A 57671-nucleotide genomic window follows, 5' to 3' on the forward strand; every position below is an offset into this window, starting at 1 on the left:
TGACAACCTGATGGAACTGGTTGTTATGGTTGATGCTCTGCGTCGTGCTTCGGCAGGTCGTATCACCGCCGTTATCCCTTACTTCGGTTATGCTCGTCAGGACCGTCGTGTTCGTTCTGCTCGTGTGCCAATCACCGCGAAAGTGGTGGCGGATTTTCTGTCCAGCGTCGGCGTTGACCGCGTGCTGACCGTTGACCTGCACGCAGAACAGATCCAGGGCTTCTTCGATGTGCCAGTCGATAACGTGTTCGGCAGCCCAATCCTGCTGGAAGATATGCTGCAGCTGAACCTGGACAACCCGATTGTGGTTTCTCCGGACATCGGCGGCGTCGTGCGTGCCCGCGCTATCGCTAAACTGCTGAATGATACCGATATGGCTATCATCGACAAGCGCCGTCCGCGCGCCAACGTCTNCGACAACCTGATGGAACTGGTTGTTATGGTTGATGCTCTGCGTCGTGCTTCGGCAGGTCGTATCACCGCTGTTATCCCCTACTTCGGTTATGCTCGCCAGGACCGTCGTGTTCGTTCTGCTCGTGTGCCTATCACCGCGAAAGTGGTTGCTGACTTCCTGTCCAGCGTCGGCGTTGACCGCGTTCTGACCGTTGACCTGCACGCAGAACAAATTCAGGGCTTCTTTGACGTTCCGGTGGATAACGTATTCGGCAGCCCGATCCTGCTGGAAGATATGCTGCAGCTGAACCTGGATAACCCTATCGTGGTTTCTCCGGACATCGGCGGCGTGGTTCGCGCTCGCGCTATCGCCAAGCTGCTGAACGATACCGATATGGCTATCATCGACAAACGCCGTCCGCGCGCTAACGTTTCTCAGGTGATGCACATCATCGGTGACGTCGCCGGCCGTGACTGCGTAATGGTTGACGATATGATCGATACTGGCGGTACCCTGTGTAAAGCTGCGGAAGCGCTGAAAGAGCGCGGCGCGAAACGCGTATTCGCCTACGCCACGCACCCGATCTTCTCCGGCAACGCCATCCAGAACATCAAAAACTCTGTGATTGACGAATTCGTCGTCTGCGATACTATTCCGCTGACGCCGGAAATCAAAGCGCTGGAAAAGGTACGTACTCTGACGCTGTCTGGTATGCTGGCCGAAGCGATTCGTCGTATCAGCAACGAAGAATCTATCTCTGCTATGTTCGAACATTAATCGAGCCCGGCTCAAAAACCCGCTGCGGCGGGTTTTTTTGTCTCTGAACCTTTTATTCTCCACAAAATCATTCGGCATGCGTCAAGGCGGCAAGTGAATGAATCTCCGGCTGCGTACAGGCAGTACGAGATCGGGGTAAATGAACGCAGCCAACACAGAGGCATCCCGAAGGATGACGTGGAAATGACCGATGCCTCCTTCACCTGCCATTTAGTTGACAGATGATGCGCTCATGGATGAAACATTATTGTGAACAGATTATTTTCCTCACATGTGATGCCTTTCCGCGCCCTCATCGACGCTTGTTGGAAAGAAAAATATACCGCTTCGCGGTTTACTCGTGATGTGATTGCCGGGATTACCGTCGGGATTATCGCTATCCCGCTGGCGATGGCGCTGGCAATTGGCAGCGGGGTGGCGCCGCAGTACGGTCTCTATACCTCCGCGGTGGCGGGGATCGTAATTGCTTTAACCGGCGGCTCGCGCTTCAGCGTGTCCGGGCCAACCGCCGCTTTCGTGGTGATCCTCTACCCGGTCTCGCAGCAGTTCGGGCTCGCCGGGCTGCTGGTCGCCACCTTGATGTCGGGGATCTTCCTGATTCTTTTCGGCCTGGCGCGCTTTGGCCGCCTGATTGAGTATATTCCGCTATCGGTCACCCTCGGCTTCACCTCCGGGATCGGTATCACCATCGGTACCATGCAAATTAAAGATTTTCTCGGTCTGCAGATGGCCCACGTGCCTGAACATTATCTGCAGAAAGTCGGCGCGCTGGCGATGGCGCTGCCGACCATTAACCCCGGCGATGCCGCCATCGGCGTTGTCACGCTGGGCACGCTGATTATCTGGCCGCGTCTGGGGATTCGTCTGCCGGGCCACCTGCCGGCCCTGCTGGCGGGCTGCGCGGTGATGGGCGTGGTCAACCTGCTTGGCGGGCACGTCGCCACCATCGGCTCTCAGTTCCACTATATTCTCGCCGACGGCAGCCAGGGCAACGGTATTCCGCAGCTGCTGCCGCAGCTGGTGCTGCCGTGGGATATGCCCGGTTCGGACTTCACCCTCAGCTGGTCCTCGCTGCAGGCGCTGCTGCCGGCGGCGTTTTCCATGGCCATGCTCGGGGCGATTGAGTCCCTGCTGTGCGCCGTGGTGCTGGACGGCATGACCGGCACCAAACACAAGGCCAACAGCGAGCTGATTGGCCAGGGGCTCGGCAATATCGTCGCGCCGTTCTTCGGCGGCATTACCGCCACCGCCGCTATCGCCCGCTCGGCGGCCAACGTTCGCGCCGGGGCGACCTCGCCGGTTTCCGCCGTGATCCACGCGCTGCTGGTGATCATGGCGCTGCTGGTGCTTGCCCCTCTGCTCTCCTGGCTGCCGCTTTCCGCGATGGCGGCGCTGCTGCTGATGGTGGCATGGAATATGAGCGAAGCGCACAAGGTCGTTAACCTGCTGCGCTATGCGCCAAAAGACGACATTATCGTCATGCTGATGTGTATGTCGCTGACCGTCCTGTTTGATATGGTCATCGCTATTAGCGTCGGTATTGTGCTGGCTTCCCTGCTGTTTATGCGCCGGATCGCGCGGATGACCCGCCTCGCGCCGGTCAACGTTGAGGTTCCCGATGACGTACTGGTGCTGCGCGTCATTGGTCCGCTGTTTTTCGCCGCCGCGGAAGGGTTGTTTACCGATCTGGAAACGCGGATTGCTGGCAAGCGTATCGTCGTGCTGAAGTGGGATGCGGTGCCGGTGCTGGATGCCGGCGGGCTGGATGCCTTCCAGCGCTTCGTGAATAAGCTGCCGGAAGGCTGTGAGCTACGCGTGTCGAACCTGGAATTTCAGCCGCTGCGTACCCTGGCGCGGGCAGGCGTTAAGCCGATTCCGGGCCGCCTGAGCTTCTACCCGGACCGCAGCGCCGCGCTGGCGGATATTTAATTACCCGGCGGCAGGCCCCGGCGCCTGCCGCATCATTACGCCAATCGCCTGCTGAAGCCAGCCAAGCACCTCCGGCGTCATCCACGTTCCCTTCATTAAATGCGGCTCCCGCTCCATGGCATAACGAAACTTCTGCTGCGTGTGCGGATCCTTTCCCGCGTAAGACTGGAACAGCGCCAGCCAGCGCTGCGCCAGCTGCTGACCCTCCGCGGAGGCAGGCTCCCGCTTCTCACGACAGGCCCGATGCAGCTCGGCCACCAGCGCCGGCCACTCCATCAGGCGATCGAAATAGTGCTGCCGTGTAAAAGCCAGCTCTTCGGCGTTCAGATAGCGCGCCCAGATGGCCAGCTTGCTTTCGGCAAAAGCACGGGTAATGAAATCAATCATCTCCGGCGTCACCCCGGTTTGTTCGCGCATCTGCGGTTCGGCGGCGTGCATCTCATTCAGGCGAGTGAGAAACTCCGGCCTGCCGGCGGTATCCTGCTCCAGCTGCGCCATCCAGCGGGTGGCCAGCGCAATCGCCCGAGGCTCATCGGCCGGACAGCGTTCGCCCATAAGCTGCTGCGCTTCACCCACCAGCTCCAGCCATATCTGGTTACGCTGCGCATCCTGCTCTGCGAACGGCAGCACCTGTAATTCCTGTTGACTAAACCAGCGATCGTACATTTTCATCAGCTCCAGCGTTTGTAGCCAGGACTCCAGGTCGGGCTCGTCTCCGCAGTCCAGCTCTTCACGCAGCAGCGCCAGGCGCTGGCGCAGCGTGGAGAGGGTTTGCAGCTGCCGGTCGAGGGTGGCGATCTGCTTGACCAGCAGGTCGGACAGCGAGAAGGCGTCCCGGTCGAGATAGTCCTTGATAGTGGCGAGTTCCAGCCCGGCCTGCGCCAGCGCTTTGATCATATGCAGTCGCTGAACGGCCGCCAGATTATAGAGCCGGTAACCCGCCGCGCTTCTGGCCGAAGGCGTCAGCAGTCCCGTTTGTTCATAGTGATGTAGCGTGCGGACGGTTATGCCGGCGCGCTTCGCCAGTTCACCCACCTGAATTAACATGACTGCTCCTTTCGTTTACCAGTGGCGCCACTCTGCTGCCTGACGTGACGTCAGGGTCAAGCGTTCTGTACAGGAATTGTATTAGGCAGACGGTGGCGAAGAAAGACGAAGAGAGAAAGGAGAATTTGAGACACCAACAGGCGGGCAGCCTGAACGGGCGGCATGAAAGCGCACCAGCCGTTCACAACGGCTGGCGGTCTGGAATTCACTCAGCTGTGGCGATGCTGATCGCGGCGGCAGCGTTTATCGTAGTGGCGAACCCACCAGTATCTGTCGCTAACCTGTTCATGACCGCCGATACGGGCGCCAGCCAGCCACAGTACCGCGCCGACAAAGATACTCAAGATCGCGCCGTGTGCGAAAAACTGCGGCAGGTCAAGCTGCGGAAGCTGGTTTAGAATAGAATAACCAACGCCGACAACCATGACGACCAACCCCAACCCCATCAGCACATTACCGAGTAACGAAGCGTTTCTGCGTTTCATATGTCACCTCCGGAACCTTGGGTTGCATGGGAATATCCCCAAATCTTATAGGTGTAGTATAGACAATGGCCAATATAGCGATTGCGTGGACGATCACAGAAGCGAACATCTTGCCAACAAAAGTTTACAAATAACCCACTGAACAACATCAAATTCTAATTATTCAAACCCGTGATTATCTGTGGCGGGTGCGTTTCGCTGGCAGAATTTTGTCAACCGCGCGCGCAGACAGTACACTACGCGCCAGAGAACGATCCAAGCAGGATAAAAAAGTGAGCATAAAATTAATTGTCGGCCTGGCGAACCCCGGCGCTGAATACGCAGCGACCCGACATAACGCCGGCGCCTGGTACGTGGATTTACTGGCTGAACGCCACCGCGCGCCGCTGCGCGAAGAGAGCAAATTCTTCGGCTACACCTCGCGGATTAACCTTGCCGGCGAGGATGTCCGCCTGCTGGTGCCGACGACCTTTATGAACCTGAGCGGCAAAGCCGTCGGCGCGATGGCGACTTTCTTTCGCATCAACCCGGACGAAATCCTGGTCGCCCACGATGAGCTCGACTTACCGCCAGGCGTGGCTAAGTTTAAGCTGGGCGGCGGCCACGGCGGCCATAATGGCCTGAAGGACATCATCAGCAAGCTGGGCAATAACCCGAACTTTCACCGCTTACGCGTGGGAATCGGCCATCCGGGCGATAAAAATAAAGTTGTCGGTTTTGTGCTGGGCAAGCCGCCCGCCAGCGAACAGAAGCTGATTGATGAGGCCGTTGACGAAGCGGCGCGCTGCACCGAGGTGTGGCTGAAGGATGGCCTGACCAAGGCGACCAACCGTTTACACGCTTTTAAAGCGCAATAACCGGTCGGCGTGCGGAATTTTTGTCACGCACCGTGTATAATAGGCGAAGCTATTTACTTTTCTGCAATCTGTTCACTGTAACAGGTTGATTATCCAAAGATTAAGGTGATTTAAATCATGGGATTCAAATGCGGTATCGTCGGTTTGCCCAACGTCGGCAAATCCACCCTGTTCAATGCGCTCACTAAAGCGGGTATTGAAGCGGCCAACTTCCCCTTCTGTACCATTGAGCCGAACACCGGTGTCGTGCCGATGCCCGATCCGCGTCTGGACAAACTGGCTGAAATCGTCAAACCACAGCGTATTCTGCCAACCACGATGGAATTCGTTGATATCGCAGGCCTCGTTAAAGGCGCGTCGAAAGGTGAAGGCCTGGGCAACCAGTTTCTGACCAACATCCGCGAAACCGAAGCTATCGGTCACGTGGTGCGCTGTTTCGAAAACGACAACATTATCCACGTTAACAATAAAGTGGACCCGGCTGACGATATTGAAGTGATCAATACCGAACTGGCGCTCTCCGACCTGGATACCTGCGAACGCGCCATCCATCGCGTGCAGAAGAAAGCCAAAGGCGGCGATAAAGACGCGAAAGCCGAGCTGGCGGCGCTGGAAAAATGCCTGCCGCACCTTGAGAATGCCGGTATGCTGCGTTCGTTGAAAAATCTGACCGACGAAGACAAAGCGGCGATTAAATATCTGAGCTTCCTGACCCTGAAGCCGACCATGTATATCGCCAACGTCAACGAAGACGGCTTTGAGAACAACCCTTATCTCGATAAAGTCCGCGAAATCGCCGCCGCCGAAGGTTCTGTGGTGGTCGCCGTTTGCGCCGCCGTTGAGTCCGATATCGCCGAGCTGGACGATGCCGACCGCGATGAGTTTATGGCCGAGCTGGGTCTCGAAGAGCCGGGCCTGAACCGCGTTATCCGCGCCGGCTACGAGCTGCTGAACCTGCAGACCTACTTCACCGCAGGGGTGAAGGAAGTGCGCGCCTGGACTATCCCCGTCGGCGCCACTGCCCCGCAGGCCGCGGGTAAAATCCACACCGACTTTGAAAAAGGCTTTATCCGCGCGCAGACCATCGCCTATGAAGACTTTATTACCTATAAAGGCGAACAGGGTGCCAAAGAAGCCGGGAAAATGCGCGCTGAAGGTAAAGACTACATCGTGAAAGATGGCGATGTGATGAACTTCCTGTTCAACGTCTAAATAAAATTTGTTGTCTCATGAGGTTTCATTGAACCTCATGAACATCGAAAAAAACCACAAAATCCACGCAATTGCGTGGATTTTTCATTTCAGCAAGCGCGTAAGCAAGTCGCAGATGGAGTTAGCCCGACACAGGCTCGCCAGTTAGATAAGATCCGCAAGGTCAACGACGTCTCCAACACCTTTAAGCTGATCGCTAAAGAGTGGTTGCAGATGAAAGACTGGGCCGAAATTACCAAAACGCGCCGACTGGATATGCTTGAACGTGTGGTTTTCCCCGCAATAGGTAATCTCCCAATCAGAGAGGTCACTCCACACCACATCCTTAGAATTCTTCAAGAAACTGCTAAACGAGGAGCACCGACAGTTGCCGCTGAAGCTCGCCGCACCGTTTCATCAGTTTTTGAGTTAGCAGTTGCAACGCTTAGAGCTGATAGCGATCCTGTACGGCCTGTTCGCAAGGCCCTTCCGGCCAATAAGACACAGCACAAACAAGCACTGAATCCTCAGCAAATCGGAAAGTTATTAAACTGTTTTGATAATAGTCGTGGCTCGTACCAGGTTAACTATTGTATGTGGCTTATGTGGTGGACATTGACGCGTCCTGCAGAAGCCACCGAAGCAGAATGGACAGAATTCGATCTTGATAACGCCCTGTGGACAATTCCGGCAGCGCGAATGAAAGCCCGCAGAGAACACGTTATTCCCCTACCCTCCCAAGCTATCAAAATGCTCAGAACACTACAGGGATTAACCGGGCATCGGCAGCACCTTTTCCCGGGCAGGGATAATCCGTTAGGTCCAATGACATCGCACTCGCTGCGCCAGCTACGTAAAAGCCTCGGCTGGAGTGGTACATATAGCCCGCATGCAACCCGAACCACAGGAAGTACCCGTTTAAACGAGATGGGCTATCGACCTGATGCTATTGAGGCCCAACTTGCGCACGCTGATACCAACAATGTTCGTCGCACATACAACCATGCAACTTATCTTGATGAGCGAAAGGTTATGATGCAGGACTGGGCAAATAAACTTGAAGAATGGGTAGGAAGCGCGCGCAGCACTATTGATGTTTCGTAAACCATGATGTATTGGTCTGTTAATGCTGATTATTAACGATAATTTCCCATCAGATTATAAAAACTATATTTCAGTCTACATTTTTGTAACTATCTGATTATACGACCATTGTACTCTCCTCACCCAGCGTTATAATTTCTTAGCACCCATTAGCGCAGGATGTTCCCATGAGCCGATACCGTGTCTCTGGCAGTGAAGGACAATATGAGAAAAACTCCGATGAGCAAGTTCTGGCAAATAAGCTGGGGATTGCTGATTCTGGTGAGATGGACGAAGCGGAGCTTGTGCTGTTAGAGAAGCTCTATCACTGCATTTTTGAAGAGCAGTTTCCAGCAGGGCAGATCACCGTTGCTTTGCTGAAAAGCTGGCATCGCCGCTGGCTGGGAAACATCTATGAGTGGGCCGGGCAAGAAAGGACTGTCAATATCAGCAAAGGGGGCTTTATGTTCGCGCCCTCTGCACAGTTGCCAAAACTAATACACGAATTCGACGCTAAATACCTTGCCCGATATACACCATGCACTAACATGAGCGAAGAACAGATCATAGAGGCTATTGCTGTAACCCATGTAGAGCTGATACTCATCCATCCATTCCGGGAAGGCAATGGACGTTTATCACGACTTTTAGCTGATGTGATGGCAGTTCAGGGGGGACACAGGCCGCTGGATTATCAAAGCTGGGAGCAAAACAAAGCCGAATATATTTCGGCTATCCACGCAGGTATGTCAATGGACTACGGCCCGATGTGTTATTGGGTCGGTACTGCGTTAAGACGTGATTAAACAGCAAGACGAAGATGGGCGAACTTTTTGCGCGTCGCTTCAAGCGAAGCTTCGATCTTCTCAGAAGACTGCCCCGTCTCAACGGCGGTTGACGTTGCTACCGAGCGAACAATGTCAGCGCGAGACGGTTTAACGTAATACACCTGCGTTTTCTTGTCATTGCTCATCGCGATTCCTCAGCTATCGAATGTGTAATCTGTACTCATTATATCAAGGTTTCGACACGACTTCACATCATCTATAGCCCGACGTCATCAAGGGGCCATCTAGCTCTGATTTAGCACTGCACTGAATTTGGGCCAGGGTCAGTGGTAACTAGCCTCAGATAGCAGCATCAACTAAAGTGAGTACAGACATGAGTATGAAAATAAAAATCAAAAATAAAAACATTAAATATCAATTCAATAAATATCAAATCACGATTCAACGTCTAAGCGTTTCTTCGCCGTCATGCCCTCCACAAAATCCACGCGCTCGCGTGGATTTTTTATTGCCCGCCGTTCCCGTCAGTTCTGACCCGCCGCCAGCGAATATTTCTTTATTTTGCGATACAGCGTGGCGATGCCGATGCCCAGCTCATCCGCCGCCTGCTTTTTATTACTGTAGCGAGAGAGCGCATCGCGGATCATCTGCCGCTCCATCTCCTCCAGCGCCGTCACATTCTCCTCCTGAGTGAGGGTCGCTGGCGCTGAAGCCGACGACGTCGCCTGGCTCGCCGCTTCTCCGCTGCTTAACAGATTCGGCGGCAGCAGCGACATATCGATGATTTCTCCCGACGGCACCACGTTGACCAGGTACTCCATCAGGTTGCTGAGTTCGCGAATATTGCCCGGCCAGCGATAGCGCTTAAGGAAATCGATCACGTCCTGCGCGACGCCGGGATAAACCAGATTGAGACGACCGGTATGCAGATGCAGGAAATAGTGAATCAGCAGTTCAATGTCGTCCTGACGTTCGCGCAGCGGCGGCAGACGCAGCGGAATCACGTTCAGACGATAGTAGAGATCTTCGCGGAACTTCCCTTCCGCGATGTACTGTTCCAGGTTTTGATTGGTCGCGGATATGATACGAATATCGACCTGAACCGGATGGCTGGCGCCCACCGGCTGAATCTCACGTGACTCAATGGCCCGCAGCAGCTTGGCCTGCAGAGTGAGCGGCATATCGCCAATTTCGTCAAGAAACAGCGTCCCGCTATTGGCCGCCTGAATCAGGCCGGTCTTACCGTTTGCCGATGCGCCGGTAAACGCCCCCTTCACGTAGCCAAACAGTTCGCTTTCTAACAGCTGCTCGGGTATCGCGGCGCAGTTAATCGCGATAAAGGGCTTCGCATGGCGATCGCTGAGCTTGTGGATAGCGCGGGCAACCACCTCTTTCCCGGTCCCGCTTTCACCGGCAATCATCACGCTGGAGGGGCTCGGGGCCACGCGGCTGATCAGCTTTTTAAGCTGCCGCATAGGTCGACACTCCCCCACCATCGCCTCAATCTGCGGCCCTTCCTGCCCGCAGCTGAAATCGGCCGAAGAGTGCGACTGATGGAACGCCATTAAAAATAACCACTGATCCTGCACCGCGTGCAGCTGGCCGATAATGAGCTCCTTGCGATCGTCAAAGGAGATAATGTGCTGCATATGGCCGTGCTTGAAATTATCTTCGAAGGTCAACGGCTGAAACTGGATTGACTTACCAATCACCTGTCCCTGAGTGACGCTCATTATTTTCAAAGCGGCCTGGTTGGCAAATTTGACTCTTTGATCGTTGCCCACGACCAGTACGCCCTGATCCATATTTTCGATCATGGTTAAAAATATTTTATGGATATTGTCGCCGACCGCCCGCTCCTGCAAAAAGCGGGAAACGAATATGGTTGAGACATGACGAACATAATCAGAAAACTCCTGGATATTCGCATTTATACGTTCCTGCTGCTCGCGCGTCAGCGCAACCAGGCTAATAACGCCGACGCAGCGGTCGTGATACATCACCGGCGTGCCAAGAAAGGCTTTCTCTTCGCATTTCTCCTTATTGTTACAGTCTTTACACAGGGGGTCGAAGCGGGAGTGGGTAACGACCTTCTCGGTCTGTGTTTCAATAATGTAACGCAGAAGCCGTGAATTTGAATTTAATTTATAGCCAATCTGTTTACTATAAGCGCCAGTTCCGGCGACCCGGTATAATTCGTTATCAACAATCTCGACCTCCAGCTGCAGCACGCTGGATAGCATCCTTGCAAACTTTTGAATTGTAGGCTGAATCTGCATTAAAATGGAGGGTGCTTTGGACGGTATCATGTCTATCGGCCTTCTATTATTGCTCACCTGTTCGGCGTCAAGCGAAGCGGCTTTATTTATCTGCGGGGAATGATACCACTCCTTTTAGCCACCCGCGTTGATATAGATAGGGCCAATTCCCCCACCTTATCTTAAATATGCAAGAGCTATCACAGTTTCTTATCATTATGATAAATTTGCCGCGGTTTTTATCATATTGGCGCAATGTGAAGATGATAATCGCATTATTTACGGCGGCAACCCGCGCCTGTCCCGCAGAAATGGACGGCGGGGGGGATATTTTCACCTTTCTCTTCCCGGGATAACTCGCCTGAATTCGTGACAGACCTGGCATAATCTTAACTATTCAATCCTCTCCGCCGCCTCTCCCGGAGGATTTGGCACGCTTATTGTTAGTGGTAATACAGCGCTGGCAGTCGCTAATTCGGCAACTCTGCATATCCGACCGCACAGCAATCAATAAGCCGTCATTCACGACCAGGATTGAAACATGAAAACTGTTAACGAACTGATTAAGGATATCAATAAACTTAACTCTCATCTCAGTGAGAAAGACTTTCTGCTGACCTGGGAACAATCGCCGGATGAGCTGAAACAGGTGCTGGACGTCGCCGCCGCGCTAAAAACGCTACGCGCTGAAAATATCGCCACCAAAGTGTTTAACAGCGGATTGGGTATTTCCGTGTTCCGCGATAACTCAACCCGTACCCGCTTCTCCTACGCTTCCGCGCTTAACCTGTTAGGGCTGGCGCAACAGGATCTGGATGAGGGGAAATCGCAGATTGCCCACGGCGAAACGGTCCGTGAAACCGCCAACATGATCTCATTCTGCGCCGACGCCATCGGCATTCGCGATGACATGTTCCTTGGCGCGGGCAACGCCTACATGCGCGAAGTCGGCGAAGCGCTGGACGACGGCCACAAGCAGGGCGTCCTGCCGCAGCGACCGGCGCTGATCAATCTGCAGTGCGATATCGACCACCCGACGCAATCCATGGCCGATCTCGCCTGGCTGCGCGAGCACTTCGGTTCGCTGGAGAATCTGAAAGGTAAGAAGATCGCCATGACCTGGGCCTACTCGCCGAGCTATGGCAAACCCCTCTCGGTGCCGCAGGGCATTATCGGCCTGATGACCCGCTTCGGTATGGACGTCACCCTCGCCCACCCGGAAGGGTACGACCTGATCCCTGACGTTATCGAAGTGGCAAAAAACAATGCCCAGGCCTCCGGCGGCAGCTTCCGCCAGGTGAACAGCATGGAGGAAGCCTTTAAAGACGCCGATATCGTCTATCCGAAATCCTGGGCGCCGTACAAGGTAATGGAAAAACGCACCGAGCTGCTGCGCACAAATGACCATGAAGGTCTGAAGGCGCTGGAGAAAGCCTGCCTTGAGCAGAACGCCGGCCATAAAGACTGGCACTGTACGGAAGAGATGATGAAGCACACCCGCGACGGTGAAGCGCTGTATATGCACTGCCTGCCGGCGGATATCACCGGCGTCTCCTGCGACGCGGGCGAAGTCACCGAGGGAGTCTTCGAGAAGTACCGGATCCCGACCTACAAAGAGGCCAGCTGGAAGCCGTACATCATCGCCGCGATGATCGTCTGCCGCAAATACGCGAACCCGGGCAAGGTGCTGGAGCAGCTGCTCAAGGAAGCGCAGAAACGCATCAAATAATCCCCAGGCTGGCCTGCGGGCCAGCCCCACGACTTTCGCATTTCAAAAAGGATAAGGATCGAGTATGTCTGCTTTCTCACTGAAAATGGATATTGCCGAAAACCGTTTTTTTAACGGAGAGATTTCACCGCTGTTTTCACGCCAGCAGGCGCAGCAGGCTCGCCGCTTTCATCAAAAGATCGCCGGCTATCAGCCTACGCCGCTGGTGGCGCTGAACGAACTTTCCGCGCTGTTTGGGGTACAAAAAATCCTCGTTAAAGATGAATCCCGGCGCTTTGGCCTCAACGCCTTCAAAATGCTCGGCGGCTCTTATGCTATCGCCCGGCTGCTGTGTGAAAAATATCATTTAGATATCAACGATCTCTCCTTCGAAACGCTCAAATCCAGCATCAAAGAGAAGATGACGTTCGCCACCACCACCGACGGCAACCACGGCCGCGGCGTGGCGTGGGCAGCCCGCCAGTTAGGCCAGAACGCCGTCATCTATATGCCGAAAGGCTCAGCGCAGGAGCGGGTTGACGCCATACTGCGCCTCGGCGCCGAGTGTATCGTCACCGATATGAACTACGACGACACCGTCCGCTTTACCATGCAGACCGCGCAGAAAAACGGCTGGGAGGTGGTGCAGGACACCGCCTGGGAAGGCTATACGAAAATTCCGACCTGGATTATGCAGGGCTACGCCACCCTCGCCGATGAAACGGTAGAACAGCTCTCCTCAATGGGTATCGCCCGTCCGACGCACGTGCTTCTGCAGGGCGGCGTGGGGGCGATGGCGGGCGGCGTGCTGGGCTACCTGGCCGATGTCTACGGCGCGAAGCATCTCCATTCCATTATCGTCGAGCCGGAGCTGGCCGACTGTCTCTACCGCTCTGCGCTGAAGGGCCAGATCGTCAACGTCAGCGGCGATATGGCCACCATTATGGCCGGTCTCGCCTGCGGTGAGCCCAACCCGCTGGGCTGGGAAGTGCTGCGCAACTGCGCCACGCAGTTCGTCTCCTGTCAGGACGCCGTCGCCGCCCTCGGCATGCGGGTGCTGGGAAACCCGGCGGGCCAGGATCCGCGCGTTATTTCCGGCGAATCCGGCGCCGTCGGTCTCGGCCTGCTGGCGGCGATTCATTTCCATCCGCAGCGCGAAGCGCTGATGCACAAGCTCAAGCTGGATAGCGATTCCGTGGTGCTGGTGATTAGCACCGAAGGCGACACCGACGTTAAGCACTATCGCGAAGTCGTCTGGGAAGGCAAACATCCGGCCGCGCAGTAGCCGATTGATCAACATTCCTCCCGCCCGGCGGGACCCCCGTATTCAGAACTGGAGAACATCCTTATGGCTAAGCAAATTCCGTTCAACGCGATCCTGGAAAAATCAAAACAATACGAAAAAGAGATGACCCGCTTCCTGCGCGATATGATCGCCATCCCCAGCGAAAGCAGCGATGAGAAGCGCGTGGTGCACCGTATCAAAGAGGAGATGGAGAAAGTCGGGTTCGACAAAGTGGAAATCGATCCGATGGGTAACGTGCTGGGCTACATCGGTCACGGCCCGCGTCTGGTCGCCATGGACGCGCACATTGATACCGTCGGCATTGGCAACATCAAGAACTGGAACTTCGACCCGTACGAAGGTATGGAGACCGATGAGCTGATCGGCGGACGCGGCGCGTCTGACCAGGAGGGCGGAATGGCCTCCATGGTTTACGCCGGTAAAATCATTAAAGATCTGGGCCTGGAAGATGAGTATACCCTGCTGGTGACCGGTACCGTTCAGGAAGAGGATTGCGACGGCCTGTGCTGGCAGTACATTATTGAACAATCCGGCATACGTCCGGAATTCGTGGTCAGCACCGAACCTACCGACTGCCAGATTTACCGCGGCCAGCGCGGGCGTATGGAGATCCGCGTGGAGGTTCAGGGCGTCAGCTGCCACGGCTCCGCCCCGGAGCGCGGCGATAACGCCATCTTCAAAATGGCGCCCGTTCTCACCGAGCTGGAACAGCTTTCGCACAAGCTGGGCGATGACGAATTCCTCGGCAAAGGCACCCTGACCGTTTCCGAGATTTTCTTCACCTCGCCGAGCCGCTGCGCGGTAGCGGATAGCTGCGCCGTCTCCATTGACCGCCGTCTGACCTGGGGCGAAACCTGGGAAGGCGCGCTGGAAGAGATCCGCGCGCTGCCGGCGGTGAAAAAAGCCGCCGCGGTGGTCTCGATGTACAACTACGAACGCCCCTCCTGGACCGGCCTGGTCTACCCGACCGAATGCTACTTCCCGACCTGGAAAGTGGAAGAGAACCACTTCACCGTTCGCGCCCTGAGCAACGCCTATGAAGGTCTGTTCGGCAAAGCGCCGGTGGTGGATAAGTGGACCTTCTCCACCAACGGCGTCTCCATTATGGGCCGCCACGGCATTCCGGTTATCGGCTTTGGGCCTGGGAAAGAGCCGGAGGCGCATGCGCCGAATGAGAAAACCTGGAAATCGCATCTGGTAACCTGCGCCGCGATGTATGCCGCTATCCCGCTGAGCTGGCTGGCCACGGAGTAATTGTTCGTCCTGTCTGCCGCCGCGCTCTGCGGCGGTATGTTGAGGTTTCTATGCGCGTACTGATTAAAAATGGCCTCGTCGTCAACGCCGACGGACAGCTAAAGCAGGACCTGCTCATTGAAGATGGCCTCGTCAAGCGCCTTGCCAGTTCTATTGAGGCAGAACAACCCTGCGAAGTGATTGACGCCGAGGGCTGCTACGTGATGCCCGGCGGCGTCGACGTTCATACGCATTTCAATATTGATGTGGGTCTCGCCCGCAGCTGCGATGATTTCTTTACCGGCACCCGGGCCGCGGCCTGCGGCGGTACCACCACTATTGTTGATCATATGGGCTTCGGGCCCGTCGGCTGCCACCTGCGCCACCAGTTCGAGGTCTATCGCGGCTACGCCGCCTATAAAGCCGTTATCGACTACAGTTTTCACGGCGTTATCCAGCACGTTAACCACGGCATTCTCGACGAGATCCCGATGATGGTGGATAGCGGCATCAGCAGCTTTAAGCTCTATCTGACCTACCAGTACAAACTCAGCGATGATGAGATATTGCAGGCGATGCGCCACCTGCAGCGCGCCGGCGCGCTGACGACGGTGCATCCGGAAAACGATGCCGCCATCGCCCAGCGCCGGGCGGAATTTATCAACGCCGGTAAAACCGCGCCGCGCTATCACGCCCTGAGCCGCCCGCTGGAGTGCGAGGCGGAAGCCATCGCCCGAACGATCAACCTCGCGCAGCTGGCGGGAAACGCGCCGCTGTATATCGTGCATCTTTCCAACGCCCTGGGCCTAGAGTACCTGCGCCTCGCCAGAAGACGCCACCAGCCGGTGTGGGTGGAGACCTGTCCGCAGTATCTGCTGCTCGACGAGCGCTGCTACGAGCGCGAAGACGCGCTTAACTATCTGCTCAGCCCTCCCCTGCGCAACGCCAGCAACAACGATGCGCTATGGCGCGGTATCCATGATGGAGATATTGACACGGTCGCCACCGACCACTGCGCGTTCTCTGCGCAGCAGCGCAGGCAGATCTCCGGCGGCGACTTTAGCCGCTGCCCGAACGGCCTGCCGGGGGTGGAAAACCGCCTGCTGCTGCTGTTTTCGCACGGCGTGATGACCGGGCGCATCACCCCTGAGCGCTTTGTGGCGCTCACCAGCGCCAACCCGGCGAAGCTGTTTGGCCTGTGGCCGCAGAAGGGGCTGCTGGCGCCCGGCGCCGATGGCGACGTGGTTATCATCGATCCGCAGCGTACCACCACCATCCGTCATGCCATGCTGCACGACAACGCCGACTATTCACCCTATGAAGGCTTTATCTGTCAGGGCGCGATTCGCCAGACGCTCTCCCACGGCAGAGTGATCTTTGATAACGGCACCTTTACCGGCATCGCCGGACAGGGCCGCTTTTTACGCCGACAACCCTTTTCCACCGCTCACCAGGCCGTCAGCGGAACAGAAACGTAATGAGAGGAAGCTATGAGTAAAAAAATTGTTCTCGCTCTCGGCGGGAATGCGCTGGGCGACGATCTCGCCGGACAGATGCAGGCCGTACGACACACCGCACGGACGATCGTCGATCTTATCGCCCTTGGCCACCAGGTGGTGGTCACTCACGGCAACGGTCCGCAGGTGGGCATGATCAACCAGGCCTTCGAGGCCGCGGCAAAAACCGAGGCCCATACGCCCATGCTGCCGATGTCGGTCTGCGTGGCCCTGAGCCAGGGCTACATCGGCTACGACCTGCAGAACGCGATTCGTGAAGAACTGCTAACGCGCCAGCTGGATATCCCGGTGGCGACCTTGATAACCCAGGTGGAAGTGGACGCTAACGATAAGGCATTTCTTAATCCGACCAAGCCCATCGGCTCGTTCTTCAGCAAAGAAGAGGCCGAAAAGCTGAGCCAAAACGGCTACATCATGAAAGAGGACGCCGGGCGCGGCTACCGTCGCGTCGTCGCGTCGCCCATGCCGGTAGATATTATCGAGAAACAAACGGTAAAAGCGCTGATGGATGACTGCCACGTGGTGATCACCGTCGGCGGCGGCGGCATTCCGGTGATTCGCGAGGGTAACCATCTGCGCGGCGCCAGCGCGGTTATCGATAAGGACTGGGCCAGCGCGAAGCTGGCGGAGATGATCGACGCCGACCTGCTGATCATTCTCACCGCCGTAGAAAAGGTGGCGATCAACTTCGGTAAACCTGACGAGCAGTGGCTGGATAACCTCTCCCTGCGCGATGCCGAACGCTTTATCGAAGAGGGGCACTTTGCCAAAGGCTCAATGCTGCCAAAAGTGGAAGCCGCCGCCGCCTTCGCCCGCTCAGGGCCGGGGCGTAAAGCGCTGATCACGATGCTGAGCAAAGCCAAAGAGGGGATTGAAGGAAAAACGGGCACCATTATTAGCCAATAAGCTGTACGCCACGGGTTGCCGGGAACCTCCCGGCAACATTTCTCCTCGCAGAAGCTCAGACCTCCACCGCCTCAGCCAGACAATCCGGCTGGCACGCTTGCCTCACCTGGTTCATCAGCCCCCCCGGCGCGCCGTTTTTCACCTGCAGGATCTCCGCCAGCACGCTGATGGCAATCTCGTTTGGCGTCTCGGCGCCGATGTCATAGCCAATCGGCGCCCGCAGACGGCTGATATCCGCCTCCGTTACGCCGTTTTCCCGCATCTGGCGGACAAAGGCCTGCACTTTCCGCCGGCTGGCCAGCAGCCCCAGCCACGCCACCGGCTGGGTTATCAGCCTGTCCAGCGCCTCCCGATCCTGGTTGTTGGTGGCAATCAGCACGAAATCCTGCGGCCGGACCGCCATCGCCTCCACTACGTCCGTAAAGCTGGCAGCGTGCACCAGCCGCGCCGAAAGCGGAAAAGCGTCGGGGCAAAGGCTGGCGGAATAGATATCGCCGACGCAGATGTCAAAATCCACCCGCGCCGCGGCGTGGGCAACCGCGCGGTTGACGTGCCCGGCGCCGACCAGCAGCAGGCGCGGGCGCAGGCCGTGCACGCTGATGTAAACCGACATCGCGCCGCCGCAGTCGGAGCCCACGGCGTCGCTGCCGGTGCGCGCCATGCGGCCGTGAAACATTCGCGACGCCCGTTCGCGCAGCGCTTCCAGCGCCGCATCGATGACTTTACGCTCCACCATTCCGCCGCCAATGGTGCCCACAATCGAACCGTCCTCCCGGATAAGCATCTGAGCGGAGTGTCGGGGGGTGGAGCCCCGACTTTCGACAATCTGCGCCAGGGCAAAGGGGCGATTCTGCTCCTCAAGTCGTGCTGCTTCTGCAAAAATATTCATACCAACCTCAAAGGCGATGTTTACGGCTCTATTTGTTTACCTGCGATATTTCCCGGGTTCTCAGTTTGAGAGTTTACCCGGCGTTGAAATAGCGTCGCAGCGACCCGTATCGACTATGCAATATTTATACTTAGCCGCCGTTTTTCATCGCAAATTGTGAGACAGGTCATTTCGTTAGCCGTAATGACGCTGCAACCGGGATCCTACGCCGAATATTTCCTCTGTCGCCGCGGTAAAAGAAAGCCGCCCGCTGAAATCACCGCCGAACGGTCGGCATAAATTATCATTCTGATATTCAGGATCTGATTTTGAGAAATCTCGCCGAATGATAAAGCGTATTGATTTGAGTTCTCATTTCCCCGCTGTGGAATTATTCACGCATTCGCGTCGAGTTTCGACCTGGTTCACAAATTAATTATTCTACCGCCGCGGTTTGAATAACTGGTGTGATTGTTGCTCCTCTTTCGTTATCCGTCGGGATGATTACCACCGGCAATGTCGATCTTACAATGATATCTAAGGAGAGGGTTATGGGAGATATAATGCGTCCCGTGCCGTTTGAGGAGCTTTTAACGCGCATTTTCGACGAGTACCAGAGTCAGCGGACTATTTTTGGCATCCCCGAGCAACAGTTTTATACGCCGCAGGCGCAGCGGTCGATCGGCGTATTCGGCGAAAGCTGCGCGACGCCGCTCGGCCCGGCAGCCGGGCCGCATACCCAGCTGGCGCAGAACATTATTACCGCCTGGCTAACCGGCGGGCGGTTTATCGAGCTGAAAACCGTACAGATCCTTGACCGCCTGGAGCTGGAAAAGCCCTGCATCGATGCCGAAGATGAGTGCTTCAACACCGAGTGGTCCACCGAATTTACCCTCAAAAAAGCCTGGGATGAGTACCTGAAAGCCTGGTTCACGCTGCATCTGCTGGAGCAGGTCTTTCCGCTGGGCACCGATAAAGAGAGCAAGTCGTTTATTTTCAATATGAGCGTCGGCTACAACCTTGACGGTATTAAGCAGCCGCCAATGCAGGAATTTATCGACAACATGATGGACGCCTCCGCCCATCCTAAATTCGCCCAGTACCGCGACACCCTGAACCGCTGGCTGCAAAATAGAACCTTTATCGACAGCCTGCCAACCTGCGCGCGCAAAGACGGGCTGGACAATCTGGCTCAACGCGTGCCGGCCAGGCTGGTTCAGGGCGTCACCCTCTCAACCATGCACGGCTGCCCGCCGGACGAGATCGAAGCCATCTGCCGCTATATGCTGACGGAGAAAAATCTCAATACCTTTGTGAAGCTCAACCCGACCCTGCTCGGCTATCCGCGCGTTCGCCAGATCCTCGACGCCTGCGGCTTCGGCTATATCGGCCTTAGCGAAGCGTCGTTTGACCACGACCTTAAGATCGACCGGGCGCTGGAGATGCTGACGCGCCTGATGGCGCTGGCGAAAGCGCGCAGCCTCGGCTTTGGCGTCAAGCTGACCAACACCCTCGGCACCGTCAACAACAAGGGAGCGCTGCCGGGAGATGAAATGTATATGTCCGGCCGCGCGCTATTCCCGCTATCGATCAACGTAGCCGCCCTGCTCTCGCGGGCGTTTGACGGCAAGCTGCCGATCTCCTACTCCGGCGGCGCCAGCCAGCTCAACATCCGCGAGATTTTCGACACCGGCATTCGCCCTATCACCATGGCCACCGACCTGCTGAAGCCGGGAGGATATCTGCGCCTGAGCGAGTGCATGCGCGAGCTGGAGAAAGCCGACGGCTGGAACATGACGCAGATCGACGTCGAGCGCCTCAACGCACTGGCGGAAAAAGCGGTGAGCATGGACTACACCCAGAAACAGTGGAAGCCGGAAGAGCGCATTGATACCGGCGAGCCGCTGCCGCTGCTGGACTGCTACGTCGCCCCCTGCGTGACGGCCTGCGCCATCAAGCAGGATATTCCGGAGTATATCCGCCTGCTGGGCGAGCATCGCTACGCCGACGCGCTGGAGCTGATCTATCAGCGCAACGCGTTGCCGGCCATCACCGGTCATATCTGCGACCACCAGTGCCAGTACAACTGTACGCGTCTGGATTACGACAGCGCGCTCAACATCCGTGAGCTGAAAAAAGTGGCGCTGGAGAAAGGCTGGGACGAGTACCGCAGCCGCTGGCATAAGCCCGCGGGATCCGGCTCCCGGCACCCGGTAGCGGTGATCGGCGCAGGCCCTGCCGGTCTCGCCGCCGGATACTTCCTCGCCCGCGCCGGGCATCCGGTCACGGTTTTTGAACGCGAAGCCAGCGCCGGGGGCGTGGTGAAGAATATCATTCCGCAGTTCCGCATTCCCGGCGAGCTTATCCAGCACGATATCGATTTTGTCGTCGCCCACGGCGTCAAAATTGAGTACGGCTGCGATCCGCATCTGAGCGTGGAAAAACTGCAGGCGAAGGGTTTTCGTTACGTGCTGGTCGGCACCGGTACCGATAAAAACAGCGGCGTGAAGCTGGGCGGCGATAACCAGAACGTGCATAAGTCGCTGCAGTTCCTGCGCGAGTTTAACCGCGGCGCCGAGCTGAACCTGGGCAAACGCGTGGCCGTGGTCGGCGCCGGCAACACCGCCATGGACTGCGCCCGCGCGGCGCTGCGCGTACCCGGCGTGCAGAGCGCGACCATCGTCTATCGCCGCTCGCAGCAAGAGATGCCCGCCTGGCGCGAAGAGTACGATGAGGCGCTGCTCGACGGCGTCGACTTCGAGTGGCTATGCAACCCGGAACAGTTTAACGCCGACGGGACGCTCGTCGTACGCGTCATGAAGCTCGGCGAGCCGGATGAGAAAGGCCGCCGCCGCCCGGTGGAGACCGATGAGATTCGCACCCTGCAAGTCGACTCTCTGATTACCGCCATCGGCGAGCAGCAGGACGGCGAAGCGCTGTCGGCAATGGGGATCCCGCTCGACCCGCAGGGCTGGCCGGTGGTCAACGCCGATGGCGAGACCAGCAAACCGAACGTTTTCCTGATCGGCGACGTTCAGCGCGGCCCCTCTTCTATCGTCTCCGCTATCGGCAACGCGCGACGGGCCACGGACGCGATCCTGGCCCGGGAAAATATCGCCAGCAGCTACGGAAACAAAGTCTGGAACAACGTCGATCCGGCGAAGGTGTACCAGCGTAAAGGCGCCATCGCCGTCACGCTGGTGGATAAAAACCAGCGCGAGGCTTTTGTCGAGCAGGAAGCCAGCCGCTGCCTGGAGTGCAACTACGTGTGCAGCAAGTGCGTCGACGTCTGTCCGAACCGCGCCAATATTTCCGTGGCCGTGCCGGGCTTCCAGAATCGCTTCCAGACCCTGCATCTGGACGCTTATTGCAACGAATGCGGCAACTGCGCTCAGTTCTGCCCGTGGCAGGGAAAACCGTATAAAGACAAAATCACCGTGTTCAGCCTGGAGCAGGATTTTGTCAACAGCACCAATCCGGGCTTCTTCGTCGCGGGCGCCAGCGTCAAAGTGCGTCAGGACGACCAGACGTGGCAGCTGGAAATTAACGACCGCGGCCAGTTTAACGAGGTACCGGCCCAGCTGGACGCCATGTGCCGCATCATAAGCCATATTCATCAGCACCAAAGCTATCTTCTCGGAGGCGTTGAAGTATGAGTATCCTGATCCTGAAAAATGCCACCGCCGCGCAGATCTATCCGGCGAAAGTGTGGGAGAACGTCGATATCGCCATTGAGAGCGATAAAATTCTCGCCGTCGGCCCCGGCCTGTGCCAGCGCTATCCACAGGCGCAGGTGAAAGAGATGCGCGGGCAGCTGGTGATGCCCGGCATGGTCTGCTCCCACAATCACTTTTATTCCGGCCTGTCCCGGGGGATTCAGGCCAATATCGCCCCCAGCCCGGACTTTATCTCCACGCTGAAAAACCTGTGGTGGCGCCTTGACCGGGCGCTGGACGAAGAGTCGCTCTACTACAGCGGGCTGATCTGCGCCATGGAGGCCGTGCGCAGCGGCTGCACGGCGGTTGTCGATCATCATGCGTCGCCCCACTATATCGCGGGCTCCCTGAGCCAGCTGCGCAACGCCTTCCTCAAAATCGGGCTGCGCGGGATGACCTGCTTCGAAACCACCGACCGCAACTTTGGCAGCCGCGAGCTGCGCGACAGCGTTGAGGAGAACATTCGCTTCGCCAGAGAGATCGACGCCGCGCGCGAAAAGGGCGACCAGCCTTATCTGGTCGAGGCCCATATCGGCGCCCATGCGCCGTTCACCGTGCCGGATGAAGGTCTGGCGATGCTGCGTGAAGCGCTAAAAGCCACCGGCCGCGGCCTGCATATCCACGCGGCGGAAGACCGCTACGATGTCTCTCACAGCCATCACCTTTACGGCAAAGACCTGCTGGTGCGGCTGGCGGAGTTCGACCTTATCAACAGTAAGACGCTGATTGCCCACGGCCTGTACATCTCCGATGCCGACGTCGAGCTGCTCAACGCGCAGGACGGCTTCCTGGTGCACAACGCCCGCTCCAACATGAACAACCACGTCGGCTACAACCCCCGCCTGCCGCAGATGCGCAATCTGGCGCTCGGCACCGACGGCATCGGTTCCGACATGTTCGAGGAGATGAAGTTTGCCTTCTTTAAACACCGCGACGCCGGCGGGCCGCTGTGGCCGGACAGCTTCGCGAAGGCGCTGAGCAACGGCAATGAACTGTTGAATCGCAACTTCAACGCCCGCTTTGGCCGCCTTGAGGCGGGCTATAAAGCGGACCTCACCATTTGCGACTATATGGCGCCGACGCCGCTTATCGCGGAAAACATCGCCGGACATATCGCCTTCGGTCTGGGGGCAAACAGCGTGCGCAGCGTCATGGTGAACGGCGTGATGATCTACGAGGATCGCCAGTTCAGCTTCGACTGCGAGCCGATATTCCGCGAAGCGCAGAAAGTGGCGAAAAAAATGTGGGCGCGAATGGATGCGCTCCCCGCGTAGCCCGCGTAAAAACGCTAAACCGGCCTGGCAGGCCGGTTTTTTTTGCTGACAGAACGCGGGCGTATGAAATTGCCCGGCAGCTTCCGCGCCGCCGGGCGCGAGGTTTACAGCGACAGCAGCGCGGCGGTGGCGATATTGCGCTGCTTTTGCAGCGCGCTGAGCTGCTCTTCGGTCATGATACTCAGCGCCGCCGTCGGGCAGACATCAACGCAGGCGGGGCCGCGCTCCCGGGTGCCGCAAAGATCGCACTTAACGATAACCGGCGTCACACCGGCCTCCACCTCAATGGTAATCGCCCCAAACGGGCAGGCGACCACGCAGCTCTGGCAGCCAATGCAGCGCCCGCCGTCGGCCTCCACTTTCTCCGCCCCCATGCTCAGCGCCCCGGTCGGGCAGGCGCCCACGCAGGGCGCATTCTCGCACTGATGACACATCACCGGCACGCTAAGCTCGTCGAGGCGCATCACCTTCAGGCGGGGATGAAACTCCGCCCCCGGCGCCACGTGTTCCAGCGCACAGGCTACCTCACAGGTCCTGCAGCCGATGCAGGCCTGCGAACTGGCAACGATAAAACGAGTCATATCTCCTCCCGGGCCGTGAATTGCATCAACATCTCGCTGGCCGCCTGCCGCCCGGCGACCATGGCGGTAACCACCAGGTCCGCGCCGGTCACGGCATCGCCGCCGGCAAAGATTTTGTCATGGCTGGTTTGCGTCGTTCCGCGCCCTTTGCCGCCGGTCACTATCTGCCCCCAGCGGTCCAGCTTTATCCCGTGGCCGCGCAGCCACGGCATCTCGTGAGCCTGAAAGCCAAACGCCATAATGAGCACATCGGCTTTAAGTTCAAACCCGGAATCCGGGATCGGCTGCGGCCGGCGGCGGCCGTCCGGGCCCGGCTCGCCCATCTTCGTGCGGATCATCTCCACCGCGCAGACCTGCCCCTTGCGGTTGAGCTGAATGCGCTGCGGCTGCACGTTAAACTCAAATTTCACCCCCTCTTCCCGCGCGTTCACCACCTCTTTTTTCGATCCGGGCATGCTCAGCTCATCGCGACGGTAGGCGCAGGTCACGCTCGCTGCGCCGCGGCGAACGGCGGTGCGCAGGCAGTCCATCGCCGTATCTCCCCCGCCAAGCACCACCACCCGTTTCCCCTTAATGTCGGTCAGGGGATACTCGGGGCTCTCTTCGAGCCCCATCACCTCGCGGGTGCTGGCAATCAGGAACGGCAGGGCCTGAATCACGCCGGGGGCGTTCTCTCCCTCCAGGCCGGCGGCCATCAGACCGTAGGTGCCCACGCCAAGGAAGACGGCGTCATAGTTTTTCACCAGATCGGCAAAAGCCACGTCGCGCCCCACCTCCTGGTTGAGATGAAAATTGACGCCCATGGCGCTAAAAATGTCGCGTCGCTTCTCAAGCACGTTTTTATCCAGCTTGAACGGCGGAATACCGAAGGTCAGCAGGCCGCCGATTTCCGGATGGCGATCGAACACGTCAACGTGCACGCCCGCGCGCACGAGAATATCGGCGCAGCCCAGTCCGGCGGGCCCGGCGCCAATCACCGCCACCCGCTCCGGGCGCGGGGCTACTTTGCCGATTGTCGGTCGCCAGCCCATCGCCAGCGCGGTATCGGTGATATAGCGCTCAAGGTTGCCAATGGCGACCGAGCCGCCTTCGTTCTTTAAGGTGCAGGCCCCTTCGCACAGCCTGTCCTGCGGACAGACGCGGCCGCAAATCTCCGGCAGGGAACTGCTCTGATGGCACAGCTCCGCCGCCTCGATAATCTTGCCCTCGCTCACCAGGCGGATGAAATCGGGAATATGATTATGTAAAGGACAGGTCCAGTTGCACCACGCTTTCTGCGCGCAGTAGAGACAGCGTTCGCTCTCATACTCCGCATCGCACTCGCTCAGCGGCTGATAGATTTCGCCGAAGTGCTGCATGCGGTCATCGGCGGGCACTTTTTTCGCGCCCACCCGCGGAGGTTTATTGAGTATCGCGCTGCGTCTGGCGCCGCGAACGGCGCCCAGCGGGGTTTCCAGCGCGGAGCGAATCTGCCGCGCGCTACGCAGCCGGTTAACGGCGGCCTCATCCATCAGTTGCAGCGCCTGGGTTGGACAGCTGGCCACGCACGCCTGCTGACCGGAAGGATGCTGGCTGCAAAGATCGCATTTCTGCGCCAGCTGCGGCGCGTCGTCATCGTTGGCCACCATCTCAATGGCTCCAAAGGGACAGGCGATGACGCAGTTTTTACAGCCGATGCACAGCGCCTCTGTAAACTGAACGCTGTCGTTCGCCACGCGCAGCGCCTGGGTCGGACAGGCGCCGACGCAGGGCGCGTCGTTGCAGTGGCGGCAGGTCGTCGCGCTGCTGGCGTGGCGGTGGAAGAACACCCGAATGCGCGGCAGAAAGTCGCTGCGCTGCCGGGGCCAGCTGTCCTGGCGATGAGAGGTGACGCAGGCCACTTCACAGGCGTGGCAGCCAATACAGTTTGCAGAATCGGCAACAATAAATTTATTCATTTGCTTCCCTTTATTATTCCAGGACTCACCGGGAAGCAATGCAATAATCAGGCGCTTTTGTTCAGGGTATTCATATGGTGCTTATTTTTGCGAGCCGTCTCAAAAAAAACAGGCCCACTCCCGCTAAGCGGCGCGATATATATCCGCTCTCGCTGAACAAAAATTATTCTCCGCGCTCAGGGTTTAATCATGTTGATAATTCAACGTATCGCGCGTGATACCAAAATGAGACGCTCCCTGTCTCAATGTGATAGCGCGCGTTTATTCACCACGAGATTTATTTGAGAAGTTTCGCAGCGCGTCGATATTCCCGCCTTTTTCTCGTGAGTTATTTCACACAATTCTCCTTCAATCCTCCAGGCGCTTATTTTTGGCACAGCTTACGCATATTACTTCTCGTGCGCGCAACACGCTGATGAACGCATCGGCTCAGGGAGGCAGCGGCCTTCGAATCGTAACTTCGGCTCTGTTCATGTTTATACAGAGTGAAGTCGTACAGGAGATAACAACTTCATGAAAGATATCGCCAATTCCGCCTCACATAACGGGAACTCGACCGCACCGGTCGATGAAATATTACCCGTTACGCAAATGATTCTTTATGGGCTACAGCACGTGCTGGTGATGTACGCGGGCGCCGTGGCGGTTCCGCTCGTTGTGGGTAATGCGGTAGGGCTCCCGCCGGAGCACATTATTTTACTGATCAGCGCCGACCTGTTTATCTGCGGCGCGGCCACCATCGTGCAGTCGCTGGGGGTCGGTAAGTGGCTCGGCTGTCGGCTGCCGCTTATCCAGGGCTGTACCTTCGCCGCGCTGATCCCGATGGTGTTGATCGGTAAGGAGTACGGGATCGGCGGTATTTCCGGGGCGGTGATCGTGTCCGGTATTTTTATCCTCTGCTGCGCGCCGTGGATTAGCAAGCTCATCCGCTTCTTTCCCAAGGTGGTGATGGGCAGCATCGTCACGCTTATCGGCATGTCTATTATGCCGGTGGCAGGCGGGTGGATTGGCGGCGGGAGCAGCGAAATGAGCGGCTTTGGCGCCCCCTTCTCGCTGCTGATGGCGGCAATCACGCTGGTGATTATTCTCAATATTTACACCTTTGCCTCCGGCGTCGTGAAAAACACGTCGGTGCTGATCGGTCTTATCATCGGCACCGTACTCTGGAGCTGCTTTAAGCCTCTCGACTTTAGCCTCGTCCACGCCACACCCTGGCTCCATCTGCCGACCCTGATGCCCTTCGCCAAACCTGAATTTCATATTATCCCCGTCGCCCTGCTGTCGATGGTGATGGTGGTGGTGATGGTGGAAACCATGTCCTCGATGATGGCCACCGGGGATATTGTCGGGAAAAAGGTGGACGCGAAGATGCTGCGCAACGGCCTCAACACCTGCGGTATCGCGACCACTATCTGCGGCTTCTTCAATCTGTTTCCCTACGCCGCCTTCGCGCAGAACGTCGGCCTGATCGGTTTAACCGGGGTGCGCAGCCGTTTTGTGGTGTCGGTCTCCGGCATCATTCTGATTCTGATGGGTGTGTTCTCGAGGATGGCGGCGCTGGTGGTGCTGATACCGAAACCGATCCTCGGCGGCGCGGGCATTGTCATGTTCGGTATGGTGGCGGTGTCCGGTATTCGTACCCTGGGACAGGTCAACTACCGCAACAATAATAACGGTATGGTGGTGGCATTAACGCTCGGCCTCGGCATGATGCCGGTGCTGGTGCCCAATCTGTTTACCCAGTTTCCGCCGATGGTTCAGCTGTTTCTGCACAGCGGGATTACGATTGGCACCCTGACGGCTATCGTCGCCAACCTCACCCTCAACGGCAGCGTGCCATTCCGCGTTAACCACGAAACGCCGGTCCCCGATCCGGCCCCGCCAAGCTCGGCGGCGCGCAACATGGCCGTCAGAACCGTCAGAATGTGGCTCCTGCTGCGCAAAGTTCAGAAGGAGAGACAGCCTGAAGAAGCGCAGGAGGGGTAATGATGCTCACCAGACTCCTGTTTGCCTTGATCACCCTGCTGCTGCTGGCGATACCCATCGTGCAGCAGGGTATCGCGCAGGGCCTGAACGGCCGTTTTAGCTATGCCCTGCTGTTCTAAGTTTAAGGACCACTGCTATGAAAAAAGTCACGACCGTCTGCCCCTACTGCGCCTCCGGCTGCAAAATGCAGCTCACGGTAGAAGAGGGAAAAATTACCCGCGCCGACGCTGCGATGGGGAAAAATAATCAGGGCACCCTGTGCCTGAAGGGCTACTACGGCTGGGATTTTATTGACGACCCGCAGATCCTCACCCCGCGCCTGAAAACCCCGATGATCCGCCGCCGGCGCGGCGGTAAGCTGGAGTCCGTCTCCTGGGAGGAAGCGCTCGATTACGTGGCAAACCGCCTCAGCGACATAAAAGCGAAGTACGGGCCGGATGCGATTCAGACCACCGGATCTTCGCGCGCCACCGGCAATGAAACCAACTACATCATGCAAAAATTTGCGCGCGCCGTTATTGGTACCAATAACGTCGACTGCTGCGCACGCGTCTGACACGGCCCTTCGGTTGCAGGTCTGCACCAGTCGGTCGGCAACGGCGCGATGAGTAATGCCATCACCGAGATCGATAATACCGATCTGGTGTTTATTTTCGGCTATAACCCGGCGGATTCGCACCCGATCGTGGCGAATCACATCCTCAATGCCAAACGCAACGGGGCCAAAATCATCGTCTGCGATCCGCGTAAAATCGAAACCGCGCGCATCGCCGACCTGCATCTGGCGCTGAAAAACGGCTCCAACATTGCGCTGCTCAACGCCATCGGGCAGGTGATTATCGAAGAAGATCTCTACGATAAATCCTTCGTCGCCGGGCGTTCCGAAGGCTTCGAAGCGTATCGCAACATCGTCGAAGGCTATACGCCGGAGTCGGTGGAAGCCATCACCGGCATCAGCGCCAGGCAGATTCGCGAATGCGCGCGGCTGTACGCCAGCGCCGGAAACGCCATGATTCTGTGGGGGATGGGCGTAACCCAGTTCTGGCAGGGCGTCGAAACGGTGCGTTCCCTGACCAGCCTGGCGATCCTCACCGGCAACCTGGGGAAACCGCACGTCGGCGTCAATCCGGTGCGCGGCCAGAACAACGTCCAGGGCGCCTGCGATATGGGCGCGCTGCCGGACACCTATCCCGGCTATCAGTACGTGAAATTCCCGGAAAACCGGGAGAAGTTCGCCAACGCCTGGGGCGTTGAGAGCCTGCCGGAGAACCCTGGCTACCGCATCAGCGAGCTGCCGCACCGCGTGGCGCACGGCGAAGTGCGGGCGGCTTACATTATGGGGGAAGATCCGCTCCAGACCGACGCCGAGCTTTCCGCCGTACGTCAGGCCTTCGAAGAGATGGAGCTGGTTATCGTCCAGGATATCTTTATGACCAAAACCGCCGCGGCGGCCGATGTGATTCTGCCCTCGACCTCGTGGGGCGAGCATGAGGGCGTCTATACCGCAGCGGATCGCGGCTTCCAGCGCTTTTTCAAGGCGGTGGAGCCGAAGTGGGATCTGAAGACCGACTGGCAAATCATCTGCGAAATCGCCACCCGGATGGGGTATCCAATGAAGTACGACAACACGCAGCAGATCTGGGATGAACTCCGCCATCTGTGCCCCAACTTCTTCGGCGCGACCTACGAGAAGATGGGAGAACTGGGCTACGTGCAGTGGCCGTGCCGCGACGAGTCGGAGGCGGACCAGGGCACTTCGTATCTGTTTGCGGAACGGTTCTCCACGCCGAACGGGCTGGCGCAGTTCTTCACCTGCGAATGGCAGGCGCCGGTCGATAAGCTGAGCGATGCCTATCCGCTGGTGCTCTCCACGGTGCGCGAGGTGGGCCACTACTCCTGCCGTTCGATGACCGGCAACTGCGCTGCGCTGGCCAAACTGGCGGACGAACCGGGCTACATCCAGATCAACACCGCCGACGCCAAACGGCTCGGCATTGAGGACGAAGAGCTGGTGTGGGTTAACTCGCGCAAAGGCAAGGTGATCTCCCGGGCGAAAATCAGCGACAGGCCGAATAAAGGGGCGGTCTACATGACCTATCAGTGGTGGATTGGCGCCTGCAACGAGCTGGTCACCGAGAATCTCAGCCCGATAACCAAAACCCCGGAGTACAAGTACTGCGCCGTTAACGTTGAGCGTATTGCCGATCAGCGAGCCGCCGAACGGTACGTCAGTGAGGAATACAGCCAGTTGAAAGCCCGTCTGCGCGAAAGCGCCGCGGGGTAAAAAATATCGCCCCGGCGCTGTGCGCTCCGGGGCGATATTGTCTTTTCTTCTTCCCTCCGCCAGCGCTAACCGACGGCGGCCAGATCTTTGCGGCAGCGGCGCGCGACCTCAAGATACTGCTGCGGAGTGTCAACATCCCAGTGAATCCCCTGATTCGCCACGGGGATAACGCGCGCCGCCATCTGACCGATAACGTCCCGCAGGGTGGCCCCTTGCGGCGCGCGACGAATCAGAGAAATCGCCCGCTGGGGCAGAAGAACCGGATGGCCTTTACCGCGATCGTAGGCCGGTATAATGCAGCTCCCGGCGTCGGCGTTGGCCCACAGCCGGCGGTAGACGCCCGGCGTGACCTCCGGCATATCGCCCAGCGCCAGAAAGAAACGCGAAGCGCGAATATGGCCTACCCCGCACTGAATAGAAGAGAACATACCGTCCTGATATTGCGGGTTAAAGACCACCTCAACGCCCGGATGATCCCGATAGCACGCGGCCAGTTCGTCGCCGCGAAACCCCGTCACCAGCACCACCCGATCGCAGAACGCCAGGGCGCTGGCAAGGGCGCTATCGAGAATCGTTCCCTCGCCCCACGGCATCATCATTTTCCATTTGCCCATCCGGCTGGAGAGCCCGGCGGCCAGCATAACGCACTGTTTATCCTTTTTTTTGCTCATCGTCATCCTCCCCCTGAAGCCGAATACAACGCCGCCGTCGGCTGGCGACGGCGGCGCTTGCGGCGATCAGGATTTCAGCACCGCTTTAATCGAGGTAATGATCGGCTGATATCCCGTACAGCGGCAGATATTCCCCTCCAGCGCCTCTTTCAGCTCATCGTCGCTGGGGGCCGGGTTGGCATCCAGCAGCGCCTTGGCGCTCATCAACACGCCGGGCGTGCAGAAGCCGCACTGAACGCCGCCGTGACGAATAAAGGCGTTCTGCAATTTTTTACCGACCGGATCGTGATGCAGCGCTTCGACGGTAGTGACCTCCGCCCCGTTGCACTGGGCGGCCAGCAGCAGGCAGGAGCAGACGGATTTGCCGTCCATAATCACGGTGCAGGCTCCGCACTCGCCCACCGAGCAGCCCTCTTTGGTGCCGGTGAGCTTCAGCTCCTCGCGCAGAAAATCGATCAGGCGGACATTGTCTTTCACATCGCGGGCAATGCGGATGCCATTCACTTTTAGCTCAATATGGTTCATGTTCATGGCTCCTTATTTTTTCTGCTCTGTCATAACTTCCTGCAGCATCTGCCGGAACATATCGATAAATACGGGGACTTTATAAGGCGCAGACCAGCGTCCGCCGATGGCTTTTTCTACCTTGTCGTGCAGTACCCCGGCCGCATAGTCAATGGCGGCGGCGTCTAACGCCTTCCCGGTGAGCGCCTGCTCAACCTCAGTCAACCGCTGCGGTTTGGCCATCAGCGCGCCATCCACCAGACGGCACAGGCGAACCACGCCCTTATCGACCATAAACTGCCCGGTTAAGCTCTGGCGCGTAATGTTCAACGCATTGCGCCGGCCAAGCTGCAGATAGCGATTGATCAGCGGCTGCTGCGTCGGCGCCGGCAGGATAAAGCGGACAACCAGCTCATCGGGCTCAAGAAGGGTGCGATAGCCGCCCACGACAAATTCGCTGACCGGCATCCGGCGCGTTCCGCGCGCGCTGCGCAGCTCTACTTCCGCATCGTAGATAATGAGCGGCGGCATGGAGTCCGCGCACGGGGCGGCGTTGACGATATTGCCGCCGATCGTTGCCCGGTTGCGCAGCTGCAGGGAGCCGACGGTTTTACAGGCCGTAACCAGTAGCGGATAGCGCTGCTGAATCAACGGATGCTTAACCAGGTCGGTAAAGCAGACGCCGGAGCCAATGGAGATCCCGCCCTCAACGTCAAAAATCTCTTTCAGCTCCGCCAGTCCGGCAATGTTGACAAGCGGCACCTCGCCGGACAGCATCCGGGCCTGCACCAGCACATCGGTGCCGCCGGCAATAGGCATTGCCCCCTTCCCGTCCATCAGCGTCAGGGCCTCTTTCAGGGTTTGCGGGACGCTCAGCGACAGGGTGTTGAGGCGGTGAACCTGTTTCTTATCGCCAGACTCCAGCATCTGCTCGCTCTGGCGCTCCGGCTTCTTGAGGTTATAACCCAGGCGAACCTGCTCGAGGGTCAGCGGCAGGGTCCGGTTGGGGCGGTCGATGGCGAAGCTCACCGCGTTATTGAGAGCCGCAGCGCCCAGTTCAAGTACCGGTTCGCCGATAACTTTCGCCCCCATCGGGCCCGCTTTATCGTAGTTTTCCACCGCAATGATATCGATGTGCGGCATATCCTTGATGGTCGGCAGCAGATAGGTATCGAAGTTTTCCGATTTCACCACGCCGTGCTCGGTGTTGAAATCCTCGAGCATGCCGTAGCCGATCATCCCCTGCAGCACGCCGCCGTAGACCTGGCCGCTAAAACCAACCGGGTTAATGACTTTACCGACATCGTGGGTGGCGACGACGTTATTGACGGTGATTTTGCCGGTGCGCATATCCACCGCCACGTCGGCCAGCTGGCAGCCGTACACCCAGGTGAAATAGGGGCTGCCGCAGCCCTTCTCTTCATCCCAGTGAATATTCGGCGCCACGTGCCAGCCGTAGGCGGAGAGGTTTGCCCCGGTAGCCCGGGTCATATCGCACACCTGCTGGAAGCTGAGGCTCAGCTCCGGGCTGTGGCGGTTGAACACCTTGCCATTTTGCCAGGCGATATCGTCGATGCTCTGCGCTTTCAGCGTTTCCCTGACGGCGTCCGCCATGCGTTGTTTAATTTTGTTCGCCGCGCTCAGAATCGCCTGTCCGCCCATCAGGGTACCGCGCGAAGCGACCGTTGAGCCGCCGTCGGCGATCATCGCGGTGGCCGGTTCGCTAAACATCACCCGGTCGAGCCCAATACCAAAGGCTTCCGCCGCCAGCAGCGACATGGTGGTCTGCAGCCCCTGCCCGTTCTCGGATACCGAGGTGGAGATGTTCACGCTGGCGTCGGCATTCACCTGAATCAGCGCCGAGGACGCATCCAGCCCCTCGGCCCCCAGAGAGCAGCCGCGATGGCTCAGCGCGAAGCCAATCCCGTAGCGGATCGGGCCGCCTTCCGCGTTAAGCTTTTTGTAGTGCTCGCGTTTGGCCTCGTATTCGGCCTTGAGCAGCGTCTTCTCCAGCACCTCCCGCGCGGAGACGGTATGCTCGCTGAAGACCTGCCCGGCCATGCTGGTATCGCCCTGCTTGAGAATATTGCGCAGGCGGAACTCAACGGGCGACAGGCCCAGTTCGCCCGCCACGTCATCCATCAGCGATTCGTTGGCGAAAATGACCTGCGGCGCGCCGTAGCCGCGGTAGGCCGAGGTATAGTTGTTGTTGGTGTAAACGCCCACCAGATCGACGCGTACGTTAGGGATGTTGTAGGGGCCCGCCGCCTGCACGGAACTGCGCCAGGTGACAAACACCGTCTGGCCGCAGTAGCTGCCGCCATCGGCGATAATGTCGATTTTAATCGCCTGAATGCGCGCGTCGTCGTCCACGCCAATGCGGTATTTCATCTTATAAGGATGGCGCTTGTAGCTCTCGCGCATCGACTGTTCGCGGTTATAAGAGATCTTAACCGGCCGCCCGGTCAGGTGCACCAGCAGCGCCGCGCGGCAGGAGACGTTATCGATAATGTCATCTTTACCGCCGAAGGAGCCGCCGAGGACGGAGCGCTTAATGTTGACCTTCGCCTGGGGCAGGTCGAGATATTTGGCAATCACCGCCCGGGTGCGGTGAGCGTTCTGAATCGACCCTTCGATGGTCATGATCTGTTCATTATTGTCCAGGTAGGCGGTAATCGATTCCGGCTCAATATAGCCGTGCTCCTGGAACCCCACCTCATACTCACGTTCGAAGATATGGCTGGAGGCGGCAAAACCGGCATCAATATCGCCCTTCGCCGTGTGGTGGCGATTGATGATATTGCTATCGAGTTCGCTGTGAATAAGGCGCGCCCCGGGCTTCATCGCCTCTTCCGGGGAGGTAATCGGCTCCCACGGGGTGTAGGTGATTTTGATTTTATCGACGGCGATGCAGGCTGCCTCGTAGGTTTCCGCCGCCACTACGGCAACCACGTCGCCGCGGTAGGCGATCTCCTTGTCGATAATCGGCGGATGATCGGGAACAATCGCTCCCAGCTTGCGCTGACCGGGGATATCGTTCCAGGTGGCAATACGCACGACGCCGGGCACTTTTTCCGCCTCCGACAGGTCGAGCGCATCGATGCGCCCGGCAGGAATATCCACGTAGCGACAAACGCCATACAGCATATTGTTCATAATAATGTCATCGCCGTAGACCGCTTTACCCGTCACCTTGGCGAGCCCGTCTACGCGGGGCACCTCACTGCCAACTAGCAATGTATCCATATTTTTCAGTCTCCACTCACAAAGAAAGATAACGGATTAAAGCAATGGCTATGCCACCTATAAATAAAGGGTTATTTGAGGCTGAGTTATGTGAGGCGTATCTAAAAATAGCGGCCGGTTAAAGAATAAAAAGCGCATGAGGTCGCCGCTGATTATCAAAACGAGAGCATGCGTATCACTATGATAATTGGCGGTTCTCAATTGTGTTTCCAGGGTGACGCCAGCGGTGCATCCGCAGCTCCTGCCGCCGCCGGGCATTGAGCGCAACCGTCACCCTGCGGCAAAACGCGTATCGAGGTGATGAAGCTTTTTGACGCCCCCCGATTTCGAATAAAAAATAAAACAGACGCAATAATGAAATTTAAATTTCATAAATGAACATGTTAACAAATGTGATATATATCATAATTTTAACAATTCATTTTCCTGCCACCGGGCCACCCCCCCGTAAACAATCCTAAAAATTGCCATATATATCAATTAATTATAAAAATAGCCATTCTATACACAAGGCTGTTACACATGACCCACAAAACCAAACCGAAATAAAACTTTCAAAATGTGATCTGTTTGTATTTTTATTTCACTTATAGCGGTAATAATCATCTCTCACTAAACGCACTCTGCCCGCCTTGATGGCGCAGCAGAAATCCTAACCCCCCGGAGGATGCAATGAAGGAAGTGAGATCAGGACTTATCCGAACCGTTTATATTGGCCCGCCCCTTTTCCACCCTCACGCTACCGGGGACTTTCTGAACGTCAACCACCCCGGAGGCCCCAGCCCCGCATCTACCGATGATTCATCATTAATCAAAAAGAAACCTCTTTGATCGGTTTTATTTAGCGCATAGCAATCGCGCTAAATAGTTGCACTAAGAACAAAAAAACATTTCATCCCGGCCGTGCTTCGCCAGGCGCAAAGGCATGCCGTGACGGGGATGGGATGACACGTTTTTATCTCGTGCCGTTAATCAAAACAAAAGGTATAAAAATGTCTCTTATTATGAATCTGAACCTACAGCAGAGAAAACGATTACACCAGATAACCCTGGTTGCGACATTTGGCGGCCTGCTATTCGGTTATGACACCGGCGTTATTAATGGCGCATTTTCCTCTCTGAAACAATATATGGCCCTGACCCCGACTACCGAAGGTCTGGTCATGAGCGTATTGCTGATCGGCGCCGCGTTAGGTAGCGTATTCGGGGGAAAATTCGCGGACTTCTTTGGCAGAAGAAAGTACCTGCTCTTTTTATCCTTCATCTTTTTCATCGGCGCATTAATGTCCGCTCTGGCGCCGGATATCACCGTACTGCTTATTTCACGTTTCATCCTCGGCTATGCCGTGGGTGGCGCCTCGGTGACCGCCCCCACCTTTATTTCCGAAGTGGCGCCAACCGAAATGCGCGGTAAACTGACCGGCTTAAACGAAGTCGCCATTGTTATCGGGCAGCTCGCCGCATTTGCCATCAACGCCATTATTGGCATCCTCTGGGGCCATCTCCCCGACGTCTGGCGCTATATGCTGATGGTGCAGACCATTCCCGCCATCTGCCTGTTTATCGGTATGCTGCGATCGCCGGAAAGCCCGCGCTGGCTGATCAGTAAAAACCGTCATGAAGAAGCGCTGGAAATATTAAAGCAAATCCGCCCTCTGGAACGCGCAACCAAAGAATTCAACGATATCACCACCTTAATTAAGGCCGAAGCGGACAAAAAGCTTCATGCGCAGAACGCCTTTGTCACCATTCTCCAGACGCCATGGATTTTCAAACTCCTGCTGGTGGGCGTCATTTGGGCGGCGCTGCAGCAGACCACCGGGGTCAACGTCATTATGTACTACGGTACTGAGATCCTCAGCAGCGCCGGATTCTCAGAAAGAACCTCCCTCATCTGCAACGTACTCAATGGCGTGTTCTCCGTCGGCGGCATGCTATTTGGCGTGCTGTACCTCGTCGATCGTTTTAAACGTAAAACCATCATTATTTATGGTTTCGCGATCATGGCTACCCTGCACCTTATCATTGCCGGCGTAGACTACACGCTGGTCGGCGACATCAAAGCCACGGCCATCTGGCTGCTCGGCGCGATGTTCGTTGGCGTTATGCAGGGAACGATGGGCTTTATCACCTGGGTGGTGCTGGCTGAGCTGTTCCCGCTCAAGTTCCGCGGACTGTCGATGGGCATATCGGTATTTTTCATGTGGGTGATGAACGCCATCGTCAGCTATCTGTTCCCATTATTGCAGGCCAAGCTCGGGTTAGGTCCGGTATTCCTGATTTTTGCCGCGATTAACTACCTGGCGATTGTTTTTGTCATCGCGGCGCTGCCTGAAACGTCCAATAAATCGCTGGAGCAGCTGGAAGAGGAGCTTTCAGCAAATAAATCTGCAGCGGGATTCAATACGGCCACTAAGGAAAACGGATTATGATCGATACTATTACGCAGGATAATCTCCATCTGTCGTGCCGGGCGAAAAATAAAGCAGAAGTCCTGGCCATGATTGGCGCGGACTTTAAGTCCAGAGGGTACGTCAGCGAAGATTGCGTGGCGTTTCTTGCTGAAAGAGAGCGTCAGGTCTCCACCTTTTTAGGCAATGGCATTACGCTGCCGCACCTGCCTAAATCAGCCACCAGCATCATTGTCAAAACGGGGGTGGAGATTTATCAATTCCCTGACGGCGTGATCTGGGACAGAAATAACGTCATGTTTATTGCCATTGGCGTGATTGCTAAAGAGAGCGAGCACATCGATGTGCTGAGAGAGGTGGCGTCGATCTTTAGCGATGAAGTCATCGCCAGAGCGCTGTCGTTGATTGCTAATAAAGAGGATTTTTTAAGGATCCTCCAGCAGAATCACTAAGCACGGCTATCTCCCGATAGTCGCCCGATGAAAGCCTGCTTGCGCGCAGGCTTTTTGCTTATTCAGGATGGACGTAGCGATTAGCTGCCTTTATAGGTGGAGTAACCATACTGGCTGAGCAGCAGTGGAATATGCAGCTTTTCATTGGTGCGCGTGACGGTGAAGAGAACCGGGATCTCGGGGAAAAACGAGGCCAGTTTCTGTTTGCTGAAGTCATCGCCGGTTTTGAAGGTCACTTTATAAATCCCCGGCTGCATATCCCCTTCAGCTGGATAGAGCGATTTAATACGACCATCGTTGTCGGTGACGCCGGTGGCCAGCGCTGTCCATTTATTCGCCTGCTGTTTTTCAAGGGTGACCGTCACGCCCGATGAAGGCAGACCCGTCTGCTGATTGAGAATATGTACGCTGAGCGTCCCGACGGGGGCGCTAAATGCGGCTGGAGCCACAGACATAGCAGATAACAGAATCAGACTGGATAATTTTTTCACGATGTTTTCCCGTTGTGAATAATAACGTTCAAACGTTAGCACCTGGGCTGCTAAAATATATTCAACTTTTTGTGATAATCGCCTTAACGGAAGCAGGACGAGGAAAATAGCGAGCAGGGCAACAGCCCATTCGAAGTGATAGAATTATCTGAATATAAGGTGCATCGCTGGGGCGTGAATAAAGGCCCGCGCGCTTGCGCTATACTTATTTTCCTCCGCGTTCACAAAAGGAATTCATATGAAGATATGGCCAGTTCTGACGGGTGTGGCTATCGCCCTGACGCTTGTCGCCTGTAAATCCCCCACTCCGCCCAAGGGGGTCCAGCCGATAAATAACTTTGACGCAAGCCGTTATCTGGGGAAATGGTATGAGGTTGCCCGGCTCGAAAATCGTTTTGAACGCGGCCTGGAGCGGGTTACCGCAACGTATGGTCAGCGCAGCGATGGCGGTATCAGCGTGGTTAACCGCGGTTACGATCCGCGGAAACAGAAATGGAGCGAGAGCGAAGGTAAAGCGTATTTTACCGCGGCGCCAACCACCGCCGCGCTGAAAGTCTCCTTCTTTGGCCCGTTTTACGGCGGCTACAACGTGATCGCCCTGGATAGCCAGTATCAGTATGCGCTGGTCAGCGGTCCCGATCGCGGCTATCTGTGGATCCTGTCGCGCACGCCGACCATCCCGGAATCCATTAAGCAGGAGTATCTGCGCATCGCGCGGGATCTCGGCTTCCCGGTAGAAAAATTAGTCTGGGTGAACCACGGGTAACAGGCTGAATCCACACTATCTTCAGCGAACCAACGAGCTGAAGATAGTGTGGCGATAAGGCTGGAAGAGGATAAATAATTAGTGCGATGACGGCTGGCTGGAGTCGGCCGCCTCTTCTGCGGTTTTAGCGGGAGCGATACTCTCTTTAATCTCTTTGGTTTTATTCGCCGCATCGTTGGCCAGGTTATTGGCATCAACAATCGCGCTGTCTTTAATTTTTCCCGCTTCCTGCACGATTTGGTCGCTTTTCTGCCGGGCATCCTGCTTAACGGCATCAGCCTGGGCCTGGGCTTGCTGAGCGATAGCTTCCGCTTTTTTATCCGCTTCCGCCTTGATGCTGGAGGCCTGGCTGCTGAGATTGTTCGCCTCGTCCGCCGCCTGTTTTTTTATCGCATCAATGTGTTTATCCGCTTCATCCTTAATTGCTTCGGCTTTATCGGACGCCGCCTCTTTAATTTGCTGCGCGTTATCTTTTGCTTTATCCAGATTTGCATCAACTTTTGATGAATCGTCACAGCCGGCGAGAATTAAACAAACGGCAGAAGCGATCAGCGTTTTACTCCAGAGTTTCATAGTCATTCCTTTATTTATTAATATCAGCGTATCGGGGAAGTCATCACCGCAGGGTTGCCAGGATAATTCTCATAACAATGATGTCATGAAATTATTTAGCCCCAATACTTAGCCCTGCATCCCTTTATTTATAATCGCTAACCAGGCAGAGTCAAGTTCCTGCGCCACTCCCCCGGCGAGGGCTGACGTAAAAAACCCGGGCGGCTGCCCGGGTTGGTCACTGAAAAAAGAGTTTAGGCGGTGACGGCTGATTTTGTCAGCGTTGGGCCGGCTAACGCCAGCCGGGCGCCGGCATCGGTATCGGTATATTGCTTAAAGTTGTCCATAAACAGTTGCGCCAGACTCTCGGCCTTCTCCTGCCATTTGTCGGCAGAAGGCCAGCCGCTACGCGGGTCAAGCAGCGCGCTGTCCACGCCAGGCACGCTTTGCGGGATAGCGAGACCGAATACCGGTACCGTTTCTTCGCGCAGCTCGCCGGTGGTCCCGTTTAAAATCGCGCTGATGATATTGCGCGTGTCGCGCAGCGAAAGGCGCTTGCCTTCGCCGTTCCAGCCGGTGTTAACCAGCCAGGCCTCGGCGCCGGCCTCCGCCATTTTGGCCGCCAGAACGCTGGCGTACTGCGTCGGGTGCAGCAGCAGGAACGCCGCGCCGTAGCAGGCGGAGAACGTTGGCGTGGGCTGAGTAATGCCGCGTTCGGTACCGGCCAGCTTCGAGGTAAAGCCGGACAGGAAGTGATACTGCATCTGCTCGGTCGTCAGACGGGATACCGGCGGCAGGACGCCAAAGGCATCGGCGGCAAGGAAAATCACCTTCGACGGATGGCCCGCACGCGACACCGGTTTCACGATGTTTTCAATATGCGATAGCGGATAAGAGACACGGGTATTTTCGGTCTTGCTGCCATCGGCGTAATCCACGCTGCCATCGGCTCTGACCACCACGTTTTCCAGCAGCGCGTTACGACGAATCGCGCGATAGATTTCCGGCTCGGCCTGCGGGTCAAGATTAATCGTCTTGGCATAGCAGCCGCCTTCGAAGTTGAACACGCCGTCATCATCCCAGCCGTGTTCGTCATCACCGATCAGCTGACGCAGCGGATCGGTGGAAAGCGTGGTCTTACCGGTGCCGGAAAGACCGAAGAACAGGGCCACGTCCCCCGCTTCACCGCGGTTCGCCGAGCAGTGCATTGAGGCGATGCCCTGCTGCGGGAGCAGGTAGTTCATCACCGAGAAGAGGCCTTTTTTCATCTCACCGCCGTACCAGGTGCCGCCGATCAGCTGAATTTTTTCGCTCAGGTTAAACGCGACAAAGTTCTCGGAGTTGAGCCCCTGCTCCTGCCATTTATCGTTGGTGCAGCCCGCGCCGTTGAGGACGACGAAGTCCGGCGTAAATTCAGCCAGCTCCTCTGCGCTCGGCGCAATAAACATGTTTTTGACAAAGTGCGCCTGCCAGGCCACTTCGGTGACGAAGCGGACGCCCAGGCGCGTTGCCGGGCTGGCGCCGCACCACGCATCAACGACATATAATTTCTTGCCGCTCAGCTGTCCGGCGACCAGCGCCTTCAGATCTGCCCATATCTCGGTGGATAGCGGCTTATTGTCGTTGCGGCCAAGGCCGGAATCGGCCCACCAGACGGTGTCACGCGTCAGATCGTCCCTGACAATATATTTGTCGCGCGGCGAGCGCCCGGTAAAGATCCCGGTATCCACGGCAACGGCCCCGGACTCGGTCATGACGCCGCGCGCCGCGCCGGTTAATTCCGGGCTGGTTTCATGCGCAATCAGCAAGTCGTAATCGGGGTTATAAAACAGCTCGCTGCTCTCCTGAATACCGAGCGAAAGAAGAGCGTCTTTTACTGATTCAATACGTGACATGGCACTCCTGACAAACTATTGGCTGGATAAGATGCTATTAGGGTATTTCAACCTGTCAGCTAAGCGGATGGATTTATTTTAATAAAAAAACCATCGTGAAATTAAATAAACAGGATGAACAGACCAGAGCCGGCGATGTAAAATCGTGCTCGTGTAGGGTGTCGCCTGAACTTTAGAAATATCGTTTGCACGAATAAGTCATAAGCTAACTCTGCAAAAAATGTTAACACCTGTAGATAATTATGTTAATTGCATAGTTTCTATACGTCATGCTAAAATTGCATAGCTATTATTGCAGGGCAGAGGAACGGATCGGTGCTGGCGAATCTTGAAGTAAAATGGCTTTACGATGTGATTGCCCTTGAGGAATCCAGAAGCTTTACCCTGGCGGCAAAAAGCCGCAATATTTCCCAGTCCTCCTTCAGCCGCCGCATCCAGGCGCTCGAGGCGTCGCTGGGCTTCAGCATCTTCGACCGTTCGGCAAACCCGCTGCAGCTGACCAACCGCGGGAAGATTTTTGTCGGCTATGCGCGAAATATGCTCGACGACATGGACTTCCAGATTAGCCGAATTAAAGGGCTGAACAACACCACCCAGAAAATAAGAATCGACGCGGCGCCGTCGCTTTCAGTTTTATTACTTCCGGAAATCATCGCCGGTTATACCGACCGAAAGAATAAAACTTTTCATGTTGAATCGATTAACGTCAACGATGCGGTGTTCAACCTGAAAGAAGGCAAAAGTGATTTTATCCTGTCATTTTATAATGAAGAGCTGATGAACTATCCGTTTATCAATCACAAAATTTTTGACTCGGCGCTGCACCTCGTTTCTCCCTGCGATAAACACGGCAGGCCGCTTTTTCATTTACACCGCGGGGTGCTGCCGCTGATGAAATACGCCAACGACAGCTATATGGGGCGCCAGGTGAATCAGGTGATCGACCGCAAGCCGGAGATCACCTTCTCGCTGACCTTTGTCTCCTCGATGAGCGAGCTGTTAAAACGCATGATCCTCAACGGCGACGGCGTGGGCTGGCTGCCGCAGTACTCTATCAAGCGCGAGCTTGAGGAGGGCCGCCTGACGATTATGGATGAGAGCCTGTCGCTGCCGATCGGCGCCTATATTTACCGCTCCGGCGCGCGGCTCAACCAGTCAGCCGAGCGCTTCTGGCAGCATATTAAGTCTATGAATACCGTGACCGCATAACTCGCATGGCGGCGGGAAATTCGCTATCATCCGCATCCACTTCCTCTCCGTGCAGCCTGATGTCTACGATTATCGATACCTTTATCGCCCCGCCGTGCCACGCTGAAATCGACATCCTCTACGAGGATGACCATCTGCTGCTGATCGATAAACCCTCAGGCCTGCTGAGTCTGTCGGGGAAAAATCCGCGTAATCTCGACTCGGTGCATTATCGGCTGGTACAGCGGTTTCCCGGCTGCACTCTGGCGCATCGTCTTGATTTCGGCACCTCCGGACTGATGGTGATTGCGCGCAACAAGGCCATCAACGCCGCGCTCTGCCAGCAGTTCAGCCAGCGTGCGGTGAGCAAAGTCTACAGCGCGCTGCTGTGCGGGCATCTGGCGGATGATGAAGGAACCGTTGACGCTCCGATAGCCAAAGATCCGGCGCTGTTTCCGCTGATGACGATTTGCCCGCGCCGCGGCAAGCCTGCCCGCTCCGGCTATCGGGTGGTTGAGCGCCTGCGCTATCAAGGTAGCGTGCCGGTGACGCGGGTCCAGCTGACGCCGGAAACCGGCCGCACCCATCAGCTGCGTATCCACTGCCAGTGGCTTGGCCACCCTATTCTGGGCTGCGATCTGTACGGCGGTCTGTTGCTTCCGGGAACAGAACAGGCGCCGCGCCTGATGCTGCACGCCAGCGAACTGCATTTCGTGCATCCGGTTAGCGGAGAGCGGATCGATGCGATAAGCCCCAGCGGGTTTTAACTCGCCCGCTCGCCAGCCCTTTTACCGAATCTCTCCCGCACGCTGATTGACGTCGACGCTTTAATTCGAATCGCGGCATTGCAAATGCAAATATCATATTTGCTCGTTAATCACCGCCTCTGTAGCTTGTGCTCTATTCATGCTTTTCATGAAAGAACATTCAGGGCGCAACGGCTTTATGATTAAACTCGATAATATTCGCAAGACCTACCCCGGCAGCGCGCATGCGGCTATTCGCGGCCTTAATCTGGTGATTAATAGCGGCGAACTGTGCACTTTCGTTGGCCCCAGCGGGTGCGGAAAAACAACCATTCTGCGGATGATTAATCAGCTGGATATTCCTGACGCCGGTGACGTATACGTTCAGGGCGTTAAGCTTGCCGCTGCCGATATTATTCAGGTGCGCCGCCAAATTGGCTTTGTCATGCAAAGCGCCGCCCTCTTTCCGCATCGTACTGTCGCGCAAAATATAGCCACGGTTCCGCGCCTTCTCGGCTGGAGCAAAAAGCATATCCAGGCGCGCATCGACGAATTAGTGGATTTGATGTCTCTCGACCGCAACGTCCTGCCCCGCTATCCGCACCAGCTTTCCGGCGGCCAGCAGGGGCGCGTGGCGATCGCCAGAGCGCTGGCCGCCGATCCGCCTATTCTCCTGATGGACGAACCTTTCGCCGCCATCGACCCGGTGGTTCGCGAGCGCCTGCAGGACGAGCTGCTGTTGCTGCAACAGCGCCTGCGCAAAACGATCGTCCTGGTGACCCATGATATCAATGAAGCTATTCGCCTTGGCGATAGAATCGCTATCTTCCAGGAGGGCGGCGAGCTGGCGCAGTTCGCCACGCCTGACCATATTTTGTCGCATCCGGCCAGCGACTTTGTGCGCCGTTTTATCGGCCCCGAACCGAATCTGCAGCGGCTGGGGAGAATTCAGGTCGGACAGCTCCCGCGCCATGACGTGCCGCTTATTGATGAGAGCCTCTCCCCCATCGCCAGCCCGCATCCGCCGGTCGCCAGTCCGCTGCGCCTGGTGCTGGACAAAAAACGGCGTCCGCTGAACTGGTTCGATCCGGTAAAGCGCCGGACGCTGCCGGTCGACGCGCCGCTGGCGGCCATCAACACGCTGCGCTTTGCCTACAGCGCGCTGCTGGATGCGCCCGGCGGCGTAGTGGTTCATGTCGATACCGACGGTGAATATCAGGGCAGCATCTCCCACGCTCTGCTGCAGAACGTGCTGGAAGGCCACGTGGATCTTCGCCGCTATGATTGACTGGCCGTGGATCCTCGACAACAAAATCATGATCGGTGAACTGCTCTGGCAGCATGTACAGCTGGTGATCGTTGCGCTGTTTTTCGGCACCCTCTTCACCGGCGTATTGATTAGCCTGACGCTGCGCTGGCCCGCGGCCGCCCAGCCGCTGATCTACCTGTGCGGGATACTGTTCACCATCCCGTCTCTGGCGCTGTTTATTCTATTACTGCCGTTTACCGGACTGTCGCTGATGACCTCAATCATCGGCCTGACGCTCTACTCGCTGCTGATCCTGCTGCGCAACGTTATCGCCGGAATAGAGAAACTCCCGGCGACGGTGCTGGAGTCGGCGCGCGCGCTGGGCTATACCCGCTGGTTTCGTTTTGTCGATATAGAGCTGCATCTGCTGCTGCCCTCGCTGTTCGCCGGGTTACGCATCGCTTCGGTGACGCTGGTCGGGCTGGTGACGGTCACCGCCTTAATTGGCCAGGGCGGTCTCGGGCAGCTTCTGTTAGCCGGGTTTAACCAGAATTTTGTCACGCCTATCGCGGTCAGCCTGGTGCTCAGCGTTGTGCTATCTCTGCTGTTGGATTCGCTGATTGCCCGCGTCGGCTATTGGCTAACGCCGTGGGCCCGCTAATGGATATCCTGCAAGCAACATTTCACTGGTTATTACAACCGCAGCACTGGACAGGCGACGCGGGAATATTACTTCGCCTGCGCGAGCATCTTTATTATGTGCTGATTAGCATCGTCGTTGCCTCGGCGATTGCGCTGCCGCTGGGGATTATTCTCGGCTACTGGCGCAAGGGCGCGTTTGTGATTATTAATCTGTTTAATATTGGTCGCGCCATTCCCTCTTTAGGTTTAATTCTTTTATGCATTATTGTGTTTGGCTTTAATGATATTCCGGTCTTTACCGCGCTGGTGGCGATGTCGATTCCGCCGATCCTCACCAACGCCTGGGTTGGCATTTATCATGCCGACCGTCAGCTGTGCGATGCGGCAAAAGCGCTGGGCATGACGCCACTCCAGAGCCTGTGGCAGCTGCGGATACCGCTCGCCGCGCCGCTGATACTCGCCGGCCTGCGGACCGCGCTGGTACAGCTGATCGCGACCGCCGTCGTCGCCGCCTACGCCGGCCTTGGCGGCCTCGGGCGTTTTCTGATCGACGGACTTGGCCAGCGCGATATTCCCCAGGTCATTGCCGGTTCGCTGGTGGTATCGCTGCTGGCCATCGGCTGCGAGCTGCTTTTTTCATTACTCTCCCGGCGCATCGTTCCGGCGCCGGTCACGCAAATAAATTAATTTCCCAACAACAAAAAACCACCTGCAGGTAAAGAGGTATTATGAAGCAGCTATTTAGCATTTCCGCGTATCGTCGCCGCTTGCGTCTTTCGGTATTCACCGCGGGATTATTAAGCTTAAGTTTTAACGCCCTGGCGCAGGACGTCACCATTGGCGGAGCGAATTTCACCGAAAGTTCAATCCTTGCCAATATTTACGCCAGCGCGCTAAAGAAAAACGATATTGCGGTGAAAACCCGTCTTAATCTCGGCAATCGCGAGATTATTATTCCGGCGTTGCAGAGCGGCGAAATTGATATTGTTCCGGAATATCTCGGTGCCCTGCTGAACTATTATGACGGCAAAACGCTGGCTACCAGCCAGAGCGACGTTAGCGCTGAGTTAGCCAAAGCGCTGCCGGCGGACTTTACGCTACTTACCCCCTCCCCGGCCTCGTCCATTACCGCCTGGGCCGTGCGCACGGAAACGGCAAAAAAATATCACCTCAGCAAGCTTTCCGACCTGCAGCCCGTGGCCCATCAGCTGACTATCGGCGGCCCGCCGGAATTCCCGGTGCGCGCCCTGGGCCTGCCGGGCCTTAAGCGCGTCTACGGGCTTGAATTTAAGGCGGTGAAATCTCTGGATATGGGCGGGCCGCTGACCCGTCTGGCGCTGAACTCCGGCAAAATCGACGTCGCCACGGTCGTCTCCACTCAGGGCAACCTCGCGAAAGAGGATTGGGTGGTCCTGGAGGATGATAAGCATGAGCAGCCGAGCCAGAACGTGGTGCCGCTGGTACGCAAAGCCAGCCTGACGCCGAAAATCAGCGAAGTGCTCAATGAGGTCTCCGGCAAGCTGAACAACGCCGCGCTGATCGAACTTAACCAGCAGGTCGATCTGCAGCATAAAGATCCGGCGGCGGTGGCCGAACAGTGGGTCAAAACGCACCTCAACGGCAACTGATTGCCGCCATGCCAGGGAAGGCATCACCTCCAACTGAGCCGAGAAAATGCCAAATAATCCTATGATCCTGAACCTTTTCTTCTTCAATCCCCAGGGTGACTACCGCTTTTCCTGGCGTCACCCGCAGGCGCCGGAGAAGGAAATTTTCAGCCTCAAGTACTATGCCGATCTGGCCCGTAAAGCGGAGGCCGCGACGCTCGACGCCATTTTTATCGCCGATCATATCGCTATCTGGGACACGGTGCCCAGCGGCTTAACCCACTACGCTAACGCCCGGCTGGAGCCCATCACTCTCCTCTCGGCGCTGGCGGCGGTGACGGAACATATCGGCCTGATGGGCACGGCGTCCACCTCTTATAACGAGCCCTATAATCTCGCCCGCTATTTTGCCTCCCTCGATTTTCTCAGCAACGGGCGGGCCAGCTGGAATATCGTCACCTCATGGCTGGAGGAGGAGGCGGCCAACTTCGGCCTTGACCACCTGCCGCAGCACGGCAGCCGCTACCAGCGCGCCGGTGAGTTTATTGATGTGGTCACTCAGCTGTGGGACTCGTGGGAAGACGGCGCGGTGCGCTATGACAAAGCCAGCGGGCTGTTTGCCGATTCCAGCAAGGTGCATCATCTTGATTTCGCGGGCGAGTTCTTCCGCGTGCGCGGGCCGCTGAACGTCCCTCGCCCGCCGCAGGGGCATCCGGTCCTGGTACAGGCCGGCTCGTCGGAGGCGGGTAAAAACCTCGCCGCCGCCTGGTCAGATATGCATTTTGTGTTTATCAAATCTATCGCTGAGGGGTTGGCCTACCGCGAAGAGATGAACCAGCGTTTGCGCAGCCACGGCCGGGATCCGGCGCATTTCAAAATCATCGCCGGCGTTTTACCGGTGGTGGTGAATTCAAACGCGGAAAAGGAAGAGCGCCAGCGGCTTAACGAGCAGCTAATGAGCGACCAGATGGCCATCGACCTGCTCTCTTCCTATCTGCGCATGGATTTATCCGCTTATCCCGTCGACCAACCGCTGCCGCCGCTGCCGGAGGAAGAGACCTTTGATGGGATCCGCACCGCCCTCAGGCTGATTCGTGATTACGATCCGCAGTTGTCGATCCTGGCGTTGGGCAAGCTGCTGTTGCAAAGCTCCGATAGCTGGCTGCTCATCGGCAGCGCCGAGGAGATCGCCAGCGCACTGACGGAAACCTGGCGCGCCGGTGCCGCCGATGGTTTTAACCTGATGTTCCCGCTGCTGCCGGGGGACTTCGACCGCTTCGTTGAGCAGGTGGTGCCGATTCTGCAGCGCAGCGGCGCGATGCGGGATCGCTATCCGACCGGCACGCTGCGCGAGAAGCTGGGTCTGCCGGTCGTCGAAAACCGCTTCGCCCGCCGGGATGGCAAACCGCTGGCTTCATAGCGCGGCTGTTCCCCGGTGGCGCTGCGCTGACCGGGCTACGGGTTCACCGCCGTCTGCGATCCGGTAGCCCGGACAGGCGCAATGCGCCGCCTCCGGGGAAGGTGCTGTGTCTGAAACCTCGGTGCGGTTTCTTCCCGGCTTGCGCTGCGCTTAGCCGGGCTACGGGTTCACAACCGTCTGCGGATCGGTTGCCCGGACAGGCGCAACGCGCCGCCTCCGGGGAAGGTGCGCTGCCGGATGCTTTGCTGCGGTTTTCTTCCCGGCTTGCGCTGCGCTTAGCCGGGCTACGGGTTCACCGCCGCCCGCGGATCGGTAGCCCGGACAGGCGCAACGCGCCGCCTCCGGGGAAGGGGCTGTGTCTGAAACCTCGGTGCGGTTTCTCCCCGGCTTGCGCTGCGCTTAGCCGGGCTACGCGTTCACAACCGTCTGCGATCGGGTAGCCCGGGCAAGGCGCTTGCGCCGCGGCCCGGGGAAATTGGCGCCTACAGCCGCACGACGCCCCTGGCCGCCGCCTCATCACGCCACGCCAGCAGCGGCTGATAGTCCGCGCGCCGCATATCGCTGTAGCCGCAGATAAACAGCGCTTCGCAAAGCGGCCGGTAGCGTTCATCGCTCACCAGCTGCTGCAATGCCTCTCTGAGCAGCCCCAGCGTCGCTGCGGACGTCGTCGCCGACGTAATCAGCGGCAGACCCGGGGCGAGCGGGCTGCGCGCAATCACCGCCAGCCCCGCCAGCGCCTCCGGCTGATGACGCTGCAGCAGCGCCCAGGTCACGCAATCAATGGCGGCAATATCCGCCGTCCCCTGCTGAAGTTCACGCAGCGACTGGCGATGGCTGCCGCTAAACGCGACCGCCGAGAAGAAATGCCCATCGCGCGACAGCGGCGCGACCATGTTTAACAGCACGTTATAGCCGGACTGGGAATCCGGCGAATTGCACACGACCAGGCGCCCGCGAAAATCCGCCAGCGTCTGATCACCGTCCGCCTCACGTACCGCCAGCAGGCTGCGGTAGTTCCGCCCTTCGCATCCGGGCGCCGAATAGTGAAAACAGCCGACCGTTTGCACTGCCGGCAGCCGCGTCATCAGCGGATAACCGCAGGTCTGGCTCAACAGCAGCGCCGGATGGCGCCAGTGCGTCAGCAGATCCTCAGGTACCTGATACGACAGCGTATCCTCCTCCACCACGCCGCGGGCCGCCAGCAGCTGCCGCACCGCCCGCCAGAGCGCCTGAGTATCCTCGTCATTCACCGCGTACATCGGAAACGCCAGCCTTTCACTCATGCTCTTCATCCGCCTTACCCTGCTGGTTGAAGCCGGGATGGGCATTCACCGCCACCGGTCTGGCAAAAAAATGCCGCAGCCATTCACCGTAGCCGCGCACCACAAACCCGGCGTTGCGCCGCTGATACTCCGCCTGATTATGCAGATAGATTTTTCGCAGCCCGTACCACGGTACCCCCGGCAAATCGTGATGCACTGAATGGTAGTTGAGATTGAGGAACAGCACTCGCCAGACCAGCCCCGCCTCGTTAATCACCGAACGGGCCAGCGGATCGTCCGCGGCGCGGTGTTCAAGGAAAGAGCGCACTTTGGTCAACGCCAGCGCCGGGTAGCTGATAGCCAGCACAAAGTAAAGCGGCGAAAAGCCGAGATGATTCATCCACGCGAACAGCGCCGCCAGCAGCAGGCCGTGAACCAGCCACATCGCTATCGTGTTCACCCGCCGGTGTCGAAATGCCGCCAGCGCGCTGCCGAGCGTCTGGGCAATATCCAGCAGCGGCGCCACCAGCAGCCTGCCGATAAACGTATTGCGCAGATGAATAAGGCTGCGCTGCCAGGGGGCAAAACGCTGCCAGCTCTGCGGCGTAAAATAGTAGGATTCCGGATCGTCAACCGGCTGCGTCAGCAAATGATGATGATGGTGCGCCAGGTGCGAGTCGCGGTACAGCCCGTAGGGATACCAGACCGCCAGCGGCAGGGTCCCCAGCAGCTGGTTAAACCATGGTCGCGACGTGGGGTGACCGTGAATAAGCTCATGCTGCAATGACATATACCAGGCGGTGAACCAGATGAGCAGCAGCGTGGCGGGGAAAATGCCCAGCTCGCGCCACCAGGCCAGCGAGGCAAACCAGCCGCCGTAGACGGCAACGATCAGTAGCCAGGTGGGTAGCTCGCTGCGCCACAGCCAGCTACGGGAAAACTGATGAATCCGCTCGCGCTGCTGCGGATGCAGATAGACCGACCTGCTTTTTGCCATTCCTGCCACTGCCTTTTCGCGTTATCGTTTGATCCTCCGAAGATGTGAGATAACGCGTTAAATAACAAAGAATTTAAATCGCTTAGCTTTGCCAGAAAATCACCTTAGCCCTCGTTGAGCACGATGATATATCGCCACCCGGCGAGCATGCTCACGCCCGCGCACGCCAGCAGCGACGCCCCCAGCGATTGCCCCCACCCGGCCGCCAGCAGACCGGCGCCAATCAGGACATAATAAAACAGGCCGAAAAAGGCGCCGGCGGTGCCCCGACAGTCGCCGTAGGCGCTCAGCGCCGACCCCAGCACCAGCGGGATCGCCATGGCCCAGGCAAGGGTGACCAGCGCAACCGGCGCCACAAACCAGATTGATTCCCGCAGCACGTACACCGCGACGCCGCCGGCTAAGTGCAGAATGCAGGCGATGGCGAGTATCCGCCCCAGCGAGACATTCCGACGCAGCAGCCGGTGGTTAAGCAGCGCGCCGAGCAGCGAACCCGCGGCAAGCGCCATGCCGCTGTAGCCAAACGTCAGGGCATCAAGATCGAATCGGGCGAACAGAAACGGGGCCAGGCTGTAGTAGCTGAACAGGCTGACGTTAAATGCCGCCACCAGGATTGCCGCCAGGGCAACGCGCGTATCGCCCACCATCCGCCGCAGCACGTGAAGAAACGGCCCTCTCCTGAGGTTTTGCGGACGCGTTTCCGGCATCAACGCCAGGCAGCCCAGCAGAAGCGCGGCGGCCAAAAGCGCCAGCGCGCTGAATACGCCGCGCATCCCCCAGAGGGCGGTCAACCCGCCGCCGATATAGACCCCGACGGCCGGGCTCACCGCCAGCGCCAGGCCGATAAACGAAAAAATTCCCGCCAGCTGCCGCCCGCGATAGCAGTCCCGCAGGACCGTCTGCGTCACCACTGAACCGGTTGCCGCGCCAGCGGCCGTGACGATCCGCGCCGCCAGCAGCAGCGAAAAATCCGTCGCCCACAGCGCCATCAGGCATCCCAATGCGTAAACCCCTAACCCCGCCAGCAGGGCCGGACGCCGGCCGTAGCGATCGCTGAATCCGCCCCACAGCAAAACGCCGACGGCAAAACCGATAAAGTACACGGAAAGGGTTAGCGCCGCCTGCGGCGCGCTCACGGAAAAACGGGCGCTGATATCGGTCAGCGCCGGGCTATAAATCGTTTCCGCTATTTGCGGAAACATCAGTAGCGCGGTCACCAGCACCAGCGCGGCACGTCCCAACATATCCACCTCCTGATTAACAAGAGGCGCTATTGTAGGGAAGCCGTTTATCGAACATTATAAACATAATGACTTTAAACATCGGAAATCAGACATTATGGCCTGGCTTGACGCTGACGCGGCATTCGATCCGGATGCGTTGAAAAGTAGCCTGATTGGCGTGCAGTCGGCGCTCGGTAACCACGACTCCGGCAGCCACCGGCATAAGATGGCACAGATCCTGTTTACCCGTCAGGGATGCGTGCGTTTAACGCTCAACGATAGCGTCCTGCTGTGCCTGCTGCCACCGGGGCGCGCGGCGTGGATCCCCGCTGAAGTCAGCCATCGCGCGGAGATGAAAAACATTGTCGACTATCGTTCCGTCTGGTTTCAGCCGCAGCGTTACCCTCAGTTGCCAACGCAGTCGGCGATACTCAACGTGGTGCCGCTGCTGCGCGAGCTATTAGAGCGCATCAGCGCCAGCCCCTGGGATACCGACTGGGAGGCCGAGCCAGCGCGGCATCTCGCCGCCCTGTGCCAGGCGGAAATTCGCGCCGCCGCGCGGGAGCCGATGATGCTCGCGCTGCCGCAGGATAAACGGCTGGCGATGGTTTGCGGCGACGCGCCGCCGCCGCCGCTTGGGACGCTCGCTGCCCGCTGCGGCGCCAGCGAAAAAACCATCAGCCGACTGTTTCGCCGCGATACCGGGATGTCCTACCAGCAGTGGCGTCAACAGTGGCGATTAATGAAAGCGGTCGAGATGCTGGCAACCGGGGAGCGGATTACCGATACGGCGATGGCGCTCGACTTCGCCAGCGACAGCGCCTTTATCTACTTCTTCCGCACCATGACCGGCATGACGCCGGGGCGTTATTTTTCCGCCTGATTGTGGCCGCCCGGCGTGAACGGCGGCAGCTTCAGAAAGGTGTTCTGCAGCCCTTCGGACCACGCTTTGCGAATGGTATTGAAATAGGGATCGTTTTCGGTGATCCGATGCTGTTCGGCGCTGCTAAGGCTACCGCTGCGGTACAGCAGGGTGTCCAGCGGCAGCCCCACCGAAAGATTGCTGCGCAGGGTGGAGTCGATCGAAATCAGCGCGCAGCACATCGCCTGCTCCAGGGGAGTATCGATGGTCAGAACCCGGTCGATAATCGGCTTGCCGTATTTGCTCTCGCCAATCTGGAAATAGGGCGTGTCGCGCGTGGCTTCAATAAAGTTGCCTTCCGGATAGATATGAAACAGCCGGTGCGTTTCGCCGGCGATCTGCCCGCCGAGCAGCAGGTTGCAGTTGAAGTTGGTATTGCCGCAGTTCTGCTGATTGCTGCTGTCGCGCTGAATCACCTCCTGTAAGGTTTTGCCGATCAGCATCGCCGCGTCGTATAGCGAGGTCACCTGCATCAGGTTAGGCTCCTGCTGGGTGCGAATGCGGGCGCTGAGCAGGCTAATCACGCTCTGAGTGGTGGCCAGGTTGCCCGCCGACTGCAGGACCATGACCCGTTCGCCATCCTGATGGAAAACGTGCAGTTTTTTAAACGTTGCAATATGGTCCACTCCCGCGTTGGTGCGGGAGTCTGAGGCAAATACCAGTCCATCTGACAAACACATGGCCACACAGTAGGTCATCGTTTTTTGTTCCTGCCGTTATTGCTGCTGCGCCTGCTGCGAATGCTCGCGCACTTCAGCGTTAGTTAACATGATTTCCCCCCCGCCGCCGAGGCGGGTGCCGCGTACCGGGCACGCATCAAGATAGTCCAGCCCGGTCGCCAGCCGCAAATGTTGATTCAGGCTGCGCGTGTTATTGGTGATATCAAACGACTGCCAGCGCTCGTTGAGCCACACTTCGGCCCAGGCGTGCATGGCGACGTGCTCGGCGTTATCGCTGTAAACGTAGCCGCTGACGTAGCGCGCCGGGATCTCCAGCGCCCGGCAGCAGGCGAGAAACACGTGGGTGTGATCCTGGCAAACCCCTTTCGCGCGCGCAAAAGCATCGGCGGCGGAGTCCTGCACCTGGGTGGCGCCCGGCGAATTGGGCATTCTCAGCAGCAGCTCGGCCATTAACCGGTTCAGGCTCTCCTCCTGCGCCTCCGGCTGATACCAGCGCTGAGCGAATTCGCGGATCGGGCCGTCGGCGCGGGTGAGCGGCGTACAGCGCAAGAAAACCAGCGGCGACAGCAGCTCCTGCGGCTCCGCGCCGATGTCGTCCCCCTCTTCGGCGATATCGACGATCCCGCTGGCGCGGATGGTAATCTCTTTATGCGGATTATCCAGCGTCAGCACGTGCAGCACGTTGCCCCAGGCGTCGGTGGTGGCGACGGCGGAACCGTCCGGCAGGGTTAATGTCCAGGCGGTGATCTTCTGCCGACCGCTGCTGCGCGGCGTCAGGCGCAGATACTGGGTCGAAAACTTCACTTCTTCATCGTAGCCGTAGCGGGTCAGGTGATCGATAACCAGTTTCATAACGCCTCCAGATAGGTTTGTCTGATGCTGTCGGAAAGCGCGTTAATCCGCGCCAGCAGTGCATTAAGGGTGACCTGTAAATCGGCCTGCGCCAGATCGTCGCGGGTGCTGAAACGCAGGTCGACGTTGAGCTGGTGCGCCAGCCGCAGCGGCAAGTGCGAGCGGTCGTTGGCAATCTGTTCCAGCTGCCCGACGAGGTCTGAAATACTCGCTCTCAGCGATCTCGGCACATCGTTGCGCAGGATCAGCAGCTCCATCACCGTTTCGCGGCTGACCGGCTGGCGGTAAATGCTGTTGTAGGCCTCGCGGGCGCTGACCGCATTAAGTAGCGTATCCAGCCGGTAGTATTCGCGTACCGGATCGGGATCGCTGTTCAGCTGCTGATCCTTAATCAACAGCAGCTGCGCGGTGGCGGATGCCCGCTCGATCAGCGTCCCGATCCCGATAAAGCTCAGGGCGTCGTTACGCAGCAGCGTGCCGAGGATCGCCCCGCGAAACAGATGTACCCGCTCTTTTACCCACTCAAAGAAAGCGTCGTTGCCCAGCTCGCCGATCCCCTGCTGGCGCAGCTTTCGCAGCTCAATGCGCGTGGCGTTGATGCTTTCCCACACCTCCGCCGACAAGCTGCCGCGCACCGCATGGGCGTTGTTCCACGCCATCTCGACGCAACTGAAAATGCTGTACGGGTTGTTGCCGTCGAGCGCGAAAAAATTAAGCAGGTTGCTCATAGTGAAACGCGCGTGCCGCGCCTGAAACAGCTCATGGGTCAGCGACAGATTCAGCGGCAAGGCTAAATCCCGCGACTGCTGGCTGTGGCGGGGGATCATCGACAGCTTCCAGGTCACGTCCAGCACCCGGGCATAGCTTTCCGCGCGCTCAAGGTAGCGCGCCATCCAGAAGAGTTCACTCGCTGTGCGGCTTAACATGATTCATCATCCTCCATCACCCAGGTATCCTTGGTGCCGCCGCCCTGCGACGAGTTCACCACCAGCGAGCCTTCGGTTAGCGCCACCCGCGTCAGCCCGCCGGGAACCAGGCGGATCTCCTGGCCGGAAAGGACGAAGGGACGTAAATCGATATGGCGCGGCGCCAGCCCCTCGTCGACAAAGGTTGGGCAGGTCGACAGCGCCAGGGTGTCCTGAGCGATATAGTTGGCCGGATTCGCCAGCAGGCGCTGGCGAAACGCATCGCGCTCCTCTTTGGTCGAGCGCGGGCCAACCAGCATGCCGTAGCCGCCCGCGCCGTGAACCTCTTTCACGACCATCAGTTCAAGATTGCTCAGCACGTAGCTGAGATCTTCCGCCTTACGGCACTGCCAGGTGGGAATATTGCTCAGGATCGGCTGCTCGCCCAGATAGAAGCGGATCATCTCCGGTACGAAGGGGTAGATCGATTTATCGTCGGCGACGCCGGTACCGATAGCGTTGGCCAGCACCACGCCCCCGGCGCGATACACCGACAGCAGCCCCGGTACGCCTAACATGGAGTCGGCGCGGAAGGCCAGCGGGTCAAGGTATGCGTCGTCGATACGCCGGTAAATGACGTCCACGCGCCGCGGTCCTTCGGTGGTGCGCATATACACCGCCCCGGTTTTAATAAACAGATCCGCGCTTTCCACCAGCTCAACGCCCATCTGCTGGGCCAAAAAGCTGTGTTCAAAATAGGCGCTGTTAAACCGTCCCGGGGTCATCACCACCACGCACGGATCGTCCACCGGCGAGCTTTCGCGCAGCGTTTGCAGCAGATAGCTGGGGTAGCGTTCTACCGGCGCAATATGGTGCTGTTCGAACATTTCGGGATACAGCCGCATCATCATTTTGCGGTTTTCCAGCATATAGGAGACGCCGGAGGGGGTGCGCAGATTATCCTCCAGCACGTAATACTGGCCGTCGCTGTTGCGCACCATATCGACTCCGGTGATATGGGCGTAGGTGTTATTGGGTAAATTTATCCCCTGCATACAGGGTTGATACTGTTCGTTCGCCAGCACCTGTTCGGCCGGGATCAGCCCCGCGCGAAGGATATTTTGATCATGGTAGATATCGTAAAGAAAAGCGTTGAGCGCTTTCACCCGCTGGCGGATGCCGCGGTCAATCCGCTGCCACTCGCCGGCGGGAATAATACGCGGCACGCTGTCGAAAGGGATCAGTCGTTCGGTGCCCTCATCCTCGCCGTAGACGTTAAAGGTGATGCCGATGCGGTGAAAGAGCAGCTCCGCCTGCTCTTTCTTCTGCCGGATAGAGAATTGATCGGTACTGCGAAACCATTGCCACCAGGCGTTATAGTGCTGACGCTGCTCTCCCTGTGCGGTAAGCATCTCATCATAATAATGCCCGTCAGGAAGCGTTATTTTTATCATGGTCGTCTCCTCCGGTTGTACTCACTTTGAGGTAATCCCGGTAAGAGATAAGCATTAATTATGCCAGGTAACGCAGCGCGGCGGCGCGGCGTTACGCTGTTATGCCATGACGCTGAATTGAATAAAAAACAATCAGACGCTTTGCTTATTTATGGCCTGTTTTTCGCGTAAAGCGCACCAATTTGGGGCAAGTCGATTCACGCGATACTAACGCGCCGCCAGCCACGCTGCGTAGCGCTCGGGCCACTCGACGCTGGGCGTACCGGCCCGGCCCAGCGCAAAACCGTGACCACCGCTGGCGTAACGATACAGGGTGACCGGGACCTGATGCTGACGGCAGGCGGCGGCCATTATCAACGTATTGTGCGGATCGGAGACATTATCGTCCTCCGCCTGAACCAGAAAACAGGGCGGTGTCCGCCCGCTGACCCAGGTTTGTACCGACCAGGCGCGATCGACCTCCTCCGCGGCGTGAGGCCCGGCGAGGAGCCGATGGGTGGCGGTATGGGTGTACGGAGGTTCGAGGGAAATCACCGGATAAATCAGCGCGGCGCCGTCGGCCCGGGGCGGGGTGTCGTCCACGCCGTCGATCGGCGGGTAAGAGGCAAAATCAGCGCGACAGGCAGCCATTCCCGACAAATGTCCGCCGGCGGAAAACCCCAGAAGGCTGACTTTGGCTTCCCGCAGACGAATCAGGCGCAGCGCCCGCTGAGCGTCCTGCAGCGGAGCAAGGCCGCCCGCTTGCCACCCCTCCCCGGGAAGACGATAGGTCAGCACGTACGCGGTATAGCCGCGCATCGTTAGCCAGCGCGCGGCGGGCCAGGCCTCCTTCGCCATTTCAATGCGTCGATAGCCGCCGCCGGCAGCAATTAATACGCCGTGGCCGCGTGGCGCTGCGGGACGCCATACCGTCAGTTCAGGCTGGGCGATATGGCTTAGCGCGCCGCGTGCCGATAAGCGGACGGGGCCGTCCGGTCCGCCGCCGCCGGGAGGCACGCCAGGCCACAGGCGGATCGTTTGCTGGCTTTCAGCGGCGCGAAGACGACCGCCCGCCAGCAGCGCGGCGGCGCTTAAAAACAAAAAATGGCGTCGGTTCATCGGCGGCTCCTGAGACGGAAATTAGTCATTAACGAGCTTGAGTTCCAGCCAGTCCACCACCAGACCCGGCTTGATAAAATCAAAGCCTACACGATATTTCCCCGACTGTAGCTCAATCCGACACAGCTTCTGCACAATCTCACGACCGAGCGTACCGTTGGTCTGGATCGTCGCCACAAATTGTTCATTAAGCAGCAGGTTGCAGGCGGTTTGTGCGAGCGGCGCACCGTTAGCGTGAACGCTCACCAGCACATCATATACCGCTGTTCGCTCAACGCTCAGCACCAGCTCCTCGTCGTAGCGCAGCCGCGAC

The 57671-nt window shown here is 57.8% G+C and carries 45 protein-coding genes and 4 pseudogenes (1 of these 49 cut by a window edge); 27 read left to right on the forward strand and 22 right to left on the reverse strand.

Annotation, left to right across the window (positions count from 1 at the left end):
- Positions 1-25: 25 nt before the first annotated feature.
- The 3 genes and pseudogenes from prs to dauA form a co-directional block, all read left to right on the forward strand.
- A pseudogene (prs, locus tag FQK12_RS27565) lies at positions 26-349 on the forward strand (ribose-phosphate diphosphokinase); the annotation flags it as partial.
- 54 nt (positions 350-403) lie between these two features.
- Positions 404-1171: pseudogene (locus FQK12_RS27570) on the forward strand (ribose-phosphate pyrophosphokinase); the annotation flags it as partial.
- A gap of 249 nt (positions 1172-1420) precedes the next feature.
- Positions 1421-3100, forward strand: a complete 1680-nt coding sequence (gene dauA, locus FQK12_RS04145; RefSeq protein ID WP_014229756.1) for a C4-dicarboxylic acid transporter DauA — start codon at positions 1421-1423, stop codon at positions 3098-3100.
- Here dauA and FQK12_RS04150 read toward each other — a convergent pair whose 3' ends face one another.
- Together FQK12_RS04150 and ychH are read right to left on the reverse strand one after the other, a co-directional pair.
- Positions 3101-4147 carry a MerR family transcriptional regulator gene (locus FQK12_RS04150; RefSeq protein WP_014229757.1) on the reverse strand — a complete coding sequence of 349 codons (1047 nt, stop codon included), beginning with the start codon at positions 4145-4147 and terminating at the stop codon, positions 3101-3103.
- A 209-nt stretch (positions 4148-4356) separates the two neighbouring features.
- A complete protein-coding gene (ychH, locus tag FQK12_RS04155) occupies positions 4357-4632 on the reverse strand; it encodes a stress-induced protein YchH (RefSeq protein ID WP_004103160.1) in 276 nt (91 codons plus the stop codon).
- A 272-nt stretch (positions 4633-4904) separates the two neighbouring features.
- On the opposite strand from ychH, the gene pth reads away from it, so the two are divergent.
- The 4 genes from pth (at position 4905) to FQK12_RS04175 (ending at position 8569) form a co-directional block, all read left to right on the forward strand.
- Positions 4905-5489, forward strand: a complete 585-nt coding sequence (pth, locus tag FQK12_RS04160; RefSeq protein WP_004121831.1) for an aminoacyl-tRNA hydrolase — start codon at positions 4905-4907, stop codon at positions 5487-5489.
- A 117-nt stretch (positions 5490-5606) separates the two neighbouring features.
- Positions 5607-6701 (forward strand): redox-regulated ATPase YchF, encoded by a 1095-nt coding sequence (gene ychF / locus FQK12_RS04165; protein ID WP_004103162.1) that lies wholly within the window; start codon positions 5607-5609, stop codon positions 6699-6701.
- 75 nt (positions 6702-6776) lie between these two features.
- Positions 6777-7784: a tyrosine-type recombinase/integrase gene (locus tag FQK12_RS04170; protein WP_014229758.1), complete on the forward strand. Its 1008-nt coding sequence runs from the start codon at positions 6777-6779 to the stop codon at positions 7782-7784.
- 167 nt (positions 7785-7951) lie between these two features.
- On the forward strand, positions 7952-8569 hold the full coding sequence (locus FQK12_RS04175) for a Fic/DOC family protein (RefSeq protein WP_014229759.1): 618 nt from the start codon (positions 7952-7954) through the stop codon (positions 8567-8569).
- Here FQK12_RS04175 and FQK12_RS27230 read toward each other — a convergent pair.
- Positions 8566-8736, reverse strand: a complete 171-nt coding sequence (locus tag FQK12_RS27230) for a hypothetical protein (RefSeq protein WP_004900141.1) — start codon at positions 8734-8736, stop codon at positions 8566-8568. The genes FQK12_RS04175 and FQK12_RS27230 overlap by 4 nt on opposite strands.
- A gap of 339 nt (positions 8737-9075) precedes the next feature.
- Positions 9076-10860: a sigma-54 interaction domain-containing protein gene (locus tag FQK12_RS04180; protein ID WP_025108444.1), complete on the reverse strand. Its 1785-nt coding sequence runs from the start codon at positions 10858-10860 to the stop codon at positions 9076-9078.
- 490 nt (positions 10861-11350) lie between these two features.
- Here FQK12_RS04180 and ygeW point away from each other — a divergent pair, with 490 nt between their 5' ends.
- The 5 genes from ygeW (at position 11351) to arcC (ending at position 17479) form a co-directional block, all read left to right on the forward strand.
- On the forward strand, positions 11351-12538 hold the full coding sequence (ygeW, locus tag FQK12_RS04190; RefSeq protein ID WP_014229761.1) for a knotted carbamoyltransferase YgeW: 1188 nt from the start codon (positions 11351-11353) through the stop codon (positions 12536-12538).
- A gap of 64 nt (positions 12539-12602) precedes the next feature.
- A complete protein-coding gene (gene dpaL, locus FQK12_RS04195) occupies positions 12603-13802 on the forward strand; it encodes a diaminopropionate ammonia-lyase (RefSeq protein ID WP_014229762.1) in 1200 nt (399 codons plus the stop codon).
- Positions 13803-13865: 63 nt separating this feature from the next.
- Positions 13866-15077, forward strand: a complete 1212-nt coding sequence (locus tag FQK12_RS04200) for a YgeY family selenium metabolism-linked hydrolase (protein WP_004851906.1) — start codon at positions 13866-13868, stop codon at positions 15075-15077.
- 50 nt (positions 15078-15127) lie between these two features.
- Positions 15128-16534 (forward strand): dihydropyrimidinase, encoded by a 1407-nt coding sequence (gene hydA, locus FQK12_RS04205; RefSeq protein WP_014229763.1) that lies wholly within the window; start codon positions 15128-15130, stop codon positions 16532-16534.
- 12 nt (positions 16535-16546) lie between these two features.
- Positions 16547-17479 (forward strand): carbamate kinase, encoded by a 933-nt coding sequence (gene arcC, locus FQK12_RS04210; RefSeq protein WP_014229764.1) that lies wholly within the window; start codon positions 16547-16549, stop codon positions 17477-17479.
- A 112-nt stretch (positions 17480-17591) separates the two neighbouring features.
- Here the strand turns inward: arcC and FQK12_RS04215 are convergent.
- Positions 17592-18368 (reverse strand): annotated as a pseudogene (locus FQK12_RS04215) (XdhC family protein); the annotation flags it as partial.
- Positions 18369-18898: 530 nt separating this feature from the next.
- Between FQK12_RS04215 and ygfK the strand changes: the two are divergent.
- Positions 18899-22003 (forward strand): putative selenate reductase subunit YgfK, encoded by a 3105-nt coding sequence (ygfK, locus tag FQK12_RS04225; protein ID WP_014229766.1) that lies wholly within the window; start codon positions 18899-18901, stop codon positions 22001-22003.
- Between the two features lie 2 nt (positions 22004-22005).
- Positions 22006-23337 (forward strand): putative aminohydrolase SsnA, encoded by a 1332-nt coding sequence (ssnA, locus tag FQK12_RS04230; RefSeq protein ID WP_162933644.1) that lies wholly within the window; start codon positions 22006-22008, stop codon positions 23335-23337.
- A gap of 104 nt (positions 23338-23441) precedes the next feature.
- Here the strand turns inward: ssnA and FQK12_RS04235 are convergent, their stop codons facing one another.
- Positions 23442-23918, reverse strand: coding sequence for a 4Fe-4S dicluster domain-containing protein (locus FQK12_RS04235; protein ID WP_014229768.1), 477 nt, complete (start codon positions 23916-23918; stop codon positions 23442-23444).
- Positions 23915-25855, reverse strand: a complete 1941-nt coding sequence (gene ygfT / locus FQK12_RS04240) for a formate-dependent uric acid utilization protein YgfT (protein ID WP_014229769.1) — start codon at positions 25853-25855, stop codon at positions 23915-23917. The genes FQK12_RS04235 and ygfT overlap by 4 nt, the downstream gene beginning before the upstream one ends.
- 513 nt (positions 25856-26368) lie before the next feature.
- On the opposite strand from ygfT, the gene FQK12_RS04245 reads away from it, so the two are divergent.
- Entirely contained in the window at positions 26369-27841 is a 1473-nt protein-coding gene (locus tag FQK12_RS04245) for a nucleobase:cation symporter-2 family protein (RefSeq protein ID WP_014229771.1), read from the forward strand.
- Between the two features lie 136 nt (positions 27842-27977).
- A complete protein-coding gene (gene fdhF / locus FQK12_RS04250) occupies positions 27978-30125 on the forward strand; it encodes a formate dehydrogenase subunit alpha (protein ID WP_077598877.1) in 2148 nt (715 codons plus the stop codon).
- A gap of 65 nt (positions 30126-30190) precedes the next feature.
- Here fdhF and FQK12_RS04255 read toward each other — a convergent pair whose 3' ends face one another.
- The 3 genes from FQK12_RS04255 to FQK12_RS04265 all read right to left on the reverse strand — a co-directional run bounded on the left by FQK12_RS04255 (position 30191) and on the right by FQK12_RS04265 (position 34546).
- The gene (locus FQK12_RS04255) at positions 30191-30796 is read right to left on the reverse strand and encodes an NTP transferase domain-containing protein (RefSeq protein WP_014229774.1); all 606 of its coding nucleotides are present in this window, start codon (positions 30794-30796) and stop codon (positions 30191-30193) included.
- A 66-nt stretch (positions 30797-30862) separates the two neighbouring features.
- A complete protein-coding gene (locus FQK12_RS04260) occupies positions 30863-31321 on the reverse strand; it encodes a (2Fe-2S)-binding protein (protein ID WP_009651983.1) in 459 nt (152 codons plus the stop codon).
- Positions 31322-31333: 12 nt separating this feature from the next.
- Positions 31334-34546 carry a molybdopterin cofactor-binding domain-containing protein gene (locus tag FQK12_RS04265; protein ID WP_014229775.1) on the reverse strand — a complete coding sequence of 1071 codons (3213 nt, stop codon included), beginning with the start codon at positions 34544-34546 and terminating at the stop codon, positions 31334-31336.
- Between the two features lie 992 nt (positions 34547-35538).
- Between FQK12_RS04265 and FQK12_RS04270 the strand changes: the two are divergent.
- Together FQK12_RS04270 and FQK12_RS04275 are read left to right on the forward strand one after the other, a co-directional pair.
- A pseudogene (locus FQK12_RS04270) lies at positions 35539-37000 on the forward strand (sugar porter family MFS transporter).
- Positions 36975-37409, forward strand: a complete 435-nt coding sequence (locus tag FQK12_RS04275) for a PTS sugar transporter subunit IIA (RefSeq protein ID WP_004851939.1) — start codon at positions 36975-36977, stop codon at positions 37407-37409. Before FQK12_RS04270 ends, FQK12_RS04275 begins: the two are co-directional and overlap by 26 nt.
- 80 nt (positions 37410-37489) lie before the next feature.
- On the opposite strand, the gene uraH is transcribed toward FQK12_RS04275, so the two are convergent.
- Positions 37490-37864 (reverse strand): hydroxyisourate hydrolase, encoded by a 375-nt coding sequence (gene uraH, locus FQK12_RS04280; protein WP_029946983.1) that lies wholly within the window; start codon positions 37862-37864, stop codon positions 37490-37492.
- A gap of 274 nt (positions 37865-38138) precedes the next feature.
- Between uraH and FQK12_RS04285 the strand changes: the two genes are divergently transcribed.
- Positions 38139-38666 carry a lipocalin family protein gene (locus FQK12_RS04285; protein WP_014229778.1) on the forward strand — a complete coding sequence of 176 codons (528 nt, stop codon included), beginning with the start codon at positions 38139-38141 and terminating at the stop codon, positions 38664-38666.
- A gap of 78 nt (positions 38667-38744) precedes the next feature.
- On the opposite strand, the gene FQK12_RS04290 is transcribed toward FQK12_RS04285, so the two are convergent.
- Together FQK12_RS04290 and pckA are read right to left on the reverse strand one after the other, a co-directional pair.
- On the reverse strand, positions 38745-39239 hold the full coding sequence (locus FQK12_RS04290; RefSeq protein ID WP_014229779.1) for a hypothetical protein: 495 nt from the start codon (positions 39237-39239) through the stop codon (positions 38745-38747).
- A 233-nt stretch (positions 39240-39472) separates the two neighbouring features.
- Positions 39473-41113, reverse strand: a complete 1641-nt coding sequence (gene pckA / locus FQK12_RS04295) for a phosphoenolpyruvate carboxykinase (ATP) (protein ID WP_014229780.1) — start codon at positions 41111-41113, stop codon at positions 39473-39475.
- Between the two features lie 315 nt (positions 41114-41428).
- Here pckA and FQK12_RS04300 point away from each other — a divergent pair, with 315 nt between their 5' ends.
- The 7 genes from FQK12_RS04300 (at position 41429) to FQK12_RS04330 (ending at position 47965) form a co-directional block, all read left to right on the forward strand.
- Entirely contained in the window at positions 41429-42322 is an 894-nt protein-coding gene (locus FQK12_RS04300; protein WP_004851947.1) for a LysR substrate-binding domain-containing protein, read from the forward strand.
- Between the two features lie 59 nt (positions 42323-42381).
- Complete coding sequence (locus FQK12_RS04305; RefSeq protein WP_014229781.1) at positions 42382-43068, forward strand: RluA family pseudouridine synthase; 687 nt, start codon at positions 42382-42384, stop codon at positions 43066-43068.
- Positions 43069-43246: 178 nt separating this feature from the next.
- Positions 43247-44335, forward strand: a complete 1089-nt coding sequence (locus FQK12_RS04310) for an ABC transporter ATP-binding protein (RefSeq protein ID WP_025108425.1) — start codon at positions 43247-43249, stop codon at positions 44333-44335.
- Positions 44328-44957: an ABC transporter permease gene (locus tag FQK12_RS04315; RefSeq protein WP_014229783.1), complete on the forward strand. Its 630-nt coding sequence runs from the start codon at positions 44328-44330 to the stop codon at positions 44955-44957. Before FQK12_RS04310 ends, FQK12_RS04315 begins: the two co-directional genes overlap by 8 nt.
- A complete protein-coding gene (locus tag FQK12_RS04320) occupies positions 44957-45625 on the forward strand; it encodes an ABC transporter permease (protein ID WP_014229784.1) in 669 nt (222 codons plus the stop codon). Before FQK12_RS04315 ends, FQK12_RS04320 begins: the two co-directional genes overlap by 1 nt.
- A gap of 41 nt (positions 45626-45666) precedes the next feature.
- Positions 45667-46566, forward strand: coding sequence for an ABC transporter substrate-binding protein (locus tag FQK12_RS04325; protein WP_014229785.1), 900 nt, complete (start codon positions 45667-45669; stop codon positions 46564-46566).
- 61 nt (positions 46567-46627) lie between these two features.
- Positions 46628-47965, forward strand: a complete 1338-nt coding sequence (locus FQK12_RS04330; RefSeq protein WP_014229786.1) for an LLM class flavin-dependent oxidoreductase — start codon at positions 46628-46630, stop codon at positions 47963-47965.
- A 482-nt stretch (positions 47966-48447) separates the two neighbouring features.
- Here the strand turns inward: FQK12_RS04330 and FQK12_RS04335 are convergent, their stop codons facing one another.
- The 3 genes from FQK12_RS04335 to FQK12_RS04345 form a co-directional block, all read right to left on the reverse strand.
- Positions 48448-49248 (reverse strand): phosphate/phosphite/phosphonate ABC transporter substrate-binding protein, encoded by an 801-nt coding sequence (locus FQK12_RS04335; protein WP_014229787.1) that lies wholly within the window; start codon positions 49246-49248, stop codon positions 48448-48450.
- A complete protein-coding gene (locus tag FQK12_RS04340) occupies positions 49241-50224 on the reverse strand; it encodes a fatty acid desaturase (RefSeq protein WP_014229788.1) in 984 nt (327 codons plus the stop codon). Before FQK12_RS04340 ends, FQK12_RS04335 begins: the two co-directional genes overlap by 8 nt.
- Before the next feature lie 104 nt (positions 50225-50328).
- Positions 50329-51468, reverse strand: coding sequence for a Bcr/CflA family efflux MFS transporter (locus FQK12_RS04345; protein ID WP_014229789.1), 1140 nt, complete (start codon positions 51466-51468; stop codon positions 50329-50331).
- Between the two features lie 94 nt (positions 51469-51562).
- Here FQK12_RS04345 and FQK12_RS04350 point away from each other — a divergent pair, with 94 nt between their 5' ends.
- Complete coding sequence (locus tag FQK12_RS04350; RefSeq protein WP_014229790.1) at positions 51563-52330, forward strand: AraC family transcriptional regulator; 768 nt, start codon at positions 51563-51565, stop codon at positions 52328-52330.
- Here the strand turns inward: FQK12_RS04350 and FQK12_RS04355 are convergent.
- The 6 genes from FQK12_RS04355 to FQK12_RS04380 form a co-directional block, all read right to left on the reverse strand.
- Positions 52315-53067: a proteasome-type protease gene (locus FQK12_RS04355; RefSeq protein WP_014229791.1), complete on the reverse strand. Its 753-nt coding sequence runs from the start codon at positions 53065-53067 to the stop codon at positions 52315-52317. The genes FQK12_RS04350 and FQK12_RS04355 overlap by 16 nt on opposite strands.
- 18 nt (positions 53068-53085) lie before the next feature.
- The gene (locus FQK12_RS04360; protein WP_146295658.1) at positions 53086-53901 is read right to left on the reverse strand and encodes a transglutaminase domain-containing protein; all 816 of its coding nucleotides are present in this window, start codon (positions 53899-53901) and stop codon (positions 53086-53088) included.
- Positions 53898-54827, reverse strand: coding sequence for an alpha-E domain-containing protein (locus FQK12_RS04365; RefSeq protein WP_004103215.1), 930 nt, complete (start codon positions 54825-54827; stop codon positions 53898-53900). Before FQK12_RS04365 ends, FQK12_RS04360 begins: the two co-directional genes overlap by 4 nt.
- Complete coding sequence (locus tag FQK12_RS04370; RefSeq protein ID WP_014229793.1) at positions 54821-56260, reverse strand: circularly permuted type 2 ATP-grasp protein; 1440 nt, start codon at positions 56258-56260, stop codon at positions 54821-54823. Before FQK12_RS04370 ends, FQK12_RS04365 begins: the two co-directional genes overlap by 7 nt.
- Positions 56261-56467: 207 nt before the next feature.
- On the reverse strand, positions 56468-57358 hold the full coding sequence (locus tag FQK12_RS04375; protein ID WP_014229794.1) for an alpha/beta hydrolase: 891 nt from the start codon (positions 57356-57358) through the stop codon (positions 56468-56470).
- Positions 57359-57379: 21 nt separating this feature from the next.
- Positions 57380-57671, reverse strand: partial view of a glycoside hydrolase family 3 protein gene (locus tag FQK12_RS04380; protein ID WP_014229795.1) — the end only. The gene runs 2489 nt beyond the window's last position; 292 of the gene's 2781 nt are visible here — the last part of the coding sequence; its start codon lies off the right edge, out of view; it ends in the stop codon at positions 57380-57382.

Source organism: Klebsiella sp. ME-303, assembly GCF_007910085.1.
Classification (GTDB): domain Bacteria; phylum Pseudomonadota; class Gammaproteobacteria; order Enterobacterales; family Enterobacteriaceae; genus Klebsiella; species Klebsiella michiganensis.

Excerpts from the sequence above, each read along its gene's own strand:
- FQK12_RS04150 (WP_014229757.1), bottom strand. The coding sequence starts at position 4,147 with ATGTTAATTCAGGTGGGTGAACTGGCGAAGCGCGCCGGCATAACCGTC.
- ychH (WP_004103160.1), bottom strand. The coding sequence starts at position 4,632 with ATGAAACGCAGAAACGCTTCGTTACTCGGTAATGTGCTGATGGGGTTG.
- ychF (WP_004103162.1), top strand. The coding sequence starts at position 5,607 with ATGGGATTCAAATGCGGTATCGTCGGTTTGCCCAACGTCGGCAAATCC.
- FQK12_RS04175 (WP_014229759.1), top strand. The coding sequence starts at position 7,952 with ATGAGCCGATACCGTGTCTCTGGCAGTGAAGGACAATATGAGAAAAAC.
- FQK12_RS27230 (WP_004900141.1), bottom strand. The coding sequence starts at position 8,736 with ATGAGCAATGACAAGAAAACGCAGGTGTATTACGTTAAACCGTCTCGC.
- FQK12_RS04180 (WP_025108444.1), bottom strand. The coding sequence starts at position 10,860 with ATGATACCGTCCAAAGCACCCTCCATTTTAATGCAGATTCAGCCTACA.
- ygeW (WP_014229761.1), top strand. The coding sequence starts at position 11,351 with ATGAAAACTGTTAACGAACTGATTAAGGATATCAATAAACTTAACTCT.
- dpaL (WP_014229762.1), top strand. The coding sequence starts at position 12,603 with ATGTCTGCTTTCTCACTGAAAATGGATATTGCCGAAAACCGTTTTTTT.
- FQK12_RS04200 (WP_004851906.1), top strand. The coding sequence starts at position 13,866 with ATGGCTAAGCAAATTCCGTTCAACGCGATCCTGGAAAAATCAAAACAA.
- hydA (WP_014229763.1), top strand. The coding sequence starts at position 15,128 with ATGCGCGTACTGATTAAAAATGGCCTCGTCGTCAACGCCGACGGACAG.
- arcC (WP_014229764.1), top strand. The coding sequence starts at position 16,547 with ATGAGTAAAAAAATTGTTCTCGCTCTCGGCGGGAATGCGCTGGGCGAC.
- ygfK (WP_014229766.1), top strand. The coding sequence starts at position 18,899 with ATGGGAGATATAATGCGTCCCGTGCCGTTTGAGGAGCTTTTAACGCGC.
- FQK12_RS04235 (WP_014229768.1), bottom strand. The coding sequence starts at position 23,918 with ATGACTCGTTTTATCGTTGCCAGTTCGCAGGCCTGCATCGGCTGCAGG.
- ygfT (WP_014229769.1), bottom strand. The coding sequence starts at position 25,855 with ATGAATAAATTTATTGTTGCCGATTCTGCAAACTGTATTGGCTGCCAC.
- FQK12_RS04245 (WP_014229771.1), top strand. The coding sequence starts at position 26,369 with ATGAAAGATATCGCCAATTCCGCCTCACATAACGGGAACTCGACCGCA.
- FQK12_RS04255 (WP_014229774.1), bottom strand. The coding sequence starts at position 30,796 with ATGAGCAAAAAAAAGGATAAACAGTGCGTTATGCTGGCCGCCGGGCTC.
- FQK12_RS04260 (WP_009651983.1), bottom strand. The coding sequence starts at position 31,321 with ATGAACCATATTGAGCTAAAAGTGAATGGCATCCGCATTGCCCGCGAT.
- FQK12_RS04265 (WP_014229775.1), bottom strand. The coding sequence starts at position 34,546 with ATGGATACATTGCTAGTTGGCAGTGAGGTGCCCCGCGTAGACGGGCTC.
- FQK12_RS04275 (WP_004851939.1), top strand. The coding sequence starts at position 36,975 with ATGATCGATACTATTACGCAGGATAATCTCCATCTGTCGTGCCGGGCG.
- uraH (WP_029946983.1), bottom strand. The coding sequence starts at position 37,864 with ATGTCTGTGGCTCCAGCCGCATTTAGCGCCCCCGTCGGGACGCTCAGC.
- FQK12_RS04285 (WP_014229778.1), top strand. The coding sequence starts at position 38,139 with ATGAAGATATGGCCAGTTCTGACGGGTGTGGCTATCGCCCTGACGCTT.
- FQK12_RS04290 (WP_014229779.1), bottom strand. The coding sequence starts at position 39,239 with ATGAAACTCTGGAGTAAAACGCTGATCGCTTCTGCCGTTTGTTTAATT.
- pckA (WP_014229780.1), bottom strand. The coding sequence starts at position 41,113 with ATGTCACGTATTGAATCAGTAAAAGACGCTCTTCTTTCGCTCGGTATT.
- FQK12_RS04305 (WP_014229781.1), top strand. The coding sequence starts at position 42,382 with ATGTCTACGATTATCGATACCTTTATCGCCCCGCCGTGCCACGCTGAA.
- FQK12_RS04310 (WP_025108425.1), top strand. The coding sequence starts at position 43,247 with ATGATTAAACTCGATAATATTCGCAAGACCTACCCCGGCAGCGCGCAT.
- FQK12_RS04315 (WP_014229783.1), top strand. The coding sequence starts at position 44,328 with ATGATTGACTGGCCGTGGATCCTCGACAACAAAATCATGATCGGTGAA.
- FQK12_RS04320 (WP_014229784.1), top strand. The coding sequence starts at position 44,957 with ATGGATATCCTGCAAGCAACATTTCACTGGTTATTACAACCGCAGCAC.
- FQK12_RS04325 (WP_014229785.1), top strand. The coding sequence starts at position 45,667 with ATGAAGCAGCTATTTAGCATTTCCGCGTATCGTCGCCGCTTGCGTCTT.
- FQK12_RS04330 (WP_014229786.1), top strand. The coding sequence starts at position 46,628 with ATGATCCTGAACCTTTTCTTCTTCAATCCCCAGGGTGACTACCGCTTT.
- FQK12_RS04335 (WP_014229787.1), bottom strand. The coding sequence starts at position 49,248 with ATGAGTGAAAGGCTGGCGTTTCCGATGTACGCGGTGAATGACGAGGAT.
- FQK12_RS04340 (WP_014229788.1), bottom strand. The coding sequence starts at position 50,224 with ATGGCAAAAAGCAGGTCGGTCTATCTGCATCCGCAGCAGCGCGAGCGG.
- FQK12_RS04345 (WP_014229789.1), bottom strand. The coding sequence starts at position 51,468 with ATGTTGGGACGTGCCGCGCTGGTGCTGGTGACCGCGCTACTGATGTTT.
- FQK12_RS04350 (WP_014229790.1), top strand. The coding sequence starts at position 51,563 with ATGGCCTGGCTTGACGCTGACGCGGCATTCGATCCGGATGCGTTGAAA.
- FQK12_RS04355 (WP_014229791.1), bottom strand. The coding sequence starts at position 53,067 with ATGACCTACTGTGTGGCCATGTGTTTGTCAGATGGACTGGTATTTGCC.
- FQK12_RS04360 (WP_146295658.1), bottom strand. The coding sequence starts at position 53,901 with ATGAAACTGGTTATCGATCACCTGACCCGCTACGGCTACGATGAAGAA.
- FQK12_RS04365 (WP_004103215.1), bottom strand. The coding sequence starts at position 54,827 with ATGTTAAGCCGCACAGCGAGTGAACTCTTCTGGATGGCGCGCTACCTT.
- FQK12_RS04370 (WP_014229793.1), bottom strand. The coding sequence starts at position 56,260 with ATGATAAAAATAACGCTTCCTGACGGGCATTATTATGATGAGATGCTT.
- FQK12_RS04375 (WP_014229794.1), bottom strand. The coding sequence starts at position 57,358 with ATGAACCGACGCCATTTTTTGTTTTTAAGCGCCGCCGCGCTGCTGGCG.